The sequence below is a fragment of the Shigella sp. FC1567 genome (genome assembly GCF_001743015.1).
In the GTDB taxonomy this organism is placed as follows: Bacteria; Pseudomonadota; Gammaproteobacteria; order Enterobacterales; family Enterobacteriaceae; genus Escherichia; species Escherichia coli.
On the sequence record NZ_MIIV01000513.1, the window covers coordinates 1 to 47,595 of the forward strand.

47 protein-coding genes, 1 tRNA gene and 3 pseudogenes are annotated in these 47,595 nt (G+C 51.1%); 29 read left to right on the forward strand and 22 right to left on the reverse strand.

Annotation, left to right across the window (positions count from 1 at the left end):
- From BHE85_RS22650 to zapC, 4 genes are all read left to right on the forward strand, one after another.
- Positions 1 to 200, forward strand: a 200-nt coding sequence (locus BHE85_RS22650; protein ID WP_000327172.1) for an IS1 family transposase, incomplete at its 5' end; no start/stop codon positions are given.
- 45 nt (positions 201 to 245) lie between these two features.
- Positions 246 to 983 (forward strand): fimbrial chaperone, encoded by a 738-nt coding sequence (locus BHE85_RS22660; RefSeq protein ID WP_001111475.1) that lies wholly within the window; start codon positions 246 to 248, stop codon positions 981 to 983.
- A gap of 110 nt (positions 984 to 1,093) precedes the next feature.
- Positions 1,094 to 2,104 carry a quinone-dependent dihydroorotate dehydrogenase gene (pyrD, locus tag BHE85_RS22665; RefSeq protein ID WP_001295352.1) on the forward strand — a complete coding sequence of 337 codons (1,011 nt, stop codon included), beginning with the start codon at positions 1,094 to 1,096 and terminating at the stop codon, positions 2,102 to 2,104.
- A gap of 173 nt (positions 2,105 to 2,277) precedes the next feature.
- Positions 2,278 to 2,820 carry a cell division protein ZapC gene (gene zapC / locus BHE85_RS22670; protein WP_004985081.1) on the forward strand — a complete coding sequence of 181 codons (543 nt, stop codon included), beginning with the start codon at positions 2,278 to 2,280 and terminating at the stop codon, positions 2,818 to 2,820.
- On the opposite strand, the gene ycbX is transcribed toward zapC, so the two are convergent.
- Complete coding sequence (gene ycbX / locus BHE85_RS22675; RefSeq protein ID WP_000224267.1) at positions 2,817 to 3,926, reverse strand: 6-N-hydroxylaminopurine resistance protein YcbX; 1,110 nt, start codon at positions 3,924 to 3,926, stop codon at positions 2,817 to 2,819. The genes zapC and ycbX overlap by 4 nt on opposite strands.
- A gap of 243 nt (positions 3,927 to 4,169) precedes the next feature.
- Between ycbX and rlmKL the strand changes: the two genes are divergently transcribed.
- The 6 genes from rlmKL (at position 4,170) to rmf (ending at position 12,208) form a co-directional block, all read left to right on the forward strand.
- Positions 4,170 to 6,278: a bifunctional 23S rRNA (guanine(2069)-N(7))-methyltransferase RlmK/23S rRNA (guanine(2445)-N(2))-methyltransferase RlmL gene (rlmKL, locus tag BHE85_RS22680; protein WP_001086534.1), complete on the forward strand. Its 2,109-nt coding sequence runs from the start codon at positions 4,170 to 4,172 to the stop codon at positions 6,276 to 6,278.
- An 11-nt stretch (positions 6,279 to 6,289) separates the two neighbouring features.
- A complete protein-coding gene (locus tag BHE85_RS22685) occupies positions 6,290 to 8,197 on the forward strand; it encodes an ABC transporter ATP-binding protein (protein ID WP_000053096.1) in 1,908 nt (635 codons plus the stop codon).
- A 129-nt stretch (positions 8,198 to 8,326) separates the two neighbouring features.
- On the forward strand, positions 8,327 to 9,580 hold the full coding sequence (gene pqiA / locus BHE85_RS22690; protein ID WP_000333176.1) for a membrane integrity-associated transporter subunit PqiA: 1,254 nt from the start codon (positions 8,327 to 8,329) through the stop codon (positions 9,578 to 9,580).
- A 4-nt stretch (positions 9,581 to 9,584) separates the two neighbouring features.
- Positions 9,585 to 11,225, forward strand: a complete 1,641-nt coding sequence (gene pqiB / locus BHE85_RS22695) for an intermembrane transport protein PqiB (protein ID WP_000445545.1) — start codon at positions 9,585 to 9,587, stop codon at positions 11,223 to 11,225.
- The gene (gene pqiC / locus BHE85_RS22700) at positions 11,222 to 11,785 is read left to right on the forward strand and encodes a membrane integrity-associated transporter subunit PqiC (protein ID WP_000759124.1); all 564 of its coding nucleotides are present in this window, start codon (positions 11,222 to 11,224) and stop codon (positions 11,783 to 11,785) included. Before pqiB ends, pqiC begins: the two co-directional genes overlap by 4 nt.
- A gap of 255 nt (positions 11,786 to 12,040) precedes the next feature.
- Positions 12,041 to 12,208 carry a ribosome modulation factor gene (gene rmf, locus BHE85_RS22705; RefSeq protein ID WP_000828648.1) on the forward strand — a complete coding sequence of 56 codons (168 nt, stop codon included), beginning with the start codon at positions 12,041 to 12,043 and terminating at the stop codon, positions 12,206 to 12,208.
- A gap of 69 nt (positions 12,209 to 12,277) precedes the next feature.
- Here the strand turns inward: rmf and fabA are convergent, their stop codons facing one another.
- Both fabA and BHE85_RS22715 read right to left on the reverse strand, forming a co-directional pair.
- The gene (fabA, locus tag BHE85_RS22710) at positions 12,278 to 12,796 is read right to left on the reverse strand and encodes a bifunctional 3-hydroxydecanoyl-ACP dehydratase/trans-2-decenoyl-ACP isomerase (protein ID WP_000227927.1); all 519 of its coding nucleotides are present in this window, start codon (positions 12,794 to 12,796) and stop codon (positions 12,278 to 12,280) included.
- 68 nt (positions 12,797 to 12,864) lie between these two features.
- Positions 12,865 to 14,623: pseudogene (locus BHE85_RS22715) on the reverse strand (AAA family ATPase).
- A gap of 185 nt (positions 14,624 to 14,808) precedes the next feature.
- Here BHE85_RS22715 and matP point away from each other — a divergent pair.
- Entirely contained in the window at positions 14,809 to 15,261 is a 453-nt protein-coding gene (matP, locus tag BHE85_RS22720; protein ID WP_000877160.1) for a macrodomain Ter protein MatP, read from the forward strand.
- A 75-nt stretch (positions 15,262 to 15,336) separates the two neighbouring features.
- Here the strand turns inward: matP and ompA are convergent, their stop codons facing one another.
- Together ompA and sulA are read right to left on the reverse strand one after the other, a co-directional pair.
- Positions 15,337 to 16,377, reverse strand: coding sequence for a porin OmpA (ompA, locus tag BHE85_RS22725; RefSeq protein WP_000750416.1), 1,041 nt, complete (start codon positions 16,375 to 16,377; stop codon positions 15,337 to 15,339).
- Positions 16,378 to 16,733: 356 nt separating this feature from the next.
- Positions 16,734 to 17,243: an SOS-induced cell division inhibitor SulA gene (gene sulA, locus BHE85_RS22730; RefSeq protein WP_000288710.1), complete on the reverse strand. Its 510-nt coding sequence runs from the start codon at positions 17,241 to 17,243 to the stop codon at positions 16,734 to 16,736.
- A 218-nt stretch (positions 17,244 to 17,461) separates the two neighbouring features.
- On the opposite strand from sulA, the gene sxy reads away from it, so the two are divergent.
- Entirely contained in the window at positions 17,462 to 18,091 is a 630-nt protein-coding gene (sxy, locus tag BHE85_RS22735) for a CRP-S regulon transcriptional coactivator Sxy (protein ID WP_000839131.1), read from the forward strand.
- On the opposite strand, the gene yccS is transcribed toward sxy, so the two are convergent.
- Together yccS and BHE85_RS22745 are read right to left on the reverse strand one after the other, a co-directional pair.
- Entirely contained in the window at positions 18,054 to 20,216 is a 2,163-nt protein-coding gene (yccS, locus tag BHE85_RS22740) for a YccS family putative transporter (protein WP_000875021.1), read from the reverse strand. The two genes, sxy and yccS, sit on opposite strands and share 38 nt — an antisense overlap.
- A gap of 9 nt (positions 20,217 to 20,225) precedes the next feature.
- The gene (locus BHE85_RS22745; protein ID WP_001261235.1) at positions 20,226 to 20,672 is read right to left on the reverse strand and encodes a YccF domain-containing protein; all 447 of its coding nucleotides are present in this window, start codon (positions 20,670 to 20,672) and stop codon (positions 20,226 to 20,228) included.
- 122 nt (positions 20,673 to 20,794) lie between these two features.
- Between BHE85_RS22745 and helD the strand changes: the two are divergent.
- Positions 20,795 to 22,850 (forward strand): annotated as a pseudogene (gene helD, locus BHE85_RS22750) (DNA helicase IV).
- Positions 22,851 to 22,881: 31 nt separating this feature from the next.
- Here helD and mgsA read toward each other — a convergent pair.
- Both mgsA and BHE85_RS22760 read right to left on the reverse strand, forming a co-directional pair.
- Complete coding sequence (gene mgsA / locus BHE85_RS22755; protein WP_000424181.1) at positions 22,882 to 23,340, reverse strand: methylglyoxal synthase; 459 nt, start codon at positions 23,338 to 23,340, stop codon at positions 22,882 to 22,884.
- A 95-nt stretch (positions 23,341 to 23,435) separates the two neighbouring features.
- On the reverse strand, positions 23,436 to 24,098 hold the full coding sequence (locus BHE85_RS22760) for a DUF2057 family protein (protein WP_000847791.1): 663 nt from the start codon (positions 24,096 to 24,098) through the stop codon (positions 23,436 to 23,438).
- Between the two features lie 172 nt (positions 24,099 to 24,270).
- Between BHE85_RS22760 and BHE85_RS22765 the strand changes: the two genes are divergently transcribed.
- A complete protein-coding gene (locus tag BHE85_RS22765; RefSeq protein ID WP_000665217.1) occupies positions 24,271 to 24,684 on the forward strand; it encodes a CoA-binding protein in 414 nt (137 codons plus the stop codon).
- 44 nt (positions 24,685 to 24,728) lie between these two features.
- On the opposite strand, the gene hspQ is transcribed toward BHE85_RS22765, so the two are convergent.
- Both hspQ and rlmI read right to left on the reverse strand, forming a co-directional pair.
- A complete protein-coding gene (hspQ, locus tag BHE85_RS22770; protein WP_001295356.1) occupies positions 24,729 to 25,046 on the reverse strand; it encodes a heat shock protein HspQ in 318 nt (105 codons plus the stop codon).
- Between the two features lie 57 nt (positions 25,047 to 25,103).
- Positions 25,104 to 26,294 carry a 23S rRNA (cytosine(1962)-C(5))-methyltransferase RlmI gene (rlmI, locus tag BHE85_RS22775; RefSeq protein ID WP_000116300.1) on the reverse strand — a complete coding sequence of 397 codons (1,191 nt, stop codon included), beginning with the start codon at positions 26,292 to 26,294 and terminating at the stop codon, positions 25,104 to 25,106.
- A 94-nt stretch (positions 26,295 to 26,388) separates the two neighbouring features.
- On the opposite strand from rlmI, the gene yccX reads away from it, so the two are divergent.
- Positions 26,389 to 26,667, forward strand: coding sequence for an acylphosphatase (yccX, locus tag BHE85_RS22780; protein ID WP_000048252.1), 279 nt, complete (start codon positions 26,389 to 26,391; stop codon positions 26,665 to 26,667).
- Here yccX and tusE read toward each other — a convergent pair.
- The 3 genes from tusE to BHE85_RS22795 form a co-directional block, all read right to left on the reverse strand.
- Positions 26,664 to 26,993, reverse strand: coding sequence for a sulfurtransferase TusE (gene tusE, locus BHE85_RS22785; RefSeq protein ID WP_000904442.1), 330 nt, complete (start codon positions 26,991 to 26,993; stop codon positions 26,664 to 26,666). The two genes, yccX and tusE, sit on opposite strands and share 4 nt — an antisense overlap.
- A 90-nt stretch (positions 26,994 to 27,083) precedes the next feature.
- Positions 27,084 to 27,743 (reverse strand): FtsH protease modulator YccA, encoded by a 660-nt coding sequence (gene yccA / locus BHE85_RS22790; protein ID WP_000375138.1) that lies wholly within the window; start codon positions 27,741 to 27,743, stop codon positions 27,084 to 27,086.
- A 206-nt stretch (positions 27,744 to 27,949) separates the two neighbouring features.
- Positions 27,950 to 28,037, reverse strand: a tRNA-Ser gene (locus tag BHE85_RS22795).
- A 426-nt stretch (positions 28,038 to 28,463) separates the two neighbouring features.
- Here BHE85_RS22795 and hyaA point away from each other — a divergent pair.
- From hyaA to appA, 10 genes are all read left to right on the forward strand, one after another.
- On the forward strand, positions 28,464 to 29,582 hold the full coding sequence (gene hyaA, locus BHE85_RS22800) for a hydrogenase 1 small subunit (RefSeq protein WP_001058323.1): 1,119 nt from the start codon (positions 28,464 to 28,466) through the stop codon (positions 29,580 to 29,582).
- Positions 29,579 to 31,372 carry a Ni/Fe-hydrogenase large subunit gene (gene hyaB, locus BHE85_RS22805; protein ID WP_000107384.1) on the forward strand — a complete coding sequence of 598 codons (1,794 nt, stop codon included), beginning with the start codon at positions 29,579 to 29,581 and terminating at the stop codon, positions 31,370 to 31,372. The genes hyaA and hyaB overlap by 4 nt, the downstream gene beginning before the upstream one ends.
- An 18-nt stretch (positions 31,373 to 31,390) precedes the next feature.
- Positions 31,391 to 32,098, forward strand: a complete 708-nt coding sequence (hyaC, locus tag BHE85_RS22810) for a Ni/Fe-hydrogenase b-type cytochrome subunit (protein ID WP_001186426.1) — start codon at positions 31,391 to 31,393, stop codon at positions 32,096 to 32,098.
- Positions 32,095 to 32,682, forward strand: coding sequence for a hydrogenase 1 maturation protease (gene hyaD, locus BHE85_RS22815; protein ID WP_000003666.1), 588 nt, complete (start codon positions 32,095 to 32,097; stop codon positions 32,680 to 32,682). The genes hyaC and hyaD overlap by 4 nt, the downstream gene beginning before the upstream one ends.
- Positions 32,679 to 33,077, forward strand: a complete 399-nt coding sequence (gene hyaE, locus BHE85_RS22820; RefSeq protein ID WP_000063975.1) for a hydrogenase-1 operon protein HyaE — start codon at positions 32,679 to 32,681, stop codon at positions 33,075 to 33,077. Before hyaD ends, hyaE begins: the two co-directional genes overlap by 4 nt.
- Positions 33,074 to 33,931 (forward strand): hydrogenase expression/formation protein, encoded by an 858-nt coding sequence (locus BHE85_RS22825; RefSeq protein WP_000004909.1) that lies wholly within the window; start codon positions 33,074 to 33,076, stop codon positions 33,929 to 33,931. Before hyaE ends, BHE85_RS22825 begins: the two co-directional genes overlap by 4 nt.
- Before the next feature lie 133 nt (positions 33,932 to 34,064).
- Positions 34,065 to 35,609, forward strand: coding sequence for a cytochrome bd-II oxidase subunit 1 (gene appC / locus BHE85_RS22830; RefSeq protein WP_000263543.1), 1,545 nt, complete (start codon positions 34,065 to 34,067; stop codon positions 35,607 to 35,609).
- An 11-nt stretch (positions 35,610 to 35,620) separates the two neighbouring features.
- Positions 35,621 to 36,757, forward strand: coding sequence for a cytochrome d ubiquinol oxidase subunit II (appB, locus tag BHE85_RS22835; protein ID WP_000460812.1), 1,137 nt, complete (start codon positions 35,621 to 35,623; stop codon positions 36,755 to 36,757).
- A 12-nt stretch (positions 36,758 to 36,769) separates the two neighbouring features.
- Complete coding sequence (gene cbdX, locus BHE85_RS22840) at positions 36,770 to 36,862, forward strand: cytochrome bd-II oxidase subunit CbdX (RefSeq protein ID WP_000270305.1); 93 nt, start codon at positions 36,770 to 36,772, stop codon at positions 36,860 to 36,862.
- A gap of 79 nt (positions 36,863 to 36,941) precedes the next feature.
- The gene (gene appA / locus BHE85_RS22845) at positions 36,942 to 38,240 is read left to right on the forward strand and encodes a bifunctional acid phosphatase/4-phytase (protein ID WP_004985114.1); all 1,299 of its coding nucleotides are present in this window, start codon (positions 36,942 to 36,944) and stop codon (positions 38,238 to 38,240) included.
- Between the two features lie 114 nt (positions 38,241 to 38,354).
- Here the strand turns inward: appA and etk are convergent, their stop codons facing one another.
- The 8 genes and pseudogenes from etk to cspH form a co-directional block, all read right to left on the reverse strand.
- Positions 38,355 to 40,535, reverse strand: a complete 2,181-nt coding sequence (etk, locus tag BHE85_RS22850) for a tyrosine-protein kinase (RefSeq protein ID WP_000208650.1) — start codon at positions 40,533 to 40,535, stop codon at positions 38,355 to 38,357.
- A 19-nt stretch (positions 40,536 to 40,554) separates the two neighbouring features.
- The gene (gene etp / locus BHE85_RS22855) at positions 40,555 to 41,001 is read right to left on the reverse strand and encodes a protein-tyrosine-phosphatase Etp (protein WP_000057871.1); all 447 of its coding nucleotides are present in this window, start codon (positions 40,999 to 41,001) and stop codon (positions 40,555 to 40,557) included.
- A pseudogene (locus BHE85_RS22860) lies at positions 40,989 to 42,127 on the reverse strand (polysaccharide export protein). Before BHE85_RS22860 ends, etp begins: the two are co-directional and overlap by 13 nt.
- Before the next feature lie 45 nt (positions 42,128 to 42,172).
- Positions 42,173 to 44,269, reverse strand: coding sequence for a YjbH domain-containing protein (locus BHE85_RS22865; protein ID WP_000742310.1), 2,097 nt, complete (start codon positions 44,267 to 44,269; stop codon positions 42,173 to 42,175).
- The gene (locus BHE85_RS22870; RefSeq protein WP_001038061.1) at positions 44,269 to 45,015 is read right to left on the reverse strand and encodes a capsule biosynthesis GfcC family protein; all 747 of its coding nucleotides are present in this window, start codon (positions 45,013 to 45,015) and stop codon (positions 44,269 to 44,271) included. The genes BHE85_RS22865 and BHE85_RS22870 overlap by 1 nt, the downstream gene beginning before the upstream one ends.
- Positions 45,012 to 45,656, reverse strand: coding sequence for a lipoprotein GfcB (gene gfcB / locus BHE85_RS22875; RefSeq protein ID WP_001247610.1), 645 nt, complete (start codon positions 45,654 to 45,656; stop codon positions 45,012 to 45,014). The genes BHE85_RS22870 and gfcB overlap by 4 nt, the downstream gene beginning before the upstream one ends.
- Before the next feature lie 106 nt (positions 45,657 to 45,762).
- Positions 45,763 to 46,068 carry a threonine-rich inner membrane protein GfcA gene (locus BHE85_RS22880; protein ID WP_001295358.1) on the reverse strand — a complete coding sequence of 102 codons (306 nt, stop codon included), beginning with the start codon at positions 46,066 to 46,068 and terminating at the stop codon, positions 45,763 to 45,765.
- 441 nt (positions 46,069 to 46,509) lie between these two features.
- Positions 46,510 to 46,722: a cold shock-like protein CspH gene (gene cspH, locus BHE85_RS22885; RefSeq protein WP_000087763.1), complete on the reverse strand. Its 213-nt coding sequence runs from the start codon at positions 46,720 to 46,722 to the stop codon at positions 46,510 to 46,512.
- Positions 46,723 to 47,007: 285 nt separating this feature from the next.
- Here cspH and cspG point away from each other — a divergent pair, with 285 nt between their 5' ends.
- From cspG to BHE85_RS27895, 4 genes are all read left to right on the forward strand, one after another.
- Positions 47,008 to 47,220 (forward strand): cold shock protein CspG, encoded by a 213-nt coding sequence (gene cspG, locus BHE85_RS22890; RefSeq protein WP_000066490.1) that lies wholly within the window; start codon positions 47,008 to 47,010, stop codon positions 47,218 to 47,220.
- A 10-nt stretch (positions 47,221 to 47,230) separates the two neighbouring features.
- The gene (gene ymcF / locus BHE85_RS22895; RefSeq protein ID WP_071844837.1) at positions 47,231 to 47,419 is read left to right on the forward strand and encodes a cold shock small protein YmcF; all 189 of its coding nucleotides are present in this window, start codon (positions 47,231 to 47,233) and stop codon (positions 47,417 to 47,419) included.
- Entirely contained in the window at positions 47,394 to 47,456 is a 63-nt protein-coding gene (locus BHE85_RS28535; protein ID WP_226342180.1) for a hypothetical protein, read from the forward strand. The genes ymcF and BHE85_RS28535 overlap by 26 nt, the downstream gene beginning before the upstream one ends.
- A 49-nt stretch (positions 47,457 to 47,505) precedes the next feature.
- The coding region (locus BHE85_RS27895; protein WP_047199464.1) for a hypothetical protein at positions 47,506 to 47,595 on the forward strand (90 nt) is incomplete at its 3' end.

Sequence of the window (47,595 nt, forward strand, 5' to 3'; positions counted from 1 at the left end):
GCTGGCCGCTGTATGAATCACGCCTGAAGGGAAAGCTGCACGTTATCAGCAAGCGTTACACTCAGCGCATTGAGCGACATAATCTGAATCTGAGACAACATCTGGCAAGGCTGGGACGGAAGTCACTGTCGTTCTCAAAATCGGTGGAGCTGCATGACAAGGTCATCGGGCATTATCTGAACATAAAACACTATCAGTAAGTTGGAGTCATTACCTCAATAGCGATGTGCAGTCGGGTAAAGTGAATGCCAGCGCGACATTTGTACTTCATTATGACTAATACGTGGAACAGATTGGCGCTCTTGATTTTCGCCGTTTTATCGCTGCTGGTGGCGGGTGAATTGCGGGCAGGAGTGGTGGTCGGCGGAACGCGATTTATCTTTCCGGCAGACAGAGAATCGATATCTATTTTACTGACTAATACCAGTCAGGAATCCTGGCTGATTAACAGTAAAATCAACCGCCCAACGCGTTGGGCCGGGGGGAAAGCGTCGACAGTGCCAGCACCATTACTGGCCGCTCCGCCACTTATTCTCCTGAAGCCCGGTACTACAGGCACGTTGCGCTTGCTGAGAACGGAAAGCGACATCTTGCCTGTGGATCGCGAAACGCTATTTGAGTTAAGCATTGCCAGCGTGCCATCCGGCAAAGTTGAAAATCAGAGCGTAAAAGTGGCGATGCGCTCGGTATTTAAACTGTTCTGGCGACCCGAAGGTTTGCCGGGCGACCCGCTGGAAGCTTATCAACAATTACGCTGGACACGGAATTCGCAGGGTGTACAACTCACTAACCCAACGCCTTACTACATTAACCTGATTCAGGTGAGCGTAAATGGTAAAGCGTTAAGTAATGCGGGAGTTGTGCCGCCTAAAAGCCAGCGTCAGACAAGCTGGTGTCAGGCAATCGCACCGTGTCATGTCGCCTGGCGGGCGATAAATGATTACGACGGGTTGAGTGCAAAGAAGGAGCAAAATCTGCCCTGAAACAGGTTCGGAAAACGTTTGCGTTTTTTTTGCCGCAGGTCAATTCCCTTTTGGTCCGAACTCGCACATAATACGTCCCCGGTTTGCACACCGGGAATCCAGGAGAGTTCATGTACTACCCCTTCGTTCGTAAAGCCCTTTTCCAGCTCGATCCAGAGCGCGCTCATGAGTTTACTTTTCAGCAATTACGCCGTATTACAGGAACGCCGTTTGAAGCACTGGTGCGGCAGAAAGTGCCTGCGAAACCTGTTAACTGCATGGGCCTGACGTTTAAAAATCCGCTTGGTCTGGCAGCCGGTCTTGATAAAGACGGGGAGTGCATTGACGCGTTAGGCGCGATGGGATTTGGATCGATCGAGATCGGTACCGTCACGCCACGTCCACAGCCAGGTAATGACAAGCCGCGTCTCTTTCGTCTGGTAGATGCCGAAGGTTTGATCAACCGTATGGGCTTTAATAATCTTGGCGTTGATAACCTCGTAGAGAACGTAAAAAAGGCCCATTATGACGGCGTCCTGGGTATTAACATCGGCAAAAATAAAGATACGCCAGTGGAGCAGGGCAAAGATGACTATCTGATTTGTATGGAAAAAATCTATGCCTATGCGGGATATATCGCCATCAATATTTCATCGCCGAATACCCCAGGATTACGCACGCTGCAATATGGTGAAGCGCTGGATGATCTCTTAACCGCGATTAAAAATAAGCAAAATGATTTGCAAGCGATGCACCATAAATATGTGCCGATCGCAGTGAAGATCGCGCCGGATCTTTCTGAAGAAGAATTGATCCAGGTTGCCGATAGTTTAGTTCGCCATAATATTGATGGCGTTATTGCAACCAATACCACACTCGATCGTTCTCTTGTTCAGGGAATGAAAAATTGCGATCAAACCGGTGGCTTAAGTGGTCGTCCGCTTCAGTTAAAAAGCACCGAAATTATTCGCCGCTTGTCACTGGAATTAAACGGTCGCTTACCGATCATCGGTGTTGGCGGCATCGACTCGGTTATCGCTGCGCGTGAAAAGATTGCTGCGGGTGCCTCACTGGTGCAAATTTATTCTGGTTTTATTTTTAAAGGTCCGCCGCTGATTAAAGAAATCGTTACCCATATCTAATTATTTCTTCGAATTCCTCTTTATAAGATAATCAGGGCTTTATTTTCAGCCCTGGTTGTTTTATATTCATCGCTGTTGCTTATTTAGACATTTTGTACTTTTATTGTTGAGGTTATTAAGCGAAGCGACAATGGATTGTGTTGCTGCGGTTTTATAGGGTAGGGGAGAGGCAGATGCGAATTAAACCAGACGATAACTGGCGTTGGTATTACGATGAAGAGCACGATCGAATGATGCTCGATTTAGCCAATGGTATGCTATTTCGCTCACGTTTTGCGCGCAAGATGTTGACTCCAGATGCCTTTTCTCCCGCAGGCTTTTGCGTTGACGACGCCGCGCTCTATTTCTCTTTTGAAGAAAAGTGCCGCGATTTTAATTTATCTAAAGAACAAAAAGCCGAACTGGTGCTGAATGTACTGGTAGCAATTCGCTATCTCAAACCGCAAATGCCGAAAAGCTGGCATTTTGTTTCCCATGGTGAAATGTGGGTGCCCATGCCGGGCGATGCGGCCTGCGTTTGGTTGAGCGATACTCACGAGCAGGTCAATTTGCTGGTCGTTGAATCTGGCGAAAATGCCGCACTATGCCTGCTGGCACAACCCTGCGTTGTTATTGCGGGTCGCGCGATGCAGTTGGGCGACGCCATTAAAATCATGAACGACAGGCTGAAACCGCAGGTTAATGTTGACAGCTTCAGCCTCGAACAGGCAGTCTAACGCGCCAACTTAAGTGCAGTCTTCGGTACACAGCTACAGCAAAGAATGGTGCCATCATCGCCCATTGCTGATTTTTTCAGCGGCGAGACTTCGCCTTCTAAAATCTGAACACGGCAACTTCCACAAATGCCCGCGCGGCAAGAATAAGGGATACGAATTCCCTGATTTTCTAATTGCTCCAGCAACACCTGTTGGTTATTTCCACGAAATGCCTGTCCCTGCCAGTCAATATCTACATTTGCGTCCGGTTGTTGCGTGATGTTGGCGGTATCATCAGCGGCAGCTGCGCCGTAAATTTTTGCCGGAGCCGTTGCCAGAATTTCCACCTCATCGCCAACGCGAATCACGCCGCTATTACGGGCAATTAAATTCTGACCAAAATCGACATCGCCGTTATCCTGGGCAGTGCGGAAAGATTGCAATGTTTTTAATGGTTCGCCTGCCGGATGTTTTTGCCCTTTTTCTGGGCTGACGGTGGTGAAAATACAGCGGCTACAAGGTTTAACCACATCAAACACCACATCACCAATGCGAATCACTTTCCAGCGATCTTCTTCCCAGGCTGACGCGCCGGAAACCACCAGATTGGGGCGGAATTGCTCCATTTTTACACTGGCCGGACAACGTTGTTGGAGATCACGTAACGAGGCTTCGTTAGCAAGAAGGTAAGGATAGCCATCAGCAAATGACAGAGGTACAGTGTTGTGGCGTTTCACGCGCCGGGTCATTTGTGGCCCCACCCAGCGTAATTGCACTTCGCGGGAGAAAAATCCACTTAGCCATTTGTTGATCGCGTCTGGCGCAATTCGCGCGGTAAAATGTGTGCCCCAAACTTCGGTTGGTGCGTCTTGTGTGGCGAAATCAGCAAAACGAACATATGCGCTACTGCCATCTGGTGCGGTGAGATGCAAGCCATCATGCACAGGTGAAGGAGTAAACCGTACCATCTGGGGAAACTGGCGAGCGGTAATAAACGTACCGTCAGGTTCCGTGATCATAAAGATGCGATCGAAGGCCAGACCACTGACATCAGCCAGAGCATGTGTAAGACCAATGCCGCGCATCGATTTAACAGGATGAATAAAAAGCCGGGTTAATGTCGCCACGGTGCGGTCCTCAAATGAAAATAAGCCCTCAACTTTATGACATGACGCGCTTATTAGCTATAATGCGCAACAATTTTCTTAGCGCCTGTCCCATTAGGCTATTTTATTTGTCAGTTTGGCCCTGGGTTGTGCTCGAAATCCTCACGTACTTGTGTACGCTCCGGTTTCTCCGCGCTGTCCATGTCCAGACTGACTGCAACAATTACGCCTACTGCGGTAGGCTCTTAGAGTAAAAGTGACGATATGAATTCTCTGTTTGCCAGTACGGCCCGTGGGCTGGAAGAGCTGTTAAAAACTGAACTGGAAAACCTGGGGGCCGTTGAATGCCAGGTGGTTCAGGGTGGGGTCCATTTCAAGGGCGACACACGGCTTGTTTACCAGAGCCTGATGTGGAGCCGCCTGGCCTCGCGTATTATGTTGCCGCTGGGCGAGTGTAAGGTTTACAGCGATTTAGACCTCTATCTCGGTGTTCAGGCGATCAACTGGACAGAGATGTTTAATCCTGGCGCGACCTTCGCTGTCCACTTCAGTGGTTTGAATGACACCATCCGCAACAGTCAGTACGGCGCGATGAAAGTGAAAGACGCGATCGTCGATGCTTTCACGCGGAAAAATCTGCCGCGTCCAAATGTTGATCGCGATGCGCCGGATATCCGCGTTAACGTCTGGCTGCATAAAGAAACCGCCAGTATCGCTCTTGATCTGAGTGGTGATGGTTTACATCTGCGTGGCTATCGCGATCGTGCTGGTATTGCGCCGATCAAAGAAACCCTGGCAGCCGCTATTGTGATGCGATCCGGCTGGCAGCCTGGAACACCGCTGCTCGATCCGATGTGTGGTTCCGGTACGTTGCTGATTGAAGCGGCGATGCTGGCGACCGATCGCGCACCCGGCTTGCACCGTGGGCGTTGGGGCTTTAGCGGCTGGGCGCAGCATGATGAAGCTATCTGGCAGGAAGTGAAAGCGGAAGCGCAAACTCGCGCCCGTAAAGGCCTGGCTGAGTATAGCTCTCATTTTTACGGTTCGGACAGCGACGCACGGGTGATTCAACGTGCACGCACTAACGCCCGTCTTGCGGGGATTGGTGAACTGATCACCTTTGAGGTGAAAGATGTCGCGCAACTGACCAATCCGCTGCCGAAAGGGCCGTACGGCACAGTGTTGAGCAACCCGCCATACGGGGAACGTCTGGACAGCGAACCGGCGCTGATTGCGCTGCATAGCCTGCTGGGTCGGATCATGAAAAACCAGTTTGGTGGCTGGAATCTCTCTTTGTTTAGTGCCTCGCCGGATCTGCTAAGCTGCTTGCAGCTGCGTGCAGACAAACAGTACAAGGCGAAAAACGGCCCGCTGGACTGCGTACAGAAAAATTACCACGTTGCCGAAAGCACTCCAGACAGCAAACCGGCGATGGTAGCGGAAGACTACGCCAACCGCCTGCGTAAGAACCTCAAAAAATTCGAGAAGTGGGCTCGCCAGGAAGGAATTGAATGTTACCGCCTGTATGACGCCGATCTGCCGGAATATAACGTTGCCGTTGACCGTTATTCCGACTGGGTGGTGGTGCAGGAGTATGCACCGCCAAAAACTATTGATGCTCACAAAGCGCGTCAGCGTCTGTTCGATATTATCGCTGCAACCATTTCGGTACTGGGGATTGCGCCAAACAAACTGGTGCTGAAAACCCGTGAACGCCAGAAGGGCAAAAACCAGTACCAGAAACTGGGCGAGAAGGGCGAGTTTCTTGAAGTTACCGAATATAACGCTCACTTGTGGGTGAACCTGACGGATTATCTCGATACTGGTCTGTTCCTCGATCACCGTATCGCCCGCCGTATGCTCGGTCAGATGAGCAAAGGCAAAGATTTCCTCAACCTGTTCTCTTATACCGGTAGCGCCACCGTGCATGCGGGATTAGGCGGCGCGCTCAGCACCACCACCGTGGATATGTCGCGTACTTATCTGGAGTGGGCAGAACGCAACCTGCGTCTGAATGGCCTAACCGGGCGTGCGCATCGCCTGATTCAGGCCGATTGCCTGGCGTGGCTGCGTGAGGCAAATGAACAGTTTGATCTGATCTTTATCGATCCGCCAACCTTCTCTAACTCAAAACGAATGGAAGATGCGTTTGATGTTCAGCGCGATCATCTGGCGCTGATGAAAGATTTGAAACGTCTGCTGCGTGCAGGTGGGACGATCATGTTCTCGAACAACAAACGTGGCTTCCGTATGGATCTCGACGGCCTGGCAAAACTGGGACTGAAAGCACAAGAAATTACGCAAAAAACGCTCTCCCAGGATTTCGCCCGTAACCGCCAGATCCACAACTGCTGGCTGATTACCGCAGCCTGAAAGGAATAGTAATGTCATTAATCAGTATGCATGGCGCATGGCTGTCGTTCAGCGACGCGCCGCTTCTCGATAACGCAGAACTGCATATCGAAGATAACGAACGTGTTTGTCTGGTGGGCCGCAACGGCGCGGGCAAATCGACGTTAATGAAAATCCTCAACCGTGAACAAGGGCTGGATGACGGTCGCATTATTTACGAGCAAGATTTGATTGTAGCTCGTCTGCAACAGGATCCGCCGCGTAACGTTGAGGGTAGCGTTTATGATTTCGTTGCCGAAGGCATTGAAGAACAAGCGGAATATCTGAAACGCTATCACGATATTTCGCGCCTGGTGATGAACGACCCGAGCGAGAAAAATCTCAACGAACTGGCGAAGGTTCAGGAACAGTTGGATCACCACAACCTGTGGCAGCTGGAAAACCGCATCAACGAAGTGCTGGCGCAACTGGGGTTAGATCCTAATGTTGCGCTGTCGTCGCTTTCCGGCGGCTGGTTGCGTAAAGCGGCATTAGGACGCGCGCTGGTGAGTAATCCGCGCGTGCTGTTGCTTGATGAACCGACAAACCACCTGGATATTGAAACCATCGACTGGCTGGAAGGGTTCCTTAAAACCTTCAATGGGACGATTATTTTCATCTCCCACGACCGTTCGTTTATCCGCAATATGGCGACGCGCATTGTTGATCTCGATCGCGGCAAGCTGGTGACCTATCCAGGGAATTACGACCAGTACCTGCTTGAAAAAGAAGAAGCCCTGCGCGTGGAAGAACTACAAAATGCCGAGTTCGATCGCAAACTGGCGCAGGAAGAGGTGTGGATCCGCCAGGGGATCAAAGCACGCCGTACCCGTAATGAAGGCCGCGTACGCGCCCTGAAAGCAATGCGTCGCGAGCGTGGTGAACGTCGCGAAGTGATGGGTACCGCAAAGATGCAGGTGGAAGAGGCCAGCCGCTCCGGTAAGATCGTTTTCGAAATGGAAGACGTTTGCTACCAGGTTGACGGTAAGCAACTGGTGAAAGATTTTTCGGCCCAGGTTCTACGTGGCGACAAAATTGTCCTGATTGGTCCGAATGGGTGCGGCAAAACCACGCTGCTGAAACTGATGCTCGGTCAGCTTCAAGCGGACAGCGGGCGTATTCACGTTGGCACCAAACTGGAAGTGGCTTATTTCGATCAGCACCGCGCGGAACTGGATCCCGATAAAACGGTGATGGATAACATTGCCGAAGGTAAGCAAGAGGTGATGGTTAACGGCAAGCCACGCCACGTATTGAGCTATTTGCAGGACTTTCTGTTCCATCCGAAACGGGCGATGACGCCGGTACGTGCGCTTTCTGGCGGTGAGCGGAACCGCTTGCTGCTGGCGCGTTTGTTCCTCAAACCAAGCAACTTATTGATTCTTGACGAACCGACCAACGATCTTGATGTCGAAACGCTGGAACTGCTGGAAGAACTGATCGACAGCTATCAGGGCACGGTATTGCTGGTTAGCCACGATCGTCAGTTTGTCGATAACACCGTTACAGAATGTTGGATCTTCGAAGGCGGCGGTAAAATTGGTCGTTATGTCGGCGGTTATCATGATGCCCGTGGTCAGCAAGAGCAGTATGTGGCGCTCAAACAGCCTGCGGTGAAAAAAACCGAAGAAGCCGCCGCGGCAAAAGCAGAAACTGTAAAACGCAGCAGTAGCAAACTAAGCTATAAATTGCAGCGCGAACTGGAGCAGCTACCGCAATTGCTCGAAGATCTGGAGGCGAAGCTGGAAGCCCTACAGACGCAGGTGGCGGATGCTTCCTTCTTCAGTCAGCCACATGAGCAGACACAAAAAGTGCTCGCCGATATGGCTGCTGCAGAGCAGGAGCTGGAGCAAGCCTTTGAACGCTGGGAGTATCTTGAAGCGTTAAAAAATGGTGGCTGATCGCAAAATAGTCGATTTAAACAGAGACAGCTGACAACGGTAAAATTGCCTGATGAACTGGGTTTATCAGGCATGAAAACCAACACTTTGTTAGTCATCTGTAAAATAGCGCATCATTAAGGAGTACCAATGTGCGAACATCATCATGCCGCGAAGCACATCCTGTGCTCGCAGTGTGACATGCTGGTGGCGTTACCGCGCCTTGAGCATGGTCAGAAAGCGGCATGTCCCCGGTGTGGCACAACGTTAACCGTGGCGTGGGATGCCCCTCGGCAGCGTCCGACCGCCTATGCGTTGGCTGCACTGTTCATGCTGTTGCTGTCCAACTTGTTTCCTTTTGTGAATATGAACGTTGCAGGAGTTACCAGTGAAATTACATTACTGGAAATTCCCGGCGTGCTTTTTTCTGAGGACTACGCCAGCCTCGGCACCTTTTTCCTGTTGTTTGTGCAACTGGTTCCCGCGTTTTGTCTGATAACCATTCTGTTACTGGTGAATCGCGCGGAATTACCGGTCCGTTTAAAAGAGCAACTGGCACGGGTGCTTTTTCAACTCAAAACCTGGGGAATGGCGGAGATTTTCCTCGCGGGTGTGCTGGTCAGTTTCGTTAAACTGATGGCTTACGGCAGCATTGGGGTAGGCAGCAGCTTTCTCCCCTGGTGTTTATTTTGTGTCCTGCAACTGCGCGCTTTTCAGTGCGTTGATCGTCGCTGGTTATGGGACGACATCGCCCCGATGCCAGAACTGCGCCAGCCGCTAAAACCAGGCGTCACGGGGATACGTCAGGGGCTGCGTTCGTGCTCCTGTTGTACGGCAATCCTTCCTGCTGATGAACCCGTGTGCCCGCGTTGTAGTACCAAAGGGTACGTTCGGCGTAGAAACAGCCTGCAGTGGACACTCGCGCTGCTTGTAACGTCCATCATGCTGTATCTTCCGGCTAATATTTTGCCCATCATGGTGACGGATTTATTAGGCTCGAAGATGCCGTCGACGATTCTCGCTGGGGTCATTCTGTTATGGAGCGAAGGCTCTTATCCCGTCGCTGCGGTGATCTTTCTGGCCAGTATTATGGTGCCAACGTTAAAGATGATCGCCATCGCGTGGCTGTGTTGGGATGCCAAAGGGCATGGCAAGCGCGACAGTGAAAGAATGCATTTGATTTATGAAGTTGTTGAGTTTGTAGGCCGCTGGTCGATGATTGACGTTTTCGTTATCGCGGTGCTCTCGGCGCTGGTGCGTATGGGAGGTTTAATGAGTATTTATCCGGCAATGGGTGCATTAATGTTTGCTTTAGTCGTCATAATGACAATGTTTTCTGCTATGACGTTTGACCCGCGTTTGTCGTGGGATCGTCAACCTGAATCAGAGCATGAGGAGTCCTGACAGTATGGAATCTAATAATGGGGAAGCCAAAATCCAGAAAGTGAAGAACTGGTCTCCCGTGTGGATATTTCCTATCGTCACGGCGCTCATTGGGGCCTGGGTTCTATTTTATCATTACAGCCATCAGGGACCGGAAGTGACCCTGATCACCGCGAATGCGGAAGGAATTGAAGGTGGCAAAACCACCATTAAAAGCCGTAGCGTTGACGTCGGCGTGGTTGAAAGCGCCACACTGGCTGATGATTTGACGCACGTTGAAATCAAAGCGCGGCTGAATTCCGGTATGGAAAAATTGCTGCATAAAGACACCGTCTTTTGGGTGGTGAAACCGCAGATTGGTCGCGAAGGGATTAGCGGCCTGGGAACGCTGCTGTCTGGAGTTTATATCGAACTGCAGCCAGGCGCGAAAGGCAGCAAAATGGATAAATACGATTTGCTGGACTCGCCACCGTTGGCCCCGCCTGATGCGAAAGGTATCCGTGTGATTCTCGATAGCAAAAAAGCCGGGCAGCTCTCGCCAGGAGATCCGGTGCTGTTCCGTGGCTATCGGGTAGGTTCGGTTGAAACCAGCACCTTCGATACGCAAAAACGCAATATCAGTTATCAACTGTTCATCAATGCACCTTATGACCGACTGGTGACCAGCAATGTTCGCTTCTGGAAAGATAGTGGCATTGCGGTTGATCTGACGTCAGCGGGGATGCGTGTGGAGATGGGCTCATTGACAACGCTGCTTAGTGGCGGTGTTAGCTTTGATGTGCCGGAAGGTCTGGATTTAGGGCAGCCAGTGGCACCGAAAACAGCTTTCGTTTTGTATGATGATCAGAAGAGCATTCAGGATTCGTTGTACACCGATCACATTGATTATCTGATGTTCTTTAAAGATTCGGTACGCGGTCTGCAACCGGGAGCTCCGGTAGAATTCCGGGGTATTCGCCTGGGTACCGTAAGCAAAGTGCCATTCTTTGCGCCGAATATGCGTCAGACATTTAACGATGATTACCGTATTCCGGTACTGATTCGTATCGAGCCAGAGCGGCTGAAAATGCAGCTTGGCGAAAATACGGATGTTGTTGAGCACCTTGGCGAATTGTTGAAACGTGGTTTACGCGGATCGCTGAAAACCGGAAACCTGGTCACTGGTGCACTGTATGTTGATCTCGATTTCTATCCAAATACGCCTGCAATAACCGGTATTCGTGAATTTAATGGTTATCAGATTATCCCGACTGTTAGCGGCGGCCTGGCGCAAATCCAGCAACGACTGATGGAAGCGTTGGATAAGATCAACAAACTGCCATTGAATCCGATGATTGAACAGGCAACCAGTACGCTTTCTGAAAGTCAGCGCACAATGAAAAACCTGCAAACGACGCTGGATAGCATGAACAAGATCCTCGCTAGCCAGTCGATGCAGCAGTTGCCGACGGATATGCAGTCAACGTTGCGTGAATTGAATCGCAGCATGCAGGGCTTCCAGCCTGGCTCCGCAGCCTACAACAAGATGGTGGCGGATATGCAGCGCCTTGATCAGGTGTTGCGAGAACTGCAACCGGTGCTGAAAACGCTCAATGAGAAGAGTAACGCGCTGGTATTTGAAGCGAAGGACAAAAAAGATCCAGAGCCGAAGAGGGCGAAACAATGAAAAAGTGGCTAGTGACGATTGCAGCACTGTGGCTGGCCGGATGCAGCTCCGGCGAAATTAATAAAAACTATTACCAGTTACCTGTGGTGCAGAGCGGTACACAAAGTACCGCCAGCCAGGGCAATCGTCTGTTATGGGTAGAGCAGGTCACTGTTCCTGACTATCTGGCGGGGAATGGTGTGGTTTATCAAACCAGTGATGTGAAGTATGTGATTGCCAACAACAACTTGTGGGCCAGCCCGTTGGATCAACAGTTGCGCAACACCCTGGTTGCCAACCTGAGTACGCAACTGCCCGGCTGGGTGGTTGCCTCCCAGCCTCTGGGAAGCGTCCAGGACACGCTCAATGTTACCGTAACGGAGTTTAACGGTCGCTATGATGGCAAGGTCATTGTCAGTGGTGAGTGGCTGTTGAACCACCAGGGACAACTGATCAAACGTCCGTTCCGTCTGGAAGGAGTGCAAACTCAGGATGGTTACGATGAGATGGTTAAAGTGCTGGCCGGTGTCTGGAGTCAGGAAGCCGCTTCTATTGCACAAGAGATAAAGCGTCTACCTTAATTATAAAGATTTGTAAGTATAACCGTCTCCGGTATGTTGCCTGAGGCGGTTTTTTTGTTTCTAACGTGCGGAAAAATTTGTTCCTCTTCACATTTTTTGTACAACCGACATGCCCGTGTAGCTCACAAATATGACAGTGGCGTGAATTTTGCGCATTGACGGCAGTTATGATTCGCGGTATTGCTTAACTGTGATTGCACATTTAGTAATCACTGTTTTCTTTTCCACCAGAAACCAGTATGAGGGAAACGAGGCATGAAGAGACAAAAACGAGATCGCCTGGAACGGGCACATCAACGTGGTTATCAGGCCGGCATCGCCGGACGCTCAAAAGAAATGTGTCCCTATCAGACGCTGAATCAAAGGTCACAATGGCTGGGAGGCTGGCGAGAAGCCATGGCGGACAGGGTAGTAATGGCCTGATTCTGTCTCTTTAAAAAGAAACCTCCGCATTGCGGAGGTTTCGCCTTTTGATACTCTGTCTGATGATAATCAGAAGGCAGACGTATCCTGGAACAGACCGACTTTCAGGTCGCTGGCGGTATAGATCAGACGACCATCAACCAGCACTTCGCCATCTGCCAGACCCATAATCAGACGACGATTAACAATGCGTTTAAAGTGAATACGGTAGGTCACTTTTTTCGCTGTCGGCAGTACCTGACCAGTGAATTTCACTTCGCCAACGCCCAGCGCGCGGCCTTTACCTTCGCCGCCCAGCCAGCCGAGGTAGAACCCTACTAGCTGCCACATTGCGTCCAGGCCCAGGCATCCCGGCATAACCGGATCGCCAATGAAGTGGCATCCGAAGAACCACAGATCCGGATTGATATCCAGTTCTGCTTCAACATACCCTTTGTCGAAGTTACCACCCGTTTCGGTCATTTTGACCACACGGTCCATCATCAGCATGTTCGGTGCTGGCAATTGCGGGCCTTTAGCGCCAAACAGTTCACCGCGACCAGAGGCAAGAAGGTCTTCTTTTGTATAGGATTCGCGTTTATCTACCATGTTCTCTGTAAGCCTTATTTTATTGAAGCACGCAGGATAGCTAACACGTGTACGCTGAACAAGTCCGATCAGTTCGGAATAAACCAGTTCAGCCAACGTAATGGCCATGGAAAACGGTGACGTCCTTCCTGTTGCGATGCTTGCGCGATACGTTCCTGGATGGTTTGCATCAGCGTCGTTTGGCCTTCGCCATCCCACACCAGATTTAATAATAACGGCAGTGCGTCAGTCACATCGTCTACTGCCCAGATGGTGAATTTGCCTTCTTCTACCGCTTTCACCAGTTCACTGTGAAGACTTAAATGGCGAACGTTAGCTGTGGGGATAATGACACCTTGTTTCCCGGTTAACTCACGTTGCTGGCAAATAGCAAAGAAGCCTTCGATTTTCTCATTTAAACCACCGACCGGCTGGGCGCGACCGAACTGATCGACTGAACCTGTGATAGCGATACTCTGATTCACCGGCACATCGGCGAGGGCGCTTATCAGGGCGCAGAGTTCAGCCATCGAGGCACTATCTCCATCAACTTCACTGTATGACTGCTCAAATGTCAGCGATGCTGAGAAGGGGATCTGTTGCTCAAGCTGTAGTTCCGACATCAGGACGCTTGCATGATCATCATCCCTTTCGCATGGATATTGCCGCCAAGTTCCGCTTTGCGTTCGATGTCGTGAATTCACCATCGCCAATATGCACAACGCAGCTAATGCGAGAAGGTTCGCCAAAAGCGCGTGGATGACCCGGAAATTCAATGACCGAAAGGGCGTTAATTTGCCCGATGCGTTCGCCTTCGGTTTCAATCAGGATTTGCTCCTGAAGGATCTCATCCTGCATACGTTCAGCGAGGAAACCTTCGCGCCATTCACGCTGCTGCAGCATTAAGTTTAGCTGCTCGCCGGAGAAGGTGTCGCCATCACACAGGGAGGCGACCTCTTTACACTGGCGGAGGATCCACTGCGGGCTAAGCGGAAGTGTTTCTTGTTCACCGGTGTAGCGTGCTGCTTCGCGGATAAGTACCGGCCAGGCATCCGCTCCCGGGGCAGGTAAGTGATTATGTCTGGCGGTAAATGTCACCCAGCGACACCACTGGCTTACTGACTCCGCATCGACAATCTGCAGAGTATCTTCAAATTCGCTATAAATAGCCTGCTCTGAAAGCTCTGGCTCCATCTCCTGGAAATCAGCCAATGATTCGCGTTCGCCTACCAGAATGACTTTCAGCTTCAATGGCATCGAAGGCACAGAGACGGGGAGAGGGCGCGACTCATCAAACGCAACCCAGTCAAAACGCTCGCGGTTAACGATATTTTTCAGCCGCATCCACAGCAGAGGTTGCGCCAGCAGTGTACGCAAAGAGATGATGAGAATACCGCCATTTGCCTGATGCACCAGACCAGGCTGCAGGGTAATGTCGCCATTAAACTGGCGCAGGCAGCCAAAGAGTTGCTCCGCTTCTACCCAGTCGGCAGCGACAACTTGCGTTAAAGTCGCAAAATTATCATCTGCACTCACTGCGTGACGTAAGCGGATGGAGTGGCCGGAAACCTCATAGTGATCGCCCACCAGTTGGCCTGCATCGCTTTGTAGCGTACGCGCGGCATCGGCAATAAGATTCAGATACTCAGACTCTTCCGGGGCCTTAGCCAGCATAAAAGAGGAGGATGCTCGCGTATGCAGCAACTGCTCCAGCGCAAATTGCAGCCGCGGTTGAGTATCACTGAATAAAGGATCGTTTTCGTCAATCAAATGTGGCTGAGCAAATATTTCCTGATAGCTATCGGTATCAGGAACCAGGTCACGCCATGCAAGTTTCGTAATGGTCAAAGTTGATGTTTTTTAGTCTGTTGTCAAAGCCGCGATTATACCGTAACCGGCACTACAGCACACGTAGAAAGCACCGACAATACTCCTGGCATGGGCGTTAAAGCTCACAGGATGGAGATTCTTTTCTTCACTGGCCTAAAAAGCTGATATTCTGTAAAGAGTTACACGGTAACATTGAGATCGCTATGAAATATCAACAACTTGAAAATCTTGAAAGCGGTTGGAAATGGAAGTATCTGGTGAAGAAGCATCGCGAAGGGGAGTTAATTACCCGTTACATAGAAGCCAGTGCCGCCCAGGAAGCCGTCGATGTGTTGCTCTCGCTGGAAAATGAACCCGTGCTGGTAAATGGCTGGATTGACAAGCATATGAATCCGGAACTGGTCAATCGCATGAAGCAAACCATTCGGGCCAGACGGAAGCGCCATTTTAATGCGGAACACCAGCATACGCGCAAAAAGTCGATCGATCTGGAATTTATTGTCTGGCAACGTCTGGCTGGTCTTGCGCAGCGTCGCGGTAAAACGCTTTCTGAAACGATTGTTCAGCTGATTGAAGATGCGGAAAACAAAGAGAAATACGCGAATAAAATGTCTTCTCTGAAGCTGGATCTGCAGGCATTGCTGGGTAAGGAATAACTGACGAAAGTCAGTTCAATTTACTAAAGGCAAAAAAAACCCCGCAGCAGCGGGGTTTTTCTACCAGACGATAACTTAAGCCTGCGGCTGAGTTACAACGTCTTTGATACCTTTAACTTCGATCTCTACGCGACGATCCGGAGCCAGGCAGTCGATCAGTGCAGCACGCTGTTTCACGTTGTCACAGGTGTTGCCAGTAACCGGGTTGGATTCGCCCATACCACGTGCGGAGATCTTGTCTGCCGGGATACCTTTGGAGATCAGGTAATCAACAACAGACTGAGCACGGCGCTCGGACAGACCCTGGTTGTAAGCGTCAGAACCGATGCGGTCGGTGTAACCCAGAACAACTACGGAACCGTCTTTCGGATCCAGGTTGCTCAGCTGGCTGTACAGCTGATCCAGAGCAGCCTGACCTTCCGGTTTCAGGGTTGCTTTGTTGAAGTTGAACAGAACGTCAGACTTCAGAGTGAAGTGCTTGGTCTGTACTTCCGGTGCCGGAGCTGGAGCCGGAGCAACTACTGGAGCTGCTTCGCCCTGACCGAAACGGTAGGAAACACCCAAGCTCAGCATGCCGTTGTCCGGACGAGTGCCGATGGTGTGTGCGTCACCGATGTTGTTGGTCCACTGGTATTCCAGACGGGTAGCGATTTCAGGAGTGATCGCGTACTCAACACCGCCAGCGAAGACCGGAGAAACGCCGGTGTCGTGGTTTTTACCATAAACGTTGGATTTAGTGTCTGCACGCCATACCATACCACCCAGACGAGTGTAGATGTCCAGGTCGTCAGTGATTGGGTAACCCAGTTTAGCGGTCAGTTGAACGCCCTGAGCTTTGTATGCACCGTTTTCAACGCTGCCTTTGTACGGCATACGACCTAACCAGTCGTAACCCATTTCAAAGCCAACATACGGGTTAACCTGGTAACCACCAAAAGCACCAGCGCCCAGTTGGTTTTCATGGGTCGGGCCATTGTTGTTGATGAAACCAGTGTCATGGTACTGGGACCAGCCCAGTTTAGCACCAGTGTACCAGGTGTTATCTTTCGGAGCGGCCTGCGCTACGGTAGCGAAACCAGCCAGTGCCACTGCAATCGCGATAGCTGTCTTTTTCATTTTTTGCGCCTCGTTATCATCCAAAATACGCCATGAATATCTCCAACGAGATAACACGGTTAAATCCTTCACCGGGGGATCTGCTCAATATTAACTCTACCGATATCTTCGGCTTATGCCGAGCACCCCTGGCGATGTAAAGTCTACAACGTAGTTGAAAACTTACAAGTGTGAACTCCGTCAGGCATATGAAAAAAAAGTCTTGTATAAGGTATGTTTAATCTTTTTTGTCAGCGACAATTTACAGAAGAAAATCGCGGAAACCGCTTCAGACAAGCCTCCGCAAGGAAAATTAGTCACGACTGAAAGCATTGGCTGGGCGACAAAAAAAGTTCCAGGATTAATCCTAAATTTACTTAATGATACAAATTAGAGTGAATTTTTAGCCCGGAAAGTTGTCTCGTGGCGTGAGAGGATGCGCTTACCGGACGCATAATAAACCCCATAGCGTTACCTTCATTTGCCGCATCAACAAGTTCAGCATGCTCTTCTTCAGTCAAATCATCTGCCAACCAACCGATCACCACACTGTAATTGCCCGTGCGTAAAGCGCGAACCATTGACTCCACAGTGTGGCAAGGGGAGAGCTGGCTAATCTGCATTACTTTCGTTAAGGGTAGCCCAGATGCCTGAACCCATTCCCGACTCAGTTTTTGTTGCGGTGTTAACCAGAGTTGCCAGCGCGATTGCTGACCGAGTTGCTGTAACAATGGCAACAGTAGAAGTTGCGTCATCATGGGCTGATCTTCGCGATAGACAACTTCACTGATAAGCCCGGCTGTAGTGTTTTCCGTAGAGACACGCGCAATTTTACTTGCTGCGGATGAGAACGACGAAGAACGATGTGCATAGCCTGAAGTGTACATAATCAATCCAGCCCCTGTGAGTTACTGTATGAATGTACAGTACATCCAGTGACAACAAAGATCAACCCTATTTTCGGAAAGAGCCTCGCAAATTTTTTCGTTGGTGACGGGAAAACATAAATTAATCTTGCCCCTTAAGAATAAGTTGCCTATTTTCGTAGTTAACGGATCCGTTAATGTGAATCATTCTTTTATGTTATGATTTTAAAAGGAATTTTATGAAAAGCCTCTCCTATAAGCGGATCTATAAATCACAAGAATACCTGGCAATGTTGGGCACAATTGAATACCGATCATTGTTTGGCAGTTACAGCCTGACCGTTGACGACACGGTGTTTGCGATGGTTTCTGATGGTGAGTTGTATCTTCGGGCTTGTGAGCAAAGTGCACAGTACTGTGTAAAACATCCGCCTGTCTGGCTGACATATAAAAAGTGTGGCCGATCCGTTACCCTTAATTACTATCGGGTTGATGAAAGTCTATGGCGAAATCAACTGAAGCTGGTGCGTCTGTCGAAATATTCTCTCGATGCAGCGCTGAAAGAGAAAAGCACGCGCAATACCCGGGAAAGACTGAAAGATTTGCCCAATATGTCTTTTCATCTGGAAGCGATTCTCGGGGAGGTGGGGATTAAGGATGTACGGGCGTTACGTATACTTGGGGCAAAAATGTGTTGGTTGCGACTGCGGCAGCAAAACAGTCTGGTGACAGAAAAGATTCTGTTTATGCTTGAAGGTGCCATTATCGGCATTCATGAAGCTGCGCTCCCGGTGGCACGCCGCCAGGAGCTTGCAGAATGGGCTGACTCACTTACGCCGAAACAGGAGTTTCCTGCGGAACTTGAGTAATCTGGCGTTGCAGACGACCAATCTCAGGCAGTAATGCAATCAATAATCCAACTTGTTGTACGACCAGAGGTTCTTTGCTGTCTGCCCGTGGTTCAAGTTGCTGCATCCGCTGTTTCAGGCTAGCTAATGCCTCATTGACGCGTTCTTCATCAGCAGGTTGATGATGTAACGCGTCATCAACATAGCAAACTGCGTCATCAAGAAACGCCAGAATTTCAGGATTAGTTAACTGCTCCCGGTGAGCACCGAGGGCTGAGATATAGCTGGTAAACGTATGGTTAAGGCACAGCAACCGAAACGCGGCTTCGCGAATTTGCGGGGTAACGTTCGGCTCGCTGGACATATTTGATACCACCGACGCCAGCTCAGCATCACGGTTGTGTGCATCGCGGCGGGCAATACGATACGCCAGACGGTTATCACGCCCCTGATGGTATTGCTCCAGTATGGCATCGAGATACCGACAGTTGGCCTCTGTGGCGCGTTCGAGCATGCGCGGCAAATTGCGAAACTGCCAGTCAGGCCAGATGTAGCTCACTGCCGCCCACGCAATGGCACAACCAATCAGCGTATCGATTACGCGAGGTAACGCTACTTCAAAACCTTCACCCAGTAAGTTAAAACACAGTAGCACCAAAAGTGTGATGAACATCGTTGCATGAGCGTATTGCACGTTACGGAAGGCAAAAAAGAGCACGCCGGTAATAACCAGCAGCACCAGCTGCCCTTCCAGTGATGGCACAAACCACAGCACAGGAATGCCAATGGCGATACCTACCAGCGTACCAATAATCCTTAACTTCAGGCGGTGGCGCGTGGCGTTATAGTTTGGCTGGCAGACAAACAAACTTGTCAGCAAGATCCAAAACCCGTGATGCATTCCGGTTATTTGAATGATGGCGTAGCCGAAGCACAACACCAGCGACATTCTTACCGCATGACGGAAGAGGGCGGATTCCGGCGTGAAGTGACGGCTAAGACGCAGCCAGATATCACTCAACCCGTGCGGGCTGTCATCAGCGAGCTCATTTTCGTCATTATTATGGGGTAGTGCCTGGGCCTGTTCTGATTCAATTGTTGCCAGTTGGGCATCAATGGCGCGTAAATTGTTCAGCAAAAATCCCAGTGTTTTGAGTAAATCGGCGGGTGCGCCGTTATCGCGCATCCGCTCCAGCGCAGCATCAATATGCGTAAAAGCGCGCTCAAAATGCGGATCATGTTGATAAGGCTGACGCAACAAAATACAGCGTGACAGTTGCTGGCACGCCTGGCCCTGCATCGACATCAGCCGCTGAAAACGGAACAGCACGTCGCTGTGGCGAAAATGTTCACGCAATGTTTGATACTGAATATGAGAAGAGCTGGCACGCTCGTGAATATCCTGTGCGACAAAGTAATAATGCAGCGTGCGACGCGTTCCCCGTTGACCACGATCGCCACGTAAGCGGGTCAGCAGCGAGAGTTTCGTCTGATTCAATGTCGCCATCAGCAGACCGTTGGCGAGAGCCAAATCGTACAGCGGTGCCTGGCTTTCATCTTCAATATCAGGATCAAACATGCGCGACTTGAGCTCAAGATAACGCGCCAGTTGTTCATAGCAACGCGCCAGGTTGTCCTGCAGCGGGCGGACCGGGAACAGCAGATGACCAATAAGTGTCAGGACGTTGTACCAGACGGCACCGGCCAGCAGATACATCGGCTGCTGATACCAGTGCTCATACAGTGATGTTCCCAACATAGTGTAAATGGCGATCAGCAATGCACCGAAGGCAATTGTTGCATAGCGTTGACCCAGACCGCCGAGCAAAATGAAGCCGCTGGTAGAGAGCGTTAAGCCAATCGCAAATAGCCAGGGCCAGGGAAACAGCAATTCTACTGAGGCCGAGGCGATAAAAAAGCAGAACAGCGTAATGATGAGGTTACGCAAACGTCCCGCCAGTCGGTCATCGAGATCGGTCAGCGCCGCTGCCACCATCCCCAGCGTTAGCGGAATCGTCAGTTTTACATCACCCAGCCACCACGGAAACGCTGTGGTTCCACAAAGCGCAATAAAAATACGCGCGTAATACAGCCAGGCGCTGTTCCAGGTATAGCGTTTGAGCAAAGGACTTAGCATAAAGGCCATATTAGTGGATTATTCAAAACGACGACGTGCATTGGCTTCACGCGCAGCTTGCGCTGTTTCTACCGATACCACGCGACGACCAACCGGCCATAGTGCAATAGCGGCAATTTTAAAGTTCGCAATGCCGACAGGAATGCCAATGATTGAAATACATTGTGCGATGCCCGTTGCAATGTGCATCAGGCATAACCACCAGCCAAAGAAAATCAGCCAGAAAATATTCAATACCGTACCGCCAGTATTCAGCAGCACATTTTTGCCAGCCGGGTTCAGTTCATCGACATGAATAGCTTCATTGCCATAAGGCACCAGAGACAGTTTAGTGATCTCCCAGCAGGATCGTGTCAGCGGTAAGGTAAAAATCAGCACAATACTGACCAGAGTCGCCAACAGCCAGCCCAGAGTGGTGGCAAATCCGCCAAGCACAAAGTTCAGAATGTTCAAAACGGTACGCATAAAACCTCGCTTTACTGTGGTTTTCAGTAATGGGCGGCAATTGTAACGTTTTTTTGGGCTGGAGCACGTTTTCTCTGACGGTTACACTGATAAGAAATAATTTCGTGTGGATCTACAGAGTCATGGAACTGAAAGCGACAACGCTTGGAAAACGTCTGGCACAGCACCCTTACGATCGGGCGGTGATCCTCAATGCCGGGATTAAAGTCTCCGGCGATCGCCACGAATACCTTATTCCTTTCAATCAATTACTGGCGATTCACTGTAAGCGTGGTCTGGTATGGGGCGAGCTGGAATTTGTACTGCCGGACGAAAAAGTGGTGCGTCTGCACGGCACCGAATGGGGCGAGACGCAGCGTTTTTACCATCATCTTGATGCTCACTGGCGGCGGTGGAGTGGCGAGATGAGCGAAATTGCGTCTGGTGTTTTACGCCAGCAACTGGATTTGATTGCCACGCGCACTGGAGAAAATAAATGGCTGACGCGTGAGCAAACCTCTGGCGTTCAGCAACAAATCCGCCAGGCTTTGTCGGCGTTGCCGTTGCCGGTTAACCGACTGGAAGAATTCGATAACTGCCGTGAGGCGTGGCGTAAATGTCAGGCCTGGTTGAAAGATATTGAAAGCGCTCGGTTGCAGCATAACCAGGCGTATACCGAAGCCATGCTTACCGAGTATGCGGATTTTTTCCGCCAGGTCGAGTCTTCACCGCTGAATCCGGCGCAGGCCCGGGCAGTCGTTAATGGCGAGCATTCTCTGTTAGTGCTGGCAGGTGCAGGAAGCGGAAAAAACGTCGGTGCTGGTGGCCCGTGCAGGCTGGTTGCTGGCACGTGGTGAAGCGTCCCCTGAGCAAATTTTATTGCTGGCGTTTGGTCGCAAAGCCGCTGAAGAGATGGACGAGCGGATTCGCGAACGGCTACATACCGAAGACATTACCGCACGCACGTTTCATGCGCTGGCGCTGCATATTATTCAGCAGGGCAGCAAAAAAGTTCCGATAGTCAGCAAACTGGAAAATGATACCGCTGCCCGTCATGAACTCTTTATTGCTGAGTGGCGCAAGCAATGCAGCGAAAAGAAAGCGCAGGCGAAGGGCTGGCGGCAATGGCTGACGGAAGAAATGCAGTGGTCAGTGCCAGAAGGTAACTTCTGGGATGATGAAAAATTACAGCGTCGCCTTGCCTCTCGCCTCGATCGCTGGGTAAGTCTGATGCGGATGCACGGTGGTGCACAGGCAGAAATGATTGCCAGTGCACCCGAAGAGATTCGCGATCTGTTCAGTAAACGTATCAAGTTGATGGCCCCGTTATTAAAAGCCTGGAAAGGTGCGCTGAAGGCAGAAAACGCTGTCGATTTTTCGGGCCTTATTCATCAGGCGATTGTGATTCTGGAGAAAGGTCGCTTTATCAGCCCGTGGAAGCATATTCTGGTTGATGAATTTCAGGATATCTCGCCGCAGCGGGCAGCGTTGTTAGCGGCATTACGCAAGCAAAACAGTCAGACGACGTTGTTCGCTGTTGGTGATGACTGGCAGGCGATTTACCGATTCAGCGGTGCGCAAATGTCGCTCACCACCGCTTTCCATGAAAACTTTGGTGAAGGCGAACGTTGTGATTTAGACACGACTTACCGTTTTAACAGTCGTATCGGTAAGGTGGCAAACCGTTTTATTCAGCAGAACCCAGGCCAGCTGAAAAAGCCGCTAAACAGCTTAACCAATGGAGACAAAAAAGCCGTCACGTTATTGGATGAGAGTCAACTTGACGCTTTGCTGGATAAGCTCTCTGGTTATGCCAAACCGGAAGAGCGCATTCTGATCCTGGCGCGTTACCATCACATGAGGCCTGCCAGCCTGGAAAAAGCGGCAACACGCTGGCCGAAGTTGCAAATCGACTTTATGACCATTCATGCCAGCAAAGGGCAACAGGCGGATTACGTCATCATCGTTGGCTTGCAGGAGGGAAGTGATGGTTTTCCGGCTGCGGCGCGGGAGTCGATTATGGAAGAGGCGCTACTGCCACCGGTTGAGGATTTCCCGGACGCTGAAGAACGGCGGTTAATGTACGTGGCGCTGACCCGGGCACGCCATCGGGTATGGGCACTGTTTAACAAAGAGAATCCCTCTCCCTTTGTTGAAATACTGAAAAATCTGGATGTGCCGGTGGCGAGAAAACCGTAAGAAACAGGTGGCGTTTGCCACCTGTGCAATATTACTTCAGACGGTCCGCGAGATAACGCTGATAATCGGGGATCAGAATATCGACCGCGTCGTTGAAATGCGGCGACTGGATTATGAAGTCTGCCGTTGCCACGTTGGTGGCGACCGGAATGTTCCATACCGTCGCCAGACGCAGCAAGGCTTTCACGTCAGGATCGTGCGGCACGGCATTTAGTGGATCCCAGAAGAAAATCAATACATCAATTTTCCCTTCTGAGATCAATGCGCCAACCTGCTGGTCACCCCCCATTGGGCCACTCAACATCGCGTTGACGTTCATGCCGGTCGCGCGGGAAATTAAGTTACCGGTAGTGCCTGTTGCATACAGTACGTGTTGTTCCAGTAACGGTTGATGCCGTTCCACCCAGCTCATCAGCATTTGTTTGCAGTGATCGTGTGCCACCAGCGCAATATGTTTCCGCGCAGGTAAAGTGCGAGTCGTCAGTTCCATAATGTACATCCGTAGTCAACTTTCCTACAGATTACTGTAAGCACTTATCGCTGCAAGATAAAGACCGAAAAAGCCTGCGCACAGGCACAAAAATCTCAGGAAGATGGTTGTTTTTCCGCCCACTGCAGGAAAGTATTTCGCGTTTGTGGGTCAGCCAGTTTAAACCAATACTTCAGCCGTTGTTCTGTGAGCACCTGAGACTGCGGTGGAATAGCATCCAGCTCGGAAACACCCGAAAGCAGCGTACTGTCATCTGCCATCATCGTGGCAAATTGCGGTAGTGAAGCGCGTTTCGCGGATTTGTTATAGCGTTCAACCTCGACCTCATAATCAATCGTTTTTGCCGTTGAGGTAATGGCGAGAATATCCAGCTTTACCGGAATCGGCGTCGCATCGCCATCCAACAATTCAAGGCGCGGCGCGGCATCAAAATGGTTAGCTTCCCGCTCATTCTCCAGGCGAGGCAGGCGAAAATTGACCTGGTTGATGAGCTGGGTATTAAAACTGACCACTAGCGGTGGGGAGATATACAGCCGTTCTTCACTATTGGAAAGATGAATCGTCTTCTCAACGCGAAACACTAACTGATGCGGTCCATTATCCAGTTCAATGCTGTCCGCACCGCGCAGCAGAGAGCTGGAAACCTTCTTGCCGTCGAGTACCAGAAGATCGACATCGGTTGAAAGCCGCAGCGTGGTGGCAAAAACGGATACCGGCAAACATAATGCAATCAAGGTGGTCACGATGCCGGTTTTCATAGGTAGCTCCTGTCAAAAGACCGCCCGAATAATAATGTGTCAAAATTTTTCTTTAATCATACTTACTAACATATAGACATATTTCCCGCTTTTGCTCTCATTCATTCGTATTAGCTGCATGGTTGGCATGTCGGCTTTGTCGTACACTTTGTTAAACAGTCTGGAGGAAATAATGAAAGAAACCGATATTGCAGGCATTTTAACGTCCACTCACACCATTGCGCTGGTGGGGGCAAGCGACAAACCCGATCGTCCCAGCTATCGCGTGATGAAATATCTACTCGACCAGGGGTATCATGTCATTCCGGTTTCGCCAAAAGTTGCCGGCAAAACGCTGCTGGGCCAGCAGGGGTATGGCACGCTGGCAGACGTTCCGGAAAAGGTCGATATGGTCGATGTTTTCCGTAATTCAGAAGCGGCGTGGGGCGTGGCACAGGAAGCTATTGCCATTGGCGCGAAAACCCTCTGGATGCAACTGGGGGTGATTAATGAGCAAGCGGCAGTACTGGCACGGGATGCCGGGTTGAATGTGGTGATGGATCGCTGCCCGGCTATTGAGATCCCTCGCCTGGGCCTGGCCAAATAAAAAATCCCCGGAAGGCAAAAACCTTCCGGGGATTCGTTCAGGGATCAGTTACGCAGACGCGGGGCCTGGAGTTGTTTGCGGATGGTCTGCGCCAGCTCATCCATGGATGGCTGTTCAGGATGTTCATCCTGCAATTCGCTACTTAGCTGGGCTTCAGCCAGGTAGGTATGAACCGGTAGGCCGTTATCGTCCTCCATCACTACGTGATACCACGGAGCGGCGCGAAGCTCGTCATTTACCGCCAGCTCATCAGGCGACGGTTCAGAGAGCGAATAAACCGGGTCGATATCCACGACCACTCCGAGATAACCTAACAGGGAATGGCGGACCTGCTGGCCGATACCGAATTTGCTGGCAATCATAGTCACCTCCCGGGAAATCTTTACCTTTGATATAAGGGTAAAATTCCACATTTCAAGTTACATGACGCGACAGGCAAACCCTTTCAGATATAGCCCTTCCGGATAGGTAGCGATCACCGGATGATCGGCTGCCTGACGGAACTGCTCTATAAATTGTACATCACGGCCGGCATCAATTGCGGCATCCGCGATGATTTTCTGAAATAAATCGCTGGTCATCAGACCGGAACAGGAGAAAGTCAGGAGAATACCGCCTTCATTCAGCAACTGAATCGCCAGCATGTTGATATCTTTATAGCCACGACACGCGCCCATCAACTGGCTTTTATTCTCAACAAACTTCGGCGGGTCCATCACGATAACGTCAAATTTTTCACCGCGATCGCGATAAGTACGCAGCAATTTAAAGACATCATCACGGACAAACTCAGCCTTGCTCAGATCCAGTTTGTTCAGCTCAACGTTCTGCCGTGCAATATCCAGCGCTTCCTGGGAGGTATCAACGCTGACAACCTGGCTGCAACCGCCCATCAGTGCCGATACGGCGAAACCACCGGTATAGGAGAAACAGTTCAGCACACGTTTATTTTCAACGTAGCGGCGGGTAGCCAGGCGGCTGTCTCGCTGGTCCAGGTAGTAGCCCGTTTTGTGTCCGTGCTGAATATCCACCAGCAGCTTCATGCCGTGTTCTTCAATCGGCAGCAGGGCAGGCGGCAACTCGCCGGTGACGAGGCCCAGGGTCAGCTCCATCCCTTCTTTTTTACGTACCGCAACATCGCTGCGATCGTAAATCGCACATTCCGGGTACAGCGTTTGCAGGGCACTAACTAATGCCGCGCGCTGATATTCTGCCCCAGCACTCAGCAGTTGCAGCACCAGAAAATTACCGAAACGATCGATAGTAATACCCGGCAGGCCATCAGATTCTCCGGCGATTAAACGATAGCTGTCGAGGCCATCTTTTTGCGCCAGCCAGTCACGCCATTTTTGTGCTTGTTGCAAACGGCGGGAAAAAAAAGCAATGTCGATAGACTCAGACGGGTCAAACGTCCAGACGCGCGCCCGGATTTGCGAAGCTGGCGAATAAGCGCCGCGTGCTAACCATTTTCCCTGATGATCAACAATATCGATGGTTTCACCGAGGCTGGCTTTACCTTCCATGCGGGCAACGGCCCCGGAAAAGACCCACGGATGGCGACGAAGTAATGATTTTTCGCGCCCTTTGGCTAACACTAAACGTACACTCATAATTTACTTTTCTGTCGATGCAAAGAAATGGGCGTCATTGTCCGGAGTTTTCCATGGATTTGCAACGCGTCCATTAAGGATAAGGAGAGCAGCAATGTCGAAAGTCTGCATAATTGCCTGGGTTTACGGGCGAGTTCAGGGCGTAGGATTTCGCTACACCACACAGTACGAAGCGAAAAGACTGGGTTTAACCGGGTACGCCAAAAATCTTGACGATGGCAGCGTGGAAGTGGTTGCCTGCGGTGAAGAAGGGCAGGTGGAAAAATTAATGCAGTGGTTAAAGAGTGGCGGCCCGCGTTCTGCGCGTGTAGAACGGGTGCTCAGCGAGCCGCATCATCCCTCGGGGGAATTAACCGATTTTCGTATCCGTTAAATACATTTTACCGGTTTTGGCAGGCCAGCAATTTTGGTGGCTTGCTTAGCCGGACCTTTCGGAAACAGTCGGTATAAATAGCGGCTGTTACCTTTTTCTTCGCCAAATTTATTCGCCATCGCTTTTACCAGCATACGAATCGCCGGAGAAGTATTGAATTCCAGATAGAAATCACGCACAAAACGCACCACTTCCCAGTGTTCCGGTGACAGCGAAATCCCTTCGTTCTCTGCAATCACCACTGCCAGCGGCTCACTCCACTGGCTGCTTTCTTTGAGATAGCCTTCGGTATCCGTTTCTATCTCTTTACCTTCGAAGATCAGCATAATTATTACTACCTTAATCAGACTGGCGGCAGTGTAACAAAAAACAAAGCCCCGCATAAAGCGAGGCTATGAAAGTGTTAGCGGGTGAGATTAATCGCGGCTGGCGAAGCCCAGAATGCTCAGCAGGCTGACGAAGATGTTGTACAGCGAAACATACAGGCTAACCGTGGCACGAATATAGTTCGTTTCACCGCCATGAACGATGTTGCTGGTTTCAAACAAAATAGCGCCAGAGGAGATCAAAATGAAGACCGCACTGATCGCCAGATGCAGAGCAGGCAGCTGCAGGAAGATATTAGCAACCATACCAATCAGCACCACCACAATACCCGCCATCAGCATACCGCCGAGGAACGACATATCTTTGCGGGTGGTCAGCACATATGCAGAGCAGCAGAAGAACACTAACGCCGTTCCGCCCAGAGCCATAGCGATTACGTCCCCCATTCCGGCAGACAGATAGGTGTTCAGAATAGGTCCGAGGATATAACCCAGAAAACCGGTAAAGGCGAATGCGGAGATAATCCCGGTCGGCTTATTCGCCGTTTTATAGGTCAGGAACATCAAACCATACATACCCACCAGCGTCAGAATCAGACCCGGAGATGGCAGCATCAGCACCGTACTGGCAGTTGCGGTAATCGCCGAAAAGGCCAGCGTCAGGCTCAGCAGAAAATAGGTATTACGCAGCACCTTATGGGTGCTAAGCAGTGATGTACGGTCATGTGAAGAACTAACAATACGATCCATTGAGTCACTCTCTATGACAGATGTAATTAATTAAGCAGCATAATGATAATGCGTAAGGGCACCCAGAAGTTTTACCCATCTTTACGCATTTGATCTGGAACAGGTTTAACAGCGGATTATCAGGTCATTAAGCAAATATAACGCCCTGAGAATTTCGACAGGCAAAAGAAAAAGGGGTTAGCATTTAGCTAACCCCTTATCTTATTTGGCGGAAGCGCAGAGATTCGAACTCTGGAACCCTTTCGGGTCGCCGGTTTTCAAGACCGGTGCCTTCAACCGCTCGGCCACACTTCCGGAATGACGCGCACTATAAACATCCCGATGCGGCGTGTAAACCCCTAATTTGTTTGTTTGCCTGAAAAACAGCCAAAAGTGCATTGATAGCGTGAAATAACAGCAGATTGATCATTTCATCACCATGAATTCCTTCTCTTTTACTCGTTTAGCAACCGGCTAAACATCCCCACCGCCCGGCAAAAAGAAAAATAGGTCCATTTTTATCGCTAAAAGATAAATCCACACAGTTTGTATTGTTTTGTGCAAAAGTTTCACTACGCTTTATTAACAATACTTTCTGGCGACGTGCGCCAGTGCAGAAGGATGAGCTTTCGTTTTCAGCATCTCACGTGAAGCGATGGTTTGCCTTGCTACAGGGACGTCGCTTGCCGACCATAAGCGCCCGGTGTCCTGCCGGTGTCGCAAGGAGAAGAGACGTGCGATATGAATAACGAGGAAACATTTTACCAGGCCATGCGGCGTCAGGGCGTTACCCGGCGCAGCTTTCTCAAATATTGTAGTCTGGCTGCCACGTCGCTGGGATTAGGCGCGGGAATGGCACCAAAGATTGCCTGGGCGCTGGAGAACAAACCCCGCATTCCGGTGGTATGGATCCACGGTCTGGAATGCACCTGCTGTACCGAATCTTTTATCCGCTCCGCTCACCCACTGGCGAAGGACGTCATCCTTTCCCTGATTTCCCTCGATTATGACGATACTTTGATGGCTGCCGCCGGAACCCAGGCGGAAGAAGTCTTCGAAGACATCATCACGCAATACAATGGCAAATATATCCTCGCAGTAGAAGGTAATCCGCCGCTGGGCGAGCAGGGGATGTTCTGTATCAGCAGCGGTCGACCGTTTATTGAGAAACTCAAACGTGCCGCTGCCGGAGCCAGCGCGATTATCGCCTGGGGAACCTGCGCGTCCTGGGGCTGCGTGCAGGCCGCGCGGCCCAATCCGACGCAGGCAACGCCTATCGACAAAGTCATCACCGACAAACCCATTATCAAAGTACCTGGCTGCCCGCCGATCCCGGATGTGATGAGCGCCATCATTACTTACATGGTGACCTTTGATCGCTTGCCAGATGTCGACAGAATGGGCCGTCCGCTGATGTTCTATGGTCAGCGAATCCACGATAAATGCTATCGCCGCGCCCACTTCGACGCCGGAGAGTTCGTCCAGAGTTGGGATGATGACGCTGCCCGCAAAGGTTACTGCCTGTACAAAATGGGCTGCAAAGGGCCTACCACCTATAACGCCTGTTCCTCCACACGCTGGAATGATGGCGTTTCTTTCCCAATCCAGTCTGGTCACGGCTGCCTGGGCTGTGCGGAAAATGGTTTCTGGGATCGCGGTTCGTTCTACAGCCGCGTGGTCGATATTCCGCAAATGGGTACTCATTCCACCGCCGATACCGTCGGTTTAACCGCGCTTGGCGTGGTGGCAGCGGCTGTTGGTGTGCACGCAGTCGCCAGCGCCGTTGACCAGCGCAGACGTCATAACCAGCAACCTACAGAAACCGAACATCAGCCAGGCAATGAGGATAAACAGGCATGAGCACTCAGTACGAAACTCAGGGATACACCATCAATAATGCCGGACGCCGCCTGGTGGTCGACCCGATTACGCGCATCGAAGGCCACATGCGCTGCGAAGTGAATATTAACGATCAGAATGTGATCACCAATGCCGTCTCCTGCGGCACCATGTTTCGCGGGCTGGAGATCATCCTACAAGGGCGCGACCCGCGCGATGCGTGGGCGTTCGTTGAACGTATCTGCGGCGTCTGTACTGGCGTACACGCCCTGGCTTCGGTTTACGCCATCGAAGATGCTATCGGTATTAAAGTGCCGGACAACGCCAATATCATCCGCAACATTATGCTGGCAACGCTCTGGTGCCACGATCATCTGGTGCACTTCTATCAGCTTGCCGGGATGGACTGGATCGATGTGTTAGATGCGCTGAAAGCCGACCCGCGGAAAACCTCCGAACTGGCGCAAAGTCTCTCCTCTTGGCCGAAATCATCCCCTGGCTATTTCTTCGACGTACAAAACCGCCTGAAAAAATTTGTTGAAGGCGGGCAGTTGGGGATCTTCCGCAATGGCTACTGGGGGCACCCGCAGTACAAACTGCCGCCAGAAGCTAACCTGATGGGCTTTGCCCACTATCTCGAAGCTCTCGATTTCCAGCGTGAAATTGTCAAAATCCACGCGGTCTTTGGCGGTAAAAACCCGCATCCAAACTGGATTGTCGGCGGGATGCCTTGCGCCATCAACATTGACGAAAGCGGCGCGGTCGGGGCAGTCAATATGGAACGCCTGAACCTGGTGCAGTCAATTATCACCCGCACGGCGGACTTCATTAACAACGTGATGATCCCCGACGCCTTAGCCATCGGTCAGTTCAACAAACCGTGGAGCGAAATCGGCACTGGTCTTTCTGATAAATGCGTTCTCAGCTACGGCGCATTCCCGGATATTGCCAACGACTTTGGCGAGAAAAGTCTGCTGATGCCTGGCGGCGCGGTGATTAACGGCGACTTCAACAATGTGCTGCCAGTGGATTTGGTTGATCCGCAGCAGGTGCAGGAGTTTGTCGACCACGCCTGGTATCGATATCCCAACGATCAGGTCGGGCGTCATCCGTTCGATGGCATCACCGACCCGTGGTACAACCCCGGCGATGTCAAAGGCAGCGATACCAACATTCAGCAGCTGAATGAACAGGAACGCTACTCGTGGATCAAAGCGCCACGCTGGCGCGGTAACGCGATGGAAGTGGGGCCGCTGGCGCGCACGTTAATCGCTTATCACAAAGGCGATGCTGCGACCGTTGAGTCGGTCGATCGCATGATGTCGGCGTTGAACCTGCCGCTTTCCGGTATCCAGTCAACGTTAGGCCGCATTTTGTGCCGCGCGCACGAAGCGCAGTGGGCCGCAGGTAAGTTGCAGTATTTCTTCGACAAGCTGATGACCAACCTGAAAAACGGCAATCTCGCCACTGCTTCCACGGAAAAATGGGAACCTGCAACCTGGCCGACAGAGTGCCGTGGTGTCGGTTTTACCGAAGCGCCGCGCGGGGCGTTAGGCCACTGGGCCGCCATTCGCGATGGCAAGATTGATCTCTACCAGTGCGTGGTGCCGACCACCTGGAACGCCAGCCCGCGCGATCCCAAAGGGCAGATTGGCGCTTATGAAGCGGCGCTGATGAACACCAAAATGGCGATCCCCGAGCAACCGCTGGAGATCCTGCGTACTCTGCACAGCTTTGACCCGTGCCTCGCCTGTTCAACACACGTGCTGGGCGACGACGGTAGCGAGCTGATCTCCGTGCAGGTGCGTTAACAGCGAAGGAGAATCATCATGCAACAGAAAAGCGACAACGTTGTCAGCCACTATGTCTTTGAAGCGCCAGTCCGCATCTGGCACTGGTTGACGGTGTTATGCATGGCGGTGTTGATGGTCACCGGATACTTTATCGGCAAGCCGCTACCTTCCGTCAGCGGCGAGGCGACGTATCTGTTCTATATGGGCTACATCAGGTTAATTCACTTCAGCGCCGGGATGGTTTTTACCGTGGTTTTGCTGATGCGGATCTACTGGGCTTTTGTTGGCAATCGATACTCCCGCGAGCTGTTTATCGTGCCGGTATGGCGTAAAAGCTGGTGGCAGGGCGTGTGGTATGAAATCCGCTGGTATCTGTTTCTGGCAAAACGTCCGAGTGCCGATATAGGCCATAATCCCATCGCCCAGGCGGCGATGTTCGGCTATTTCCTGATGTCGGTCTTTATGATCATCACTGGTTTTGCGCTGTACAGCGAACACAGCCAGTACGCTATTTTTGCGCCGTTCCGTTATGTGGTGGAATTTTTCTACTGGACGGGTGGCAACTCAATGGACATTCACAGCTGGCATCGGCTGGGGATGTGGCTGATTGGCGCGTTTGTGATCGGTCATGTCTACATGGCGCTGCGTGAAGACATCATGTCCGACGGCACGGTGATCTCCACCATGGTCAACGGCTACCGTAGCCACAAATTTGGCAAAATAAGTAACAAGGAGTGTTCATGAGCGAGCAACGCGTGGTGGTCATGGGGCTGGGCAACCTGCTGTGGGCCGATGAAGGCTTCGGCGTGCGGGTGGCGGAACGGCTGTATGCCCATTACCACTGGCCCGAGTATGTGGAGATTGTCGATGGCGGTACTCAGGGACTGAACTTGCTGGGGTATGTCGAAAGCGCCAGCCATCTGTTGATTCTCGATGCCATTGACTACGGGCTGGAACCTGGAACGCTGCGAACCTATGCCGGAGAACGCATTCCGGCTTATCTCAGCGCGAAGAAAATGAGCCTGCATCAGAACAGTTTCTCCGAAGTGCTGGCGCTGGCAGATATCCGCGGACATCTGCCAGCACATATTGCCCTCGTCGGGCTGCAACCCGCGATGCTCGACGACTACGGCGGCAGCCTGAGCGAACTGGCACGGGAGCAACTGCTCGCTGCGGAACAATCGGCGCTGGCGCAGTTGGCTGCGTGGGGAAGTGTGCCGCAACTGGCTAATGAATCGCGTTGTCTCAATTATGACTGTCTGTCGATGGAAAATTACGAAGGCGTTCGCTTGCGCCAGTACCGGATGACACAGGAGGAGCAGGGATGAGCAACGACACGCCATTTGATGCGTTGTGGCAACGAATGCTGGCGCGCGGCTGGACGCCGGTCAGTGAATCCCGTCTTGACGACTGGCTTACGCAAGCGCCAGACGGCGTGGTGTTATTAAGCAGTGACCCGAAACGCACGCCAGAGGTCAGCGATAATCCGGTAATGATTGGCGAATTACTGCACGAGTTTCCCGACTATACATGGCAGGTGGCGATTGCTGACCTTGAGCAGAGCGAAGCCATCGGCGATCGCTTTGGCGTCTTTCGCTTTCCTACCACTTTAGTGTTTACCGGCGGAAACTATCGCGGCGTGCTGAATGGTATTCACCCGTGGGCGGAACTGATAAACCTGATGCGCGGGCTTGTCGAACCGCAGCAGGAGCGTGCCTCATGAGCGAAACTTTTTTCCATCTGCTGGGGCCAGGAACGCAACCGAACGATGACAGTTTCAGCATGAATCCACTGCCGATCACCTGTCAGGTGAATGATGAACCGAGTATGGCGGCCCTGGAGCAATGTGCTCACAGCCCGCAGGTGATTGCGCTGTTAAACGAGTTACAACATCAACTAAGCGAACGCCAGCCGCCGTTGGGCGAGGTGCTGGCAGTCGATCTGTTAAATCTCAACGCCGACGATCGTCACTTTATCAATACGCTTCTCGGGGAAGGGGAAGTGTCAGTGCGCATTCAGCAGGCTGACGACAGTAAAAGTGAAATACAGGAGGCGATCTTCTGCGGATTATGGCGGGTGCGCAGACGTCGCGGCGAAAAGTTGCTGGAGGACAAACTGGAGGCTGGCTGCGCGCCGCTGGCGTTGTGGCAGGCGGCAACGCAAAATCTCTTGCCGACAGATTCGCTGTTACCGCCGCCCATTGATGGCCTGATGAATGGCCTACCGTTGGCGCATGAGTTACTGGCACATGTACGTAACCCCGACGCGCAGCCGCACAGCATTAATCTGACGCAATTACCCATCAGCGAGGCTGATCGGCTTTTTCTCTCACGTCTCTGTGGGCCGGGAAATATTCAGATTCGTACCATTGGCTATGGCGAGAGCTATATCAACGCCACGGGGTTACGCCATGTCTGGCATTTACGCTGTACGGACACCTTAAAAGGCCCGTTACTGGAAAGTTATGAAATCTGCCCAATACCGGAAGTGGTGCTGGCAGCGCCAGAAGATTTGGTCGACTCTGCGCAGCGGCTTAGCGAGGTATGTCAGTGGCTGGCGGAAGCTGCACCGACGTAAAAAGACGGTAAGTATCGCTTTCAGTCTTATGAATATCGCAATCGGCGAATACCTCTGGTCGTAGAGTTTCAGGATAAAGAGGGAGATCTAACATTATCGGGTTATTTTTCTCTCTTCGCCTACAGGAGTGCGCATGTGGGATGTCATTGATTTATCGCGCTGGCAGTTTGCTCTGACCGCGCTGTATCACTTTTTATTTGTACCCCTTACCCTGGGGCTGATTTTTTTGCTGGCTATCATGGAAACCATTTACGTGGTCACCGGCAAAACAATCTACCGCGATATGACGCGCTTCTGGGGTAAGCTCTTCGGTATCAATTTTGCTCTTGGCGTGGCTACCGGCCTGACCATGGAGTTTCAGTTTGGTACTAACTGGGCATTCTATTCCAACTATGTGGGCGATATTTTTGGCGCACCGCTGGCGATGGAAGCATTAATGGCCTTCTTCCTCGAATCCACCTTTGTCGGGCTTTTCTTCTTCGGCTGGCAGCGGCTGAATAAATACCAGCACCTGCTGGTGACGTGGCTGGTGGCGTTCGGTTCAAATCTCTCTGCATTGTGGATATTGAATGCCAACGGTTGGATGCAATACCCGACCGGTGCGCATTTTGATATCGACACCCTACGTATGGAGATGACCAGCTTCAGCGAGCTGGTCTTTAACCCGGTCAGCCAGGTGAAATTTGTGCACACCGTAATGGCGGGCTACGTGACCGGGGCCATGTTTATTATGGCGATCAGCGCCTGGTATTTACTGCGCGGACGGGAGCGCGATGTTGCATTACGCTCGTTTGCCATCGGTTCCGTCTTCGGTACTCTGGCGATTATCGGCACGCTACAACTCGGGGACAGTTCTGCGTATGAAGTCGCGCAAGTACAACCGGTAAAACTGGCGGCGATGGAAGGGGAGTGGCAAACGGAACCTGCTCCTGCACCGTTCCATGTGGTTGCCTGGCCGGAACAGGATCAAGAGCGTAACGCCTTTGCCATCAAAATTCCCGCGCTGTTAGGGATCCTCGCCACTCACTCATTAGATAAACCCGTGCCGGGTCTGAAGAATTTGATGGCTGAAACCTACCCACGCTTGCAACGCGGACGTATGGCCTGGCTGTTAATGCAGGAAATATCGCAAGGCAATCGTGAGCCGCATGTGTTGCAGGCATTCCGGGAACTGGAAGGTGACCTGGGCTACGGCATGTTGCTCTCCCGCTATGCGCCGGATATGAATCATGTCACAGCCGCACAGTACCAGGCGGCGATGCGTGGCGCGATACCTCAGGTTGCGCCGGTATTCTGGAGTTTCCGCATCATGGTGGGCTGTGGTTCCCTGCTGCTACTGGTGATGCTGATTGCGCTTGTCCAGACGCTGCGTGGCAAAATCGACCAGCATCGCTGGGTGCTGAAAATGGCGCTCTGGAGTTTGCCGTTGCCGTGGATTGCGATTGAAGCCGGGTGGTTTATGACCGAGTTTGGTCGTCAGCCGTGGGCGATACAGGACATCTTACCGACATACTCCGCGCACTCCGCTTTAACCACAGGACAACTGGCTTTCTCACTGATCATGATCGTAGGGCTTTACACCCTGTTCTTAATCGCCGAAGTCTACCTGATGCAGAAATATGCCCGTCTGGGGCCGAGCGCGATGCAGAGTGAACAACCGACGCAGCAACAGGGGTAAAGAAGAAAATCATGTTTGATTATGAAACATTGCGCTTCATCTGGTGGCTGCTGATTGGCGTGATCCTGGTGGTCTTTATGATCTCCGACGGATTTGACATGGGGATCGGCTGTCTGCTGCCGCTGGTGGCGCGTAATGATGATGAACGCCGGATAGTGATAAACAGCGTTGGTGCACACTGGGAAGGCAACCAGGTCTGGTTGATCCTCGCTGGTGGGGCATTATTTGCCGCCTGGCCCAGAGTGTATGCAGCGGCGTTTTCCGGCTTTTATGTGGCGATGATCCTGGTGCTGTGCTCACTGTTCTTCCGCCCGCTGGCCTTTGATTATCGCGGAAAAATCGCCGATGCACGCTGGCGTAAAATGTGGGACGCCGGTCTGGTCATCGGCAGTCTGGTGCCGCCGGTAGTCTTCGGTATCGCCTTCGGCAACTTGTTGCTCGGCGTGCCGTTTGCCTTCACACCGCAATTACGCGTGGAGTATCTCGGCAGCTTCTGGCAACTGCTGACGCCATTCCCTTTATTGTGCGGATTGCTCAGCCTTGGGATGGTAATTTTGCAAGGTGGCGTCTGGTTACAACTGAAAACTGTTGGTGTGATTCATCTGAGTTCACAGCTGGCCACCAAACGCGCTGCACTGTTGGTGATGCTGTGCTTTTTGCTGGCGGGTTACTGGCTGTGGGTCGGTATTGATGGCTTTGTACTGCTCGCCCAGGATGCTAACGGTCCTTCCAATCCGTTAATGAAACTGGTGGCAGTGCTACCTGGTGCCTGGATGAATAATTTCGTCGAATCGCCCGTTTTGTGGATCTTCCCGCTGCTGGGGTTCTTCTGCCCATTGCTGACGGTGATGGCGATTTATCGTGGTCGCCCAGGTTGGGGATTTTTAATGGCGTCATTGATGCAATTTGGCGTGATTTTCACGGCAGGCATCACGCTGTTCCCCTTCGTCATGCCGTCAAGCGTGAGTCCGATCTCCAGCCTGACGTTGTGGGACAGCACTTCCAGCCAGCTGACGCTGAGCATTATGTTGGTAATCGTGCTGATATTTTTGCCCATTGTGTTGCTCTACACTCTCTGGAGCTACTACAAAATGTGGGGGCGCATGACAACAGAAACTCTCCGCCGTAACGAAAACGAGTTGTACTAAGGAGCAGGAACAATGTGGTATTTACTTTGGTTCGTCGGCATTTTGTTGATGTGTTCGCTCTCCACCCTTGTGTTGGTATGGCTGGACCCGCGTCTGAAAAGTTAACGAACGTAGGCCTGATGCGGCGCATTAGCATCGCATCAGGCAATCAATAATGTCAGATATGAAAAGCGGAAACATATCGATGAAAGCGATCTTAATCCCATTTTTATCTCTTCTGATTCCGTTAACCTCGCAATCTGCATTCGCTCAGAGTGAGCCGGAGCTGAAGCTGGAAAGTGTGGTGATTGTCAGTCGTCATGGTGTGCGTGCTCCAACCAAGGCCACGCAACTGATGCAGGATGTCACCCCAGACGCATGGCCAACCTGGCCGGTAAAACTGGGTTGGCTGACACCGCGCGGTGGTGAGCTAATCGCCTATTTCGGACATTACCAACGCCAGCGTCTGGTGGCCGACGGATTGCTGGCAAAAAAGGGCTGTCCGCAGCCTGGTCAGGTCGCGATTATTGCTGATGTCGACGAGCGTACCCGTAAAACAGGCGAAGCCTTCGCCGCCGGGCTGGCACCTGACTGTGCAATAACCGTACATACCCAGGCAGATACGTCCAGTCCCGATCCGTTATTTAATCCTCTAAAAACTGGCGTTTGCCAACTGGATAATGCGAACGTGACTGACGCGATCCTCAGCAGGGCAGGAGGGTCAATTGCTGACTTTACCGGGCATCGGCAAACGGCGTTTCGCGAACTGGAACGGGTGCTTAATTTTCCGCAATCAAACTTGTGCCTTAAACGTGAGAAACAGGACGAAAGCTGTTCATTAACGCAGGCATTACCATCGGAACTCAAGGTGAGCGCCGACAATGTCTCATTAACCGGTGCGGTAAGCCTCGCATCAATGCTGACGGAGATATTTCTCCTGCAACAAGCACAGGGAATGCCAGAGCCGGGGTGGGGAAGGATCACCGATTCACACCAGTGGAACACCTTGCTAAGTTTGCATAACGCGCAATTTTATTTGCTACAACGCACGCCAGAGGTTGCCCGCAGCCGCGCCACCCCGTTATTGGATTTGATCATGGCAGCGTTGACGCCCCATCCACCGCAAAAACAGGCGTATGGTGTGACATTACCCACTTCAGTACTGTTTATTGCCGGACACGATACTAATCTGGCAAATCTCGGCGGCGCACTGGAGCTCAACTGGACGCTTCCCGGTCAGCCGGATAACACGCCGCCAGGTGGTGAACTGGTGTTTGAACGCTGGCGTCGGCTAAGCGATAACAGCCAGTGGATTCAGGTTTCGCTGGTCTTCCAGACTTTACAGCAGATGCGTGATAAAACGCCGCTGTCATTAAATACGCCGCCCGGAGAGGTGAAACTGACCCTGGCAGGATGTGAAGAGCGAAATGCGCAGGGCATGTGTTCGTTGGCAGGTTTTACGCAAATCGTGAATGAAGCACGCATACCGGCGTGCAGTTTGTAATGCATAAAAAAGAGCATTCAGTTACCTGAATGCTCTGAGGCTGATGACAAACGAAGAACTGTCTAATGCGTAGACCGGAAAAGGCGTTCACGCCGCATCCGGCCACTTTCAGTTTTACTCTTTCTCGGAGTAACTATAACCGTAATAGTTATAGCCGTAACTGTAAGCGGTGCTGGCGCGTTTAATCACACCATTGAGGATAGCGCCTTTAATATTGACGCCTGCCTGTTCCAGGCGCTGCATTGACAAACTCACCTCTTTGGCGGTGTTCAAGCCAAAACGCGCAACCAGCAGGCTGGTGCCAACAGAACGCCCCACGACCGCGGCATCACTCACCGCCAGCATCGGCGGCGTATCGACAATCACCAGATCGTAATGGTCGTTCGCCCATTCCAGTAATTGACGCATCCGATCGCGCATCAGCAGTTCAGACGGGTTAGGTGGCACCTGACCGCGAGTAATCACATCAAAGCCTCCTTTGCCAAAATGCTGGATCACTTTGTTGAGCTCATCTTTACCTGCCAGATATTCCGACAAGCCATGTTCATTACTCACGGTAAACAGGTTATGCGAATAACCACGGCGTAAGTCGGCATCAATAAATAACACTTTTTGATCGGACTGGGCGATCACCGCTGCCAGAGTTGAACTGACAAACGTTTTACCACTGTCTGGCGTCGCACCGGTGATCATCAGAATGTTATTCTCCGTCTCCATCATAGCGAAGTGCAGACTGGTTCGTAGCGCACGTACGGCTTCCACAGCAGAATCCGCCGGGTTATCCACCGCCAGGAAGGGGATATTTTTAGTACGATGGCGCTGCTGATTAGAAAATAAATTTTTCTTACGCAGACGGGTACGTTTATCCAGCCACTCGGACATTGGGATAGTGGCATAAACGCTGATGCCGTGCTCTTCCAGTTGTTCCGGGGCTTCTACACCACGACGCAACATCGCACGCGCCAGCACGGCACCCACCGAAATAAACAGGCCAAGAATAAAACCAAGCACCACGTTCAACGCTTTTTTCGGTTTCACTGGCTGCGGCTGAGTGACTGCTGGGTCGATAATCCGCACGTTACCAATGGCACTGGATTTCGAAATACTCAACTCCTGCTGGCGGTTAAGTAATTGCAGATATACCGCACGGCCCGCTTCTACGTCACGGCTTAAACGTAACACTTCCTGTTGAGTGGAAGGCATTGCCGATACCCGCTTATTCAGGCGTTTGCGTTCTTGCTCCAGCGTCTGGCGTTTTTCCAGCAGCGCACGATAAGTTGGGTGATCTTTCTTATACAGCTGGGAGATCTCTGCCTCGCGGAAAGTCAGCTCATTGAGTTGATTATCAACGTTCACAATCTGCTCAAGAACGGCTTTGGCTTCTAGGTTAAGGTCAACCGAATCGCGCTGCTGGCGATAAACGTTGAGTTTTTCTTCCGCCTGGTCCAGCTCGCTGCGCACTTCAGGCAACTGGCGCTGTAAGAATTCAAGGCTTTGTGAATCCTGCGCCGCCTGGCGAGCGATATTCTGTTGCAAATAGTTGTTAGCGATGCTGTTCAGAATACGAGTAATCAACTGGGGATCATCACCAGTCATGGTAAGTTCCAGCATCCCGCTTTCTTTACTGCGTTCGCTAACGGTAAAGGTTTCCTGCAATGCGTTAATCGCTTCCAGTTCGGTACGCTGGCTCAGGACAAACTGTGTTCCTGGTTTGGCCTTAATGTCCGCGATAGTCAGCGCAACGCCATCTTTTTCCAGACGCTGGCCGACCATACCATTGACGGTGAACTCTTCACCTTCCAGTGTATAGTGGCCGTTTTCCCCAACCGTGAGTGTCAGTTGCTGATCCTGACCATTCAGTTGTGGAATATGCATCCAGCTGATCGCCAGCTCACCTGGTTTTTCTTTGGTTAATCTCGCCCAGCCGCGACCCACAATCGGAAAATACTTCTGCTCAACTATGTCGCGCAGATTCAGTTCAGCAATGGTTTTACCGAGAATCATGCGCGATTGCAGCAGTTGGATCTCCGGTGCAGACTCGGGCGATGAGTTAGGGATCATATCGCTCAGGCCGCTGAGAATGGCGTTGCCCTGTTTTTGCTCAACCTGGACCAGAGTATCTGCCTGATAAATTGGTGTGCTTAACAGCGAGTAAGCGACAGCGATCAGCGTGAATAACGCGGTTACGCTGATAATAAACTTACGGTGATCCCATAACTCGCCGACCAGACGAAGCAGATCGATCTCATTTTCCTGAGTGCTGCCTGGTGGCGTATTCATATTTTTAGTTGTCATCGTATTTTATAAACTCAAATTACCGGCTGAGGCGCTTCGCCCATTCCTGACTGGCGCGCTCCAACATACCGTAGACATGTTCAAATGCGTCCTGACTTTTACGATAGGGATCCGGGATCTCTTTCTGTTCCAGCCATTGCCCAAACAGCATTGTCTTCCCGCGGACCTCGGGAGCGATTGCGGTAACCTGAGCAATATGCTCTGACTCCATTGCCAGAATCAGATCGTAATTTCGTGCCATCTCAGCAGTGAGCTTACGTCCGGCATGTCCTTCAAGAGATACGCCATGATTAGCGGCAACATCTGCTGCTGTCGCATCTGCAGGGTGTTTTACCAGACCATGAACACCTGCCGATTTGACTTTTACGCCTGGCAGACGTTTACGCAGCAAGCGCTCGCCAATGGGCGAACGGCAAATGTTGCCGGTACAAACCACCAGGATGGAGTTAAATTTTAGTTGGGCCATGTTTGAATCCACCGTGAAGTCTCTGTCAGGTCATGCACCCCGGAAATCGTCGGTACCAGCAGAGAAATCACACGGTTCCAACGAGCCAGCGGCGCGGTAGTGACATAAACAATGTCGTAAGGTTCAAGCTGGAATTCCGTTCCGAGTATCATTGCCGATGCGTCCTTCGCATTCAGCTGATAAATATTGGCGATTTTGCCATTCTGCTTGTTTTGCGTTGCACGAATAACAAAAATCCCCGTCGCATCAGCGACATCCTGATTCATACCCTCAGCGTTACCCAGCGCTTCCGCCAGGGTCATACCGCTGCGGTCCATTTTCAGCGTGCTCTGTTTACCCACTTCACCCATCACGAAGACTTTCAGATCATCGTTGCGCGGAATAAATAAAATATCGCCCGGGTGCAGCAGTTTGTTCTGGCGCAAGTCGCCACGCTGCATCAGCGCATAGAGGTTCACTTTGGTCTTTACGCCATTCTGGGTGAGCACCACGTTGCGCCAGTCTGCATCTGCGGTCAGACCGCCCGCGGCGTTAATCGCATCCATGATGGTCAGAGGAATATTGGTAATCGGCTGCTGACCCGATTTGCTGACTTCGCCGGTGACGTACGCTTTTTGCGATCGGAACGCCGCGACGCTGACATCGACTTGCGGGCTTTCAATGACTGAATCGAGACGCGCTGTAATCTCGTTGCGTACTTGGGTAAGTGTTTTCCCGGCCACTTTCAGGCGACCAATATAGGGGTAGAAAATCGCACCATCGGCGTTAACCCAGTTGCCGGTATCACTGGCGCTACGGTATTGCCCTGCGGGGGTGGTTAGTTCCGGGTGATCCCAGACCGTAACCATCAACACATCACCAATCCCGATACGATATTCATAGTTTGCGATTTGCTGCTCCAGCTCCGGGTTAGCCTGCGACATAATCGGTTTGGCGCGCAACTGATCAATCAATCCTGGCGTGACGGGATAGATATTGACCATTTTGTCCAGGTCATACTGATTGTCAGGTAGTTCAATGACATCCTTGTTCTGGTCGATAAATTCTGACCAGGAACAAGGGTACATGCTGTCAAAGACAGAACAGCCAATGTCAGTACCGAAAACTTAAAAATGTTCTTTTTCATTGGTTTATATTTATCAGTCAATGTAATGTTATGAATTACGTCAGGTTATTGTCCAACCGGTACTTCTCGCTCTGCCGTCATTGGATAGAGCTGGTATTTGCGTGACAGCATTTGTCCACCATCACGCGTCAATGGTGTCCACGAAACCACCGCGCGGTTGCGGTTAGGTCCAATGGTCATCAAGTCGAATGGAATCGAGATATAAAAACCTTTACTAAAGCCGCCTTCGCCGTAGTCATCTTTAGATACGTTACTGATTGCCGCCCATACCCCTACCGCCACGCCGCTGTCAAAGCGTTTGGCGACGTCGATCGTTGCTCCTTTATCTTTTGCCAGATATTGCCCAACGCTAAGTTTCATCAGTACGCCATTGAGCGTCGGCGGGTTCCAGTAAGCCGTCACGAAACCAGTTGGCGTGGAATAATCGGTGAAGCGCATCATGTTGTCCCAGTCACGTTGCTTCACGTAGTTAACGTCCACACCCAGCGCCCAGCTGGCATCTAGCGGGCGATAAAGCAGCTCGGAACCGACACCGGCGTACATCGTTTCCAGATAACCGCCATACACCTGGCCATAGAAACCATTGCCTAAGTCGGCAAAGTAGTTCGCCTGCAAGTTGTTGAGATAAACGTCATTGCGAACGTAATCACGGATATGCGTGCGCACGCGGGGCAGGGTAGAGTCCGCGGGCAACAGCGAAGACTTAAACTTGTCGTAGTTGTTGTAAATATTGGTGAAAATACCGCCATCAAGCAGCAGGTGGTCGGTAAACCAGTAGCGGGCACTGGACATCAGCCCCAGCTGGAACATATAGAAATCTTCCGGGCCGCCCAGCGACTGTGAAAGTGTTGGGTTGAAAGAGTAGCTAAAGCGATCTTCACGAATACGGTAGCCCCGACCAAAGGCAGAAAGATCTTCTGCTTCAACACGTTGTTGTTGAAGTTGCTCTGATTGACCAGGCGCTGTACCAGCCAGCTGTTTGCGCAGGCTGGCTACGTCGGTTTCGGTAGTCACCATCGCCATATGCTCGCGCTTTTGCGTCACGCTAATCTTCTCAACGCCTTGCGGCAGGTTATTCACCAGAATCCGGTTGGCACGATCGACCGCTTCGCGAGAATCACGGTATTTGTATTGTTGACCAGACATATACAGCGTCTTATCGCGCAGCTGAATTTCCGGTGCTTCAAAACCTGCGTTGTACTTCAGCGCGGTAAGTTGGTTCGCTACTGTGGTGTACTGCAATCCTTCAGATTCAGGCGCAGGTTGATATGCCGGTTTTGGCGTATCGCGCAGGGCAGGGCGCAGATCGTTGAAATTGGTCCGTAACGTGAAGCCAAACATCAACGTGTTACCGCGTTCATAACTCAGGTTGAGATCTGCCCAGCTGGCAGCGCGATAAACTGCGCCGACGTTGAAATGGCTTGCCTGAGGCAGTTTGCCAGCGAAATCATTCTGGTAATTGTTGCCATCGTATTCGAGTTTCAGACGCAGGGGATTCCACGGCGTTTGATACTCAATGCCGCCAAAGATGGAAGCCGGGCCACGAAAGATATCGCTAAAGCTGATATCGCCCGCATCGTGAGACTCTGCGCGATGACAATATTTATCGTTCACCCGGCAAAACGGGTTGGTAATATTGCCCGCATTACCGGCGTAGCCCCATGCCATCCCGAGGGTGAAATCAAATGGCCCCGCTTGCTTGCTGGCCACCAGATACTCACCGTCAAACAGACCCGTACCAGCAATATCACGTTTACCAAACGCCACTTGCGGTAGCCAGTAACCTTCTTCCCACAGGCGAAGTTTAAAATCGAATGATTTGTCTTTGTATGACTGATCGCCGCTGAAATCTTCCCACTGGCTATATTTGCGTGTGCGCACATCCGTATAACGAATGGTGCCTTCCAGCCATGGGAACAGCGCCACGGAGGTGGAGTAGAACCGGTATTGATCGTTATCCCGGTAGTTGACGCTGAATTCACCTTCCGGTGCGATGCGCGCATTTGGCATCTGCAACAATCCTGTGCCGCCAAAGTCTGATTGCGACGAACCCAGCGGATCCGGGTAGGTTAATACTTCAGCATGACAGGCACTGGAGACGGCAATGGCCAGGCAGCTTAAAAGATAAGAATTCTTCTTCATCAGTCAGGAACACGTTGCGTTAAAACAGACACAATCTGGTCATTTAAATCAGCATATTTTTCGGGCAGTACATGCGCAGAAAAGCCCAACCAAAGCTGGCTGCCAGGCGGTGGGTCCACATGTCTTTTATTCCACAGGGCAACAGGGGCGACGACAGTCTCACCCTCAGGCGTAATCACCATAACGTTATTCTTGTCCGCGCCTGCAAGGCGGGGGTGATCTTGCAGATAATCGGTAACGCTACGGCCTGCCTGCCAGGGCAATTGCCCGGCCCCAGAAACCGCACCCAGCAGAGTAATAGTCACCGGACGCTGTACGGTATAGAGCGTATAGTCCCCGACCAACGGGGGATTGCTGTTCTCATCCACTCGAACAAAATCAGGGTCCAGTTTGACCGGTAAGCGACCAGTGATATTGAGATTGAGTAACTGCTGGCGCACAGATTTAATCGTTGCCGCCACATCGTCGTCAGCTTCTGCTTCCCAGGAAGCAAGCTGTGCCATGACATGTTGGTAGTCTTTAAGCGCTTTAGCTTTCGCCGCAGAGTCGGTCAGCAAGGCACCAGGCCACCAGAGGCGATCGCGCAGTTGCGGTTGTGTCACCAACTGGACAACATTTTCCATGGGGCCAACGGAAAGTGTCTGTTGTTCGCCAGGCAGATAAATAGTCACCGTTCCTTGCGCAAAGGCATGGGGTGTCATTACGTAAAGTACGCTGGCAATGAAATACGACTGTAATTTATTCATGGTGCGGGTTTAAGAAACGTCATTTCTACGGGAATAACCCCTGCGCCTAACATTTGCCGACTTTGACGAACCTGGCCAGTAGCCGAATCGACCCAGAATGTGTTTTGCCACTGTTTTTCTGGCCGCGTGGAAGTCACCTCTTCCTGCCAGACATTACACAGCACATTGCGACCCGCAATATTCAGCGTCTCTAATCCAGCAAAGGAAAAAGTAGAACTCAGGGTCGCAGAGCGAAAATGGTTGTCTTCACTCCAGAGAATATCGCGCGTCCAGCGGCTGCCATCTTTTATTGCCAGCGCGTTACGCAGAGGGTCCTGCCCGGAATTTGTCACTTCCAGCAGATTATTATTAAGTTTGACGGTTTTTAAAAGACGTCCATTGTGGGTAACCAGCATGGCGTTATCCTGGGATAACCATTTGCTTTGTTCTTGTTCTATATATCCCAGTACCACAAAGATTCGTTGCCCTTCATTAAGGCGTAAATACATCGTGGAATAAGGCAACGCCTGGATCTGCTGATCCGCTACGGTGATATCCTGATTATCGAAAAGGCTGGCGCGAAATGTATCGACCATACTTTGCTGGCTGTGCGTACATCCCGCAAGAAATAGTGCGAAAATCGATAAAATAAGAGGGCGCACCTTTAATCCTTGAAAGGTTAATTAAAAAAATGCAAATCTTTAAAGCCCGGTACGAATATCGCAACCGGGTATCATTTAACTTTAATTTCGACGCGTTAAAGCAGTATTAGCGTGTAGTGGACGTGGTGGTTGAGGTGTTATGAGAACCGCCATCGCCACTGTCATTTGCTGCAACAACTGCCAACGTCGCCACACCAACAGCCGTTGCCACACCGACAACTGTCGCCGTGCCGACAGCGCCAGCAGCCACGCCACCAGTGGTAGTAGCAGTCGTGGTTGCGCCGGTAGTGGTCGTTGTGGTGCCAGTAGTACCCGTCGTTGCCTCGGTCCCGTTTGTTGCTTCAGGGGCAGCAAACGCAGCTGGCGTCGTCAACATGAAGGCCATAAGGATTGCAGAAAGCTTGTGTTTCATAACTTTTCCTTTATTCATCGCATGGACAATACGTACGCTTGAGATCAGGATTGTCTACTTTGAGTATAACATCCTTGTGAAATCTCCCTTTCCTCATACCGCTTGCACTATATACTGCGGGTAGGAAAGGCGCGCAGAGGGAAATATAAGATTGTTAACTATCCCCCTCTGGAAATACGACTTGTGAGCATAAGATAAATCTTAGCAAAATACAAATTAAAGATAAGGAAATTGTTACGAAAGCTATTAATTATTGCTGGTAATATAGTTTCAAGTGGTACTATAACTGGCTGTTAAATGGCATTTATAACTATTAGGTGCAGAGATATTCGCTTAAATGGATTAGTTTCTTTGTGGAAAAGTAACTGATGTTATAATATATGATGTTGACTATTGCACTATTCCAATAAAACCAGTCAGCTTTAAACAAGCAGCGTCATATTAAGAGAGATAAACATTTGCCGCTGTTGGTCCTCGCAGGCCATTTACGCGGCAAAATTCCACACGTAATCCTGGTATAAGCACTTCTGCGTCGCGGGGAGTGAATGCGGAAATATGGACCTGAACTTCTTTACGACCGTCGGAGGGGATAATGAATCCTTTGCCGCTTTTGCGATCAAAGGTTTTGACAATTCCTGTCATTTTACGGGACAAACAAATTCCTTACTGAAAATACTGCGCTGCACTATACGGGGTTAATAAAATAAAGCCAGCGATATTTAAGACCGCCGGACGGCTAAAATAAAATTTGCTTAATCTCAATTATCATGCGTTAATAGCTGCGTCGGTTTGAAAGACAGACAGCATACAAAGTAGTTTACTAAAGCAGTTCTCATTATCAGGCATTATCCCCTTCTTTTGAGTCTCTCTCCTGAACACTAAGTAGTTTCTGTATTAAAGCCCTGTTTGCCGAAAGGCCCAAAATGAAGGAAGTAAAATATGTCTAATAAAATGACTGGTTTAGTAAAATGGTTTAACGCAGATAAAGGTTTTGGCTTTATCACTCCTGATGATGGCAGCAAAGACGTTTTCGTCCATTTCACTGCCATCCAGAGCAATGAATTCCGCACGCTGAACGAAAATCAGAAAGTTGAATTTTCTATTGAGCAGGGGCAACGTGGCCCCGCGGCAGCGAACGTTGTTACGCTCTAAGGTTGCCGTTATTACTCAACATCTCCATTTCCGCTGTCCATGTTGTCATGGTTCACAGTACCGCACATCGGCATTCGATGTGACGGAGCGAAATCCTTTGGGCGCTAAGTGTATTTTTTGTAAATCGACGATGATCACCTTTGATAACGTCACGCTGCAAATACGCACTGACCATGCGCCGCTGGATTTCACAAAATAATATCAGGCTCCCTCGTGGAGTAATGCCGATCAGTTAAGGATCAGTTGACCGATCCAGTGGCTGTGTAAGAATCCGGAAACGCTCACTTGTTTCCGGATTTTTTTATGCACATTGGACAGGCTCTTGATCTGGTATCCCGTTACGATTCTCTGCGTAACCCACTGACTTCTCTGGGG

Coding starts and splice junctions, on each gene's coding strand:
- BHE85_RS22660 (WP_001111475.1), top strand. CDS start 246: ATGCCAGCGCGACATTTGTACTTCATTATGACTAATACGTGGAACAGA.
- pyrD (WP_001295352.1), top strand. CDS start 1,094: ATGTACTACCCCTTCGTTCGTAAAGCCCTTTTCCAGCTCGATCCAGAG.
- zapC (WP_004985081.1), top strand. CDS start 2,278: ATGCGAATTAAACCAGACGATAACTGGCGTTGGTATTACGATGAAGAG.
- rlmKL (WP_001086534.1), top strand. CDS start 4,170: ATGAATTCTCTGTTTGCCAGTACGGCCCGTGGGCTGGAAGAGCTGTTA.
- BHE85_RS22685 (WP_000053096.1), top strand. CDS start 6,290: ATGTCATTAATCAGTATGCATGGCGCATGGCTGTCGTTCAGCGACGCG.
- pqiA (WP_000333176.1), top strand. CDS start 8,327: ATGTGCGAACATCATCATGCCGCGAAGCACATCCTGTGCTCGCAGTGT.
- pqiB (WP_000445545.1), top strand. CDS start 9,585: ATGGAATCTAATAATGGGGAAGCCAAAATCCAGAAAGTGAAGAACTGG.
- pqiC (WP_000759124.1), top strand. CDS start 11,222: ATGAAAAAGTGGCTAGTGACGATTGCAGCACTGTGGCTGGCCGGATGC.
- rmf (WP_000828648.1), top strand. CDS start 12,041: ATGAAGAGACAAAAACGAGATCGCCTGGAACGGGCACATCAACGTGGT.
- fabA (WP_000227927.1), bottom strand. CDS start 12,796: ATGGTAGATAAACGCGAATCCTATACAAAAGAAGACCTTCTTGCCTCT.
- matP (WP_000877160.1), top strand. CDS start 14,809: ATGAAATATCAACAACTTGAAAATCTTGAAAGCGGTTGGAAATGGAAG.
- ompA (WP_000750416.1), bottom strand. CDS start 16,377: ATGAAAAAGACAGCTATCGCGATTGCAGTGGCACTGGCTGGTTTCGCT.
- sulA (WP_000288710.1), bottom strand. CDS start 17,243: ATGTACACTTCAGGCTATGCACATCGTTCTTCGTCGTTCTCATCCGCA.
- sxy (WP_000839131.1), top strand. CDS start 17,462: ATGAAAAGCCTCTCCTATAAGCGGATCTATAAATCACAAGAATACCTG.
- yccS (WP_000875021.1), bottom strand. CDS start 20,216: ATGGCCTTTATGCTAAGTCCTTTGCTCAAACGCTATACCTGGAACAGC.
- BHE85_RS22745 (WP_001261235.1), bottom strand. CDS start 20,672: ATGCGTACCGTTTTGAACATTCTGAACTTTGTGCTTGGCGGATTTGCC.
- mgsA (WP_000424181.1), bottom strand. CDS start 23,340: ATGGAACTGACGACTCGCACTTTACCTGCGCGGAAACATATTGCGCTG.
- BHE85_RS22760 (WP_000847791.1), bottom strand. CDS start 24,098: ATGAAAACCGGCATCGTGACCACCTTGATTGCATTATGTTTGCCGGTA.
- BHE85_RS22765 (WP_000665217.1), top strand. CDS start 24,271: ATGAAAGAAACCGATATTGCAGGCATTTTAACGTCCACTCACACCATT.
- hspQ (WP_001295356.1), bottom strand. CDS start 25,046: ATGATTGCCAGCAAATTCGGTATCGGCCAGCAGGTCCGCCATTCCCTG.
- rlmI (WP_000116300.1), bottom strand. CDS start 26,294: ATGAGTGTACGTTTAGTGTTAGCCAAAGGGCGCGAAAAATCATTACTT.
- yccX (WP_000048252.1), top strand. CDS start 26,389: ATGTCGAAAGTCTGCATAATTGCCTGGGTTTACGGGCGAGTTCAGGGC.
- tusE (WP_000904442.1), bottom strand. CDS start 26,993: ATGCTGATCTTCGAAGGTAAAGAGATAGAAACGGATACCGAAGGCTAT.
- yccA (WP_000375138.1), bottom strand. CDS start 27,743: ATGGATCGTATTGTTAGTTCTTCACATGACCGTACATCACTGCTTAGC.
- hyaA (WP_001058323.1), top strand. CDS start 28,464: ATGAATAACGAGGAAACATTTTACCAGGCCATGCGGCGTCAGGGCGTT.
- hyaB (WP_000107384.1), top strand. CDS start 29,579: ATGAGCACTCAGTACGAAACTCAGGGATACACCATCAATAATGCCGGA.
- hyaC (WP_001186426.1), top strand. CDS start 31,391: ATGCAACAGAAAAGCGACAACGTTGTCAGCCACTATGTCTTTGAAGCG.
- hyaD (WP_000003666.1), top strand. CDS start 32,095: ATGAGCGAGCAACGCGTGGTGGTCATGGGGCTGGGCAACCTGCTGTGG.
- hyaE (WP_000063975.1), top strand. CDS start 32,679: ATGAGCAACGACACGCCATTTGATGCGTTGTGGCAACGAATGCTGGCG.
- BHE85_RS22825 (WP_000004909.1), top strand. CDS start 33,074: ATGAGCGAAACTTTTTTCCATCTGCTGGGGCCAGGAACGCAACCGAAC.
- appC (WP_000263543.1), top strand. CDS start 34,065: ATGTGGGATGTCATTGATTTATCGCGCTGGCAGTTTGCTCTGACCGCG.
- appB (WP_000460812.1), top strand. CDS start 35,621: ATGTTTGATTATGAAACATTGCGCTTCATCTGGTGGCTGCTGATTGGC.
- cbdX (WP_000270305.1), top strand. CDS start 36,770: ATGTGGTATTTACTTTGGTTCGTCGGCATTTTGTTGATGTGTTCGCTC.
- appA (WP_004985114.1), top strand. CDS start 36,942: ATGAAAGCGATCTTAATCCCATTTTTATCTCTTCTGATTCCGTTAACC.
- etk (WP_000208650.1), bottom strand. CDS start 40,535: ATGACAACTAAAAATATGAATACGCCACCAGGCAGCACTCAGGAAAAT.
- etp (WP_000057871.1), bottom strand. CDS start 41,001: ATGGCCCAACTAAAATTTAACTCCATCCTGGTGGTTTGTACCGGCAAC.
- BHE85_RS22865 (WP_000742310.1), bottom strand. CDS start 44,269: ATGAAGAAGAATTCTTATCTTTTAAGCTGCCTGGCCATTGCCGTCTCC.
- BHE85_RS22870 (WP_001038061.1), bottom strand. CDS start 45,015: ATGAATAAATTACAGTCGTATTTCATTGCCAGCGTACTTTACGTAATG.
- BHE85_RS22880 (WP_001295358.1), bottom strand. CDS start 46,068: ATGAAACACAAGCTTTCTGCAATCCTTATGGCCTTCATGTTGACGACG.
- cspG (WP_000066490.1), top strand. CDS start 47,008: ATGTCTAATAAAATGACTGGTTTAGTAAAATGGTTTAACGCAGATAAA.